Here is a 54,524-nt window from a genome sequence, read left to right on the forward strand (position 1 = left end):
AAATACCCGGCTCTACCAAGGAAAAGCCCATGAAGATCCTCAACTTCCCCCCACATCGCGTCTATCTGGCGGAGGCCGCTCCGGCGACCCTCGATGCCAACTGGTTTGAGCCAGCATGGCTGCGTGAGCAGGGGTGGGTGACCGGCAGCTCTGACAGCTCCGGCCGTAATCCGGCCTGGTTTTTCCAGCAGGATGACCGCCGCTATGTGCTGCGCCATTACTGGCGTGGTGGGTTGCCGGGCAAGCTGTTTAAAGACGGTTATCTCTACCTTGGTGAGCAGCGCAGCCGGCCCTGGCAGGAGTTGAGCCTGATGGTCGCGCTGAAAGCGAAGGGACTGCCGGTGGCCACGCCGGTGGCGGCGCGCCTGACCCGCACCGGGCTGAACTACCGCGCCGACCTGCTGACCGAGATGCTGCCGCAGAGCCAGGATATGGTGAAGCACCTGTCTGGCGGGGCGATGGCCGCAGCGCGTTGGCAGGCGTTGGGCGCCGTGCTGGCGCGCTTTCATCGCGAAGGGGTGTACCACGCGGATCTCAACGCCCGCAACATCCTGCTTAGCCAGGGAGAGTTCTTCCTGATCGATTTTGACCGGGGAGAGCTGCGCAACCCCGCCACCGACTGGCAACAGGCCAATCTGGCACGACTGCGTCGCTCTTTGCTGAAGGAGCAGGGCCGGGTGGCCGGCCTGCACTATGATGATGCGGCCGACTGGGCCGCATTGATGGCGGGTTACAACAGCGAACTGGCCAGCGCCAGCTGACGCTCGGTGGCACCGCGATTGGTGTCCACCACTCGCTGGCCCTGATGGCCCATCTGTTCGGCCTGCTTGCGCAGGGACAGCAGGTGCTCCAGCTGGTCGGCCAGTTCATCGGCGTTGTTGACCAGCGTCATGCCACCGGCCTGCAACAGGGCCTGGCCAATCTCCTGGAAATTGAAGAAGTGCGGGCCCATCAGCACCGGCTTACCTAGTGCCGCCGGTTCCAGCGGATTGTGGCCTCCGCGCTCAATCAGGCTGCCACCGACAAACGCCGCATCCGCCAGTCCATACAGGGTGAGCAGCTCGCCCATGGTATCGCCAATCACCACCTGCACCGACTCCTCGACACTGTCGCCGCCGGTGCGCCGTGCGGTCACAAAGCCGGCTTGTTGAGCCAGGGCTTCGGCGTGGTCAAACTGCTCCGGATGGCGCGGCACCAGCAGCAGTAACAGGTCCGGATGCAGGCGCAGCAGGGCGCGATGGGCCGACAGAGCTTGCTCGAACTCGCCGGGGTGGGTGGAACCTGCACACCAAATTTTGCGCTGGCCAAAGCCCTGCTCACGGGCCTGACGCAGGTCGGCGAGGTTGGCGCGGCTCAGGTCGAGATCAAACTTCAGGCTGCCGCAGATGGTCAGCTTGGCCGGATCCAACCCCAGGGTGACCAACCGGGCACCATCTTCCGCGCTCTGTGCCGCCACCGCATCCAGCTCGCCCAGCATGGGACGGGTCAGTCTGGGGAAACGGGCGTAGCCACGGGCACTGCGCTCGGACATGCGGGCGTTGGAGAGCATCACCGGCACCCGCTGGCGATGGCACTGGTGAATCAGGTTTGGCCACAACTCAGTTTCCATCAGCACCACCATGGCGGGACGGACACGGCGGATAAAGCGGCGGGTGATAAAGGGCAGGTCCAGCGGCAGATAGGCGTGGGCCACGCTGTCGCCGAAGCGTTGTTTGACCTGCTCTGAACCACTGGGGGTGAAGGAGGTGACCAGCACCGGCTTGTCCGGGTAGCGGGCCCGAAGCGCTTCAATCAACGGTACCGCTGCCAGGGTTTCCCCCATGGAGGCGCAATGCACCACGATGGCGTCATTGACCTTGGGCAGGGTCAGGCCAAGCCGTTCGCCCCAGCGCTGCCGGTAGGCGGGCGCCTTGCGGCTGCGCCAAAGCAGGTAGGCGAGAACAACGGGGAGAAGCAGGGTCAGCACCAGGCTGTAGAACAGGCGGTTCATTGCAGGTCCAAAAGGGCGTTTGCGTTGATGATAGGGAAGGGCAGGGGGGCTTTCAAATGCTAACGATTTGTTGACCTTATCCATCCCGGCTAACTGCGCGGCCATTGGCCTGATATGGCGGCAATGCTACTCTAGCGGCCATCTTATGGACAGGTGACAGTATGAAAACCAAAGATCGCATCATTGAGGCCAGTTGCGAGCTCTTTAACGAGCACGGCGAACGGGCCGTCACCACCAATCATATTGCCGCGCATCTGGGCATCAGCCCGGGCAATCTGTACTACCACTTCCGCAATAAAGAGCAGATCATCCGGGCCCTGTTTGCCCAGTATGAGGCTTACCTGGAGGAGGCGTACGGCCCCAGCGACGACGAGACCGCGTTCGGCGTGATGAAGCGCTACCTCGACGGGATGTTCGAAGGGATGTGGCGCTTTCGCTTTCTGTACGCCAGCCTGCCGGAGATCCTGGCCCGTGACCCGGAACTGCACAAACGTTACCTGCAGGCCCACCACCGGGTACTGGAAACCGCCACCAATAACCTGCGGATGCTGAAGGCCCAGGGGATGATGGTGATTGATGATGCTTATCTGGATGAGTTTGCCGAGGGCATCAAGATGGTGGTCACCTTCTGGATCAGTCACCTTTACACCCAGGCTCTGGATAAGCCCATCACTGAGCAGGGCGTGTCTCAGGGCGTACTGCAGATTTTGGCCATGTTCCACGGTTATATTGCGGAGCCGGCCCGCGCCGACTTCGAGCGCCTGGTGGCGCATTACCGGGCTTTGGCCCACGGTTGACACCCGGGCTTGTCGGGCCAGTCTCCGATAAGCTGCAATCCCCCGCAGTGGCGGCTAAAATGGGCGCCACTCTGACCCAGCGTCAAGCCAACAATAACAACGAGACGGACCCATAGGAGACAGCATGTCCACTTCCGCCTTTTACCAGCAGATCCGCGACCAGCTTGAGCAGGTCAAAGCGGACGGCCTGTACAAGAACGAGCGCGTTATCACCACCGCGCAGCAGGCGGCCATTGAGGTGGCCAGCGGCGAGCAGGTAATCAACTTCTGCGCCAACAACTACCTTGGCCTGGCCAACCACCCGGCCCTGATCGAAGCGGCCAAGGCGGGTCTGGACGACCACGGTTTCGGCATGGCCTCCGTGCGCTTTATCTGCGGCACTCAGGACATCCACAAGGTGCTCGAGCAGAAGCTGTCCGAGTTCCTGGGGATGGAAGACACCATCCTGTACTCCTCCTGCTTTGATGCCAACGCGGGTCTGTTTGAAACCCTGCTGGGCCCGGAAGACGCCATCGTCTCCGACGCGCTCAACCATGCCTCCATCATCGATGGCGTGCGTCTGTGTAAAGCCAAGCGCTTCCGTTACGCCAACAACGACATGGCGGAACTGGAAAGCTGCCTGCAGCAAGCGCGCGAAGCGGGTGCCCGCAACATCCTGATCGCCACCGATGGCGTGTTCTCCATGGATGGTGTGATTGCCAAGCTGCAGGCGGTGTGTGACCTGGCCGAAAAGTACGGCGCCCTGGTGATGGTGGACGATTCCCACGCCGTGGGTTTTGTCGGCGAAGGCGGCCGTGGTACCCACGAGTACTGTCAGGTGATGGACCGTGTCGACATCATCACCGGCACCCTGGGTAAAGCGCTGGGTGGCGCCTCCGGCGGTTTCACTTCCGGCAAAAAAGAGGTGATCGACTGGCTGCGTCAACGCTCCCGTCCCTACCTGTTCTCCAACTCCCTGGCTCCGGCCATCGTATCCGCCTCCATCCAGGTGCTGGATATGATGAAAGAGGGCGATGCCCTGCGGGCGCAACTGTGGCAGAACGCCGCTTACTTCCGTGAGCAGATGAGCGCCGCGGGCTTTACCCTGGCGGGGGCTGACCACGCCATCATCCCGGTGATGATCGGTGACGCCGCACTGGCTTCAGAGTTCGCTGACCGCCTGCTGAAGGAAGGGATCTACGTGATCGGCTTCTCCTTCCCGGTGGTACCGAAAGGCCAGGCCCGCATTCGTACCCAGATGTCTGCCGCCCACACCCGTGAGCAGCTGGACAAGGCGATCGAAGCCTTCACCCGCATTGCCAAAGAACTGGGCATCATTTGAGAGCATTGATGATGAAAGCACTTTCCAAGCTGCACCCGGAAAAAGGGATCTGGATGGTGGACGTGCCCAAGCCGGAGCTGGGCCACAACGACCTGCTGATCAAGATTAAGAAAACCGCCATCTGCGGTACCGATATGCACATCTACAACTGGGATGAATGGTCACAGAAGACCATTCCGGTCCCGATGGTTGTCGGTCATGAGTATGTTGGTGAAGTGGTCGCCATCGGCCAGGAAGTCCGCGGATTTGCGGTAGGCGACCGGGTTTCCGGTGAAGGCCACATCACCTGTGGTCACTGCCGAAACTGCCGTGGTGGCCGCACCCACCTGTGCCGCAACACCACCGGTGTCGGCGTGAACCGGGAAGGCTCCTTCGCGGAGTACCTGGTGATCCCGGCCTTTAACGCGTTCAAGATCCCGGACGACATCTCCGACGATTTGGCTTCCATCTTCGACCCCTTCGGTAACGCGGTGCACACCGCACTGTCGTTCGATCTGGTGGGCGAAGATGTGCTGATCACCGGTGCAGGCCCGATCGGCATCATGGCGGCAGCCGTATGTAAGCACGTGGGCGCCCGTCATGTGGTGATCACCGACGTTAACGAGTACCGGCTGGACCTGGCACGCAAAATGGGCGCCACCCGCGCCGTGAACGTGATGAACGAGAAGCTGGAAGACGTGATGGCCGAACTGGGCATGACCGAGGGCTTCGACGTGGGCCTGGAGATGTCCGGTGTGCCCTCCGCGTTCAACAGCATGCTGTCGACCATGAACCACGGCGGCAAGATTGCCATGCTGGGCATTCCGCCCTCCAGCATGGGCGTTGATTGGAACCAGGTGATCTTCAAGGGCCTGGTGATCAAAGGGATCTACGGTCGCGAAATGTTCGAGACCTGGTACAAAATGGCCAGCCTGCTGCAGTCCGGCCTGGATATCAGTCCCATCATCACCCACCGTTTCCCCATCGATGAGTTCCAACAGGGCTTTGACGTAATGGGGTCCGGTCAGTCCGGCAAGGTGATCCTGAGCTGGGATTAAGTGCCTGAATAACATTTGAAAAAAGCGCCTCCTCCGGAGGCGTTTTTTTTGTGAAACGCTTCACGGGCTGGTGAAAAAATGCTCGGCAATGGTGCCGTTACGGCGCACGCTCAAACTCTTTTGTCGTGGTCCATAGGGAGATGGAATGCGGCGCTCACTCGCGATGCTGTTGTTGTTGCTCAGCCTGCCTTTGTGTGGGCTAAGGGTCGTTGAGTGTCATGTGGCCTTACCATCCGAGCGGGGCATCAGTATCGAAACCAACACACCCGAGACACTGACCGCTCCCCCGTTTTTTCTGCCCTCTTTGACCCAGCCCGCGCTGACGCCGCGCTACCCGGGGCTGCCACTGCCCACCTACCTTGAACCTCTGCCAAGGGCCCATTTCCGTCCTCCGATCGTGGCGTGACCCACCCCCAAATCCACACCTGATGTCATGATTGACCGGGCCCGGCCCGGTGGAGGAACACAATGAACAAGTCTCTGGTAATGATGGGTCTGGTGGCCCTGATGATGGCACCGGCCGGTGCGGCAGCAACCCTGACCCTGGCGGAAGGACTGTTGCCGACGGCCATTGATGGCGTTCCCCTGTTGGGGGATGAACAACAACTGGAGATGGCGGGCGGTGAACGGGTGCTGAGCCTGCGTTACCACCACGTTTTTGCTGACCCGTTTGCCCCTACGGCAGTCTCCAGTCCGGTATGGCTGATGAAGCTGAACCTGCCCCAGGAGGGACGCTTTCAACTGGCGGTGGAGGCGCCGGAGCGGGTGTCCGACTGGCCACAGTTTATCCGTATGCCCCGGTTATTCCTGGTCGATGAACTGGGTCAGCGCACCGCATTGGAAGCGCGAACGGTGGAGCAGTGGATGGCAACCCTGCTGTAAGCCAGAGGCCCCGCGAGGGGCCTTTTTTCGCCGGGGGTTTGCTGTCCTCCCGGCCAAATCAGTACACTGGGGCATCGCATTATCTAGGACACACTATGAGTCAGTACCAGTGTTTGCCCCTGCCCCAGTTCGACGCGCTGCTGGCGGAACGCCCGGCCCAGATTGTCGATATTCGGGACCCGAACGCCTTTGCCGCCGGCCACATCCCCGGTGCCCAGCATCTGCATAACGGCAATCTGGCGGAGTTTATCCTCAACGCCGAGTTTGATGAGCCGCTGGTGGTCTGCTGCTACCACGGCATCTCCAGCCAGAGTGCGGCCGCTTATCTGGCGGAGCAGGGCTTTGAGGAGGTATACAGCCTCGATGGGGGCTATGAAGGCTACGCCAAAGCCAAAGGGCTGATGGCACCATGACGGAGGTCGGCGTACTGGGCGATCCGCGCGCGGCCCAGGCGTTGGTGGACTACCTGCGCAGCCAGGGCATTGAAGCCCGGTTGCTGGCGGCTGAGGACGGCTACGCCGTCATGGTCGAAGACGCCCAGCATCACCGGGGCCGCGAGGAGTTCGAACGGTTTGTCGCTGACCCGCACAACAAGCGTTACCTGGCCGCATCCTGGCAGTCCGGCGACGCGAAAGTGCAGTTCCAGTACGGTGGTGGTGGCAGCCTGTGGCGCAGCTTCCTGTCCGGTGCAGGCCCGCTGACGCTGTCACTGCTGGTGGTGGTGTCCGCCATTTGGGTGTTCTGGATCCTCGGCTTTGACCAGCTGATTTTCAGCTGGACGCACTTCTTCCCCAGTTGGGATGCGATGGGGGAGGGCCAGTGGTGGCGCTTGTTTACCCCGTCGCTGATCCACTTCTCCGCCATGCACGTCATCTTCAACCTGTTGTGGTGGTGGTATCTGGGGGGACGCATCGAGCGGGTGCGAGGCACCGGCACCCTGCTGATCCTGCTGCTGGTAGCGGGCACCCTGCCTAACCTGGCTCAGTTTGCTTTTTCCGGCCCCAACTTTGGTGGCTTGTCCGGCGTGGTGTATGCGCTGGTGGGCTATTGCTGGATCAGCGGCCGACTGGACCCGCGTTCGCCGCTGGCGTTACCGCCGGCCTACGTTGGCTTCCTGCTGCTGTGGTTGGTGATGGGCTTTGCCGGCTTTATGAATATGGCCAACGCCGCGCACCTTGGCGGCTTACTGGTGGGGATGGCACAGGCGGTGTTTGACCGACGTCGCCAGTAACCAAAACGCCCGGGCTGAGCCCGGGCGTTTTGCGTTTAATCGTAGAGGTATCGCGTGAACAGCAGGTTGGCCACCAGAGGCTGGCCCACCTCTTTAGCGAGCAGGTTGTTGACCGTCTCAAAGCAGTCACGGCGGATCTCTTCGCGACCGCTGAGCGATTTGATCTTCTCCTCCGGCTGCTGGCCGAGGATCTCGACGATAGTCGCGCGGATCAGTGGAGCGTGGTGCTCTACCATCTCTACCGTATCGGCGTCCTTCAGCATCAGCTCAACACTGACCCGGACATAGCCCAGGCGTTTGCGCGGGGAGACGTAGTTGGTGACGATCTCCGGCTCCAGGCCGTAGTAACCGTAGTTGTCATGGGCGATCTCGCCGCCTTCCTGGGCTGCTACCGCACTGCCTGCACCCAGCAGCGCTGCCAGCATAAGCATCCATCTAACTGTTTTCATTGTGACAATCTGCTGCCTGTACCAGTGGCCTATGGTAGCGCATTTTTGTCTCAATAGGGCTATCTTGGCATGGCCGTGGTTTTTGCTACCATGGGCGCCATATCATGCCACAGGAGTCCCAGATGCAGGCCCTTATTGCCGCCATGGAGCAACCGCTTCCCCCGGCCCTGGCCAGTTGGTTGCAGGACAGAAACTCACTGACCCTCAGGTTGAAAACCCAGTGTCGTCAATTCGACGTACAACGGCTGGCGGAAGGGCGTGAGTTGGCACTGGATTCCGGCCCCGGCTGGCAGGTGGGCGACCCGCTGTGGCAGCGGGAAGTGCTGCTGTTACTCGATGGCGTTCCCTGGGTGTATGCGCTGACTGAGGTACCGCTGGCCACCCTGGCCGCCGGGGACATTGATTTCCCCAGCCTGGGCGAGCGTCCGCTGGGCGAACTGTTGTTTACCAATGACCGGCTCAGTCGGGGAGAGCTGCACCTGACCCGGCATGATCACAAGAGTCGTGCGGGCCGGGTGGCGTTGGAGTTGGGGCAGAATTTCAGCGAACCCCTGTGGGGACGCAGCCGCCAGTTTACCCTTTCCGGACGCCCACTTAGGGTCAACGAAATCTTCCTGCCCGCGGCGGAGCAAGCCCTGAAAGCCGGGTTGGACTAAAACGCTATCCTATTGAGTTGAATCCCAAAACTCTCCTCCCGGAGGAGGGTTTTCCCGAGTGAATCTTTTCCGTGATCCTGGCCTCGTTAACCTGTATCGGCATTGGAATTGTGTGAACTTTGCGTCACACTAACCGTCAATATGGACATGAAACTTTCCCCGATGCGACTGTTCAGCACTTTGATGCTGGTTGTTGCCCTGATCAGTCAGGGTGCGGTTGCTCGTGTCCATTTGATGCCCGATATGAGCCCGGCCGAGATGAGCGCCATGCACGCCCATCACGAGATGGCGGCTTCAACCTCCCAACATGATGGGATGGCCCACTGCAAAGCGCAGTCCGTCGCTACCCATGACTGTTGTGAGTCGATGGCTCAGCCCGACGATTGTCACGATGCCAACGCACCCTGTAATGGCGAGTGCGGCATGTGCAAAGTGTTCAGTCCCGCTGGTGTTGCTCTGCTGACCACAGCCCTGCAACCCTGGCAACCCTCCCCTGAGCGCGCCCTGCCTCAGCCCAAGTTTTTCCATTCTGTGGCCCTGTCTCAGGACAGCAAGCCGCCCATAGCCTGATCACCCATTCATACCCGCGATCCCAGACGACTTTGACACCCGTCTGAGCAATACCGATCCCCGCTCCCCCGCGAGGACGCGGGGATCACCGGCCACTAAGGCCAACAATGAATGAATTTGGAGTGATCCATGACCAAGCTGTACTCCCGTGCCGTGGCGGTGTTCGCCCTGGCCCTTTCTCTGACTCTGTCTCCCCTGGCGCTGGCCAACATGGGGCATCATGGCGACCATGCCGCGCACCAGGCGCAAGAGGCCCAGCACTGCCCGCATGGCAAGCAGGATGGCGAGCGCAAAGGCTGCTGCGGCCAGGCCAAAGGCGAGTCCTGCCCTCACGCCGGTAAGGGCCATGCTGCCCATCAGGGCGATACCCACGCCTGCCCTATGCACCCCAAGGTGACCGGTGTGGCCGGTGACGACTGTCCGAAGTGCGGCATGAAGCTGGAGCAGGTTGCCCAGGCGGACACCCACGTGTGCCCGATGCACCCCAAGGTGACCGGTGTGGCTGGCGACGACTGCCCGAAGTGCGGCATGAAGCTGGAGCAGATGGCTCAGGCTGATACCCACGTTTGCCCGATGCACCCGAAGGTGACTGGTGTGGCTGGCGACGATTGCCCCAAGTGCGGCATGAAGCTGGAGCCTAAGCGCGGTCAGGGTGGTCACGGCCACCACGCGCACCACTAAGCAGGAGGGAGCCTGTCATGTGCAACAAGTGCTCATGCGGCGGCCAGGACCGCCAAACCAAACGGAAAACCCAGGTAGCGACCGCCATTGTGATCGCATTGGCCCTGACTCCGGTGATCTGGACCCTTGCTCAGGCTGCGCCGGGACAGGCTCCCCAGGTGACCCAAAGTGCCGCAGAACACGCGGCCCACACTCACGCTTGCCCGATGCACCCGGAACAGACCGGTGTTGAAGGCGACCGTTGCCCCATCTGCAACATGTTCCTGACTGAGGTGGAGGGGGAGGGTCACGCCGATCACGGTGCGGTAACCCACACCCACGCTTGCCCGATGCACCCGCAAGAAACCGGGGTTGAAGGCGACCGTTGCCCCATCTGCAACATGTTCCTGACTGAGGTGGAGGGGGACCACGCCGATCACGGTGCGGCGACCCACACCCACGCTTGCCCGATGCACCCGGAAGAGACCGGGGTTGAGGGCGACCGTTGTCCCATCTGCAATATGTTCCTCACCGAAATGGAGGAGGAAGAGCAGGTCGACCCCCACGCCGGGCACACCATGCAACTGGACCCCCTGCCGTCCGCTCCCGCACTGGAACAGGCGGTCAGCGGTGGTGAAGCCACCATCAAGTACGTGTGTCCCATGCACCCGCAGATCGTCTCCGACGAGCCCGGCACCTGCCCCATCTGTGGCATGAACCTGGAGAAAGTGGAGATGGGCGCGGCCAGTGAAGAGGTGGTGGTGGGCGTTTCCGGCGGCCTGCAACAAGCCCTCGGTGTGCGGACTGAAACCGTTGAGCGCGGCACCCTGTGGCGCTACATCAAGACCCTCGGCACCGTGCAGTACAACGAAGACGCCATCTCACACATCCACACCCGGGTAACCGGTTGGGTGGAGAAACTGGCGGTGAACTCCGTGGGCCAGCAAGTGGCGCAAGGCCAGCTCCTGTACGAGCTGTATTCGCCGGAACTGGTGAACGCTCAGGACGATTACCTGCAGGCGCTCGACTACCTGGGGCAGGACCCGGTCCGAGGCAAAGAGTTGCTGCGCAAAGCCAAGCTGCGCCTGGAGCTGCTCGGCATCAGCGACAAGGTGATTCAGCGTCTTGAGAAGACCCGACAAAGCCTCTATCGCGTGCCCTTCTACGCCCCCCACAGTGGCGTGGTCAGCACCATGGACATTCGTGACGGCATGTACATTGAGCCGGGCAAAACCCAGATCGAGCTGGTGGATCTGTCCACCGTCTGGGTTATCGCCGATGTCTTTGAAAATGAACAGAGCTGGCTGGAAGTGGGGCGTCCGGCGGACGTGACCGCGGCGGCTCAGGGTCTGTTCGAGATTGAGGGTGAGATCGATTACATCTACCCGGAACTGGATCCGGTCACCCGCTCACTGCAGGTGCGGGTCAAACTGCCGAACCCGGAGAATCGTCCCGGCGGCCAACTGCGTCCCGGTTCTCTGGTGGATGTGGAGCTTTACGGCGGTCCCCGCCGTGGCCTGCTGACTGTGCCTGCTGAAGCCCTGATTCTGACCGGCCGGGAGAACCGGGTGGTGGTACAGCGTGCCGACAACAGCTTCGCGTCCGTACCGGTTCGCCTTGGCATGATGAGCCAGGGCAAGGCTGAAATTCTGGAAGGCCTGAATGAGGGCGATAGGGTGGTGGTGTCCGGCCAGTTCCTGATCGACTCCGAAGCCAGCATTCAGGGCAGCCTGCGTCGCATGAGCCAGCCAGCGGCTGATGCCCACAGCGGCCATCAGCACTAACAGGAGGCGACGATGTTAGAGAAAATCATCAGCGCCTCCCTGCGTCAGCGGGCGATGGTGCTGGTCATCACCGCGGTGTTGGCCATCTATGGCTGGCAGGCGATGCGCACCACACCGCTGGACGCGCTGCCGGACCTGTCCGATGTGCAGGTGATCATCAAAACCGCCTACCCGGGGCAGGCGCCTCAGTTGGTGGAAGACCAGATCACCTATCCGCTCTCTACCGCCATGCTGGCGGTGCCCGGCGCGCAGACCGTGCGTGGCTTCTCCATGTTTGGGGACAGCTTCGTTTACGTCATCTTTGAAGATGGTACCGACATCTACTGGGCCCGCTCGCGGGTGTTGGAGTACCTGTCCCAGATCCAGGGGCAACTGCCCCCGGGCGTCACCCCCTCTCTGGGGCCGGACGCCTCCGGTGTGGGCTGGGTGTTCCAGTATGCGCTGGTGGATCGCACCGGCCACCAGGACCTGGCCCAGCTGCGCTCGCTGCAGGATTGGTTTATCAAGCTGGAGCTGCAGAGCGTCGCCGGTGTCTCCGAAGTGGCGACCGTCGGTGGCATGGAAAAGGCGTATCAGATTGTGGTGGATCCCCACAAACTGGCGCTCTATCAGCTTGACCTGATGGCGGTGAAGCAAGCCCTCGATAACGCCAACGCCTCCGTGGGTGGCTCAGTGATCGAGATGGCGGAAGCGGAGTACATGATCACCGCGTCCGGCTACCGCCAGACCCTCCAGGATTTTGAGGAGATCCCACTGGGCATCGTGTCCGAGTCCGGCACGCCGGTACTGATGAAGGACGTGGCCCAGCTGCGCACCGGCCCGGCGGCCCGCCGTGGCATTGCCGAACTGGATGGCCAGGGTGAAGTGGTGGGCGGCATCGTGGTGATGCGCTATGGCGAGAACGCCCTGGCCACCATCGACAACGTCAAAGCCAAACTCGCTGAGATTGAATCCGGTCTGCCCGAAGGGGTGGAGCTGGTGATCACCTATGACCGTTCCCAGCTGATCCTGAACGCCGTGGACAACCTCAAGAACAAGGTGATTGAGGAGATGGTGGTGGTGGCGCTGGTGTGCCTGGTGTTCCTGCTGCATGCCCGCTCCACGCTGGTGGCGGTGATCACCCTGCCGTTGTCGATTCTGGCCAGCTTCATTGTAATGGGCTGGATGGGGGTGAACGCCAACATCATGAGCCTCGGCGGCATCGCCATCGCCATTGGTGCGGTGGTGGACGCGGCCATTGTGATGGTGGAGAACGCCCACAAACACCTGGAGCACTACCGGGAGGAGCACGGCAAGGCGCCGGAAGGCGATGCCCACTGGCAGTTGATCAAGGAAGCGGCGGTCGAAGTTGGGCCTGCGCTGTTCTTCAGCCTGTTGATCATCACCCTGAGCTTTATTCCGGTGTTTGCGCTGGAGGCTCAGGAGGGGCGTCTGTTCCACCCGTTGGCCTACACCAAAACCTTTGCCATGGCGGCCTCGGCCATCCTGGCGATCACCCTGATCCCGGTTTTGATGGGCTACTTTGTGCGGGGCAAGATCCCGGATGAGCAGAAAAACCCCATCAGCCGCTTCCTGATCGCGCTTTATCAGCCGGTACTGAAGCTGGTGCTGCGCTTCCCCAAGGTCACTCTGATGTTGGCCGTGGTGGCTCTGGCCAGCGCCTACTACCCGATGAGCAAGATGGGTTCCGAGTTTATGCCGGAGCTGGAGGAGGGCGACCTGCTCTACATGCCCACCACGCTGCCGGGGGTGAGTGCCGGTAAGGCGGGGGAGATCCTGCAGCAGACCGATCGACTGATCAAAACCATCCCGGAAGTGGCCAGAGTGTTCGGCAAAGTGGGACGGGCGGACACCGCGACCGACCCGGCACCGCTGACCATGCTGGAAACCACCATCATGCTCAAGCCCCGCTCTGAGTGGCGCGAGGGGCAGACGATGGAAGGGATCATTGCGGATCTGCAGCGCACCGTAAAAGTGCCGGGGATCACCAATGCCTGGGTGCAGCCGATCAAAACCCGCATCGACATGCTCTCCACCGGCGTGCGAACGCCGGTGGGGGTGAAGATCTCCGGCGCGGACGTGGAAGAGCTGCAGCGCATCGGCGCCGAAGTGGAAGCGATTCTGGCCCCGCTGCCGGGCACCACCTCCGCGTTTGCCCAACGGACCGGCGGTGGCCGCTATCTGGATATCGACCCCAAGCTGACCGTGGCGGCCCGTTACGGCATGACGCTGAGAGACGTGCAGGACGTAGTTCAGATGGCGATTGGCGGCATGACCATGGGGGAATCGATCCAAGGTCAGGAGCGCTATCCCATCAATATCCGCTACCCCCGTGAGTTGCGTGACGACATCGAGAAGCTGCGTAACCTGCCGGTGCTGACCAAAACCGGCAAGTATGTCCCGCTGCAAACTCTGGCGGACCTCTCCATCCGGGATGGTGCCCCGATGCTGGCGAGCGAGAATGGCCGTCTGATCTCCTGGGTATTCGTGGACATCGACAGCAGTGTCCTCTCCATCGGTGAGTACATCACCCAGGCTCGTGAAGCGATGAACCAGCAGCTGCAACTGCCGCCTCGCTACTCCGTCAGCTTTGCCGGTCAGTACGAGTACATGCAGCGGGTGGAAGCCAAGATGGAGATGGTGATCCCGATGATGCTGGCGGTGATTTTCCTGCTGCTGATGATGACCTTTGGCTCGGTGGTTCAGGCCAGCATCATCATGCTCAGCCTGCCGTTTGCTCTGGTGGGGTCTGCCTGGCTGCTGTTTGGTCTGGGCTACAACCTCTCCGTGGCCGTGGCCGTGGGGATGATCGCCCTGGCGGGGGTGGCCGCAGAGTTTGGTGTGGTGATGCAGGTGTATCTGAACAACACCATCAAAGCCCATGAGAAGAAGGGCCTGATGCGCCATGAGCAGGATCTGAAAGACGCCCTGATTGAAGGGGCGGTGATGCGGATCCGGCCCAAGGCGATGACCGTGGCCACCATCTTCTTTGGTCTGCTGCCGATCATGTGGGGCAGCGGTACCGGTAACGAGGTGATGCAGAAGATCGCGGCACCCATGGTGGGTGGCATGGTGACGGCTCCGTTGCTGTCGCTGTTCGTGATCCCGGCCATCTACCTGTTGATCTACCGTCGGGGATTGGCCAAAGCCGATGCCTGAGTGACGGTGCCGGGCATGGCCCGGCCCGTCTGAGTTTGCTGGTGCAGATTTGAGGCTGCCTAACCCTGAAGATCTGCACCGGCGCGGCGGCGTTATGCCGCCACCCTTTGTGGAGGACTGCACGATGAAAATCGGACAGGTTGCACGAGAAACCGGCTTGAGCGTCAAGGCGATACGCTACTACCACGACATTGGTCTGGTGGTGGCTCAGCGGGGCGACAACGGCTATCGCGCCTATTCCGCGGCACAGCTGGAGCAACTGCGCTTTGTTGCCCGCAGTAAAGCGTTGGGGTTCAGCCTGGAACAGTGCGCTGAGCTGCTCTCGCTGCAAAGCCGCTCTGATCGCACCGCCGCCCAGGTGAAAGCGCTGGCGGTGGACCAGCTCGCCCTGGTGAGGGAAAAGATTGCACAACTGCAGGCACTGGAAGCCCGACTGAATGGATTGGTGAACCAATGCCAGGGAGGCAACACACCGGAATGCCCGATCTTGGACTCCCTTTGTGGTGAATCCGGTAAGACGGCCAATGCCCCCTGTTGTAAGGAGTAACCGATGAAGAAACTGACGCTGACCGCCCTTTTGGTTCTGGGGCTGAGCGCCTGTGGACAGAGTGAAACCGCCAAACAAGCCGAGGCCTTTTCGGCACTCGACCATAAGGCGGCAGTACTGCAGGGACACCAGTGGTACAAAAACAACGATGGGATTGTGGTTCGGGTTCATCCTGACCGGGTGAATGCCACGTTTTCTGATGGCACCGAAGCGGATGTTGCCATTCCGAACGGGGAGTTCTACCTCTCAATCGCCCCCTGGGCGACCTTTACCCATCCCTGCGGCAACCACGTGCCCACCGGCTGCACCGGTGAGCTGATTGGCCAGCCGATGCACGTCAGTGCCGTGGATGTGGACAGTGGTGAGGAGGTCATCAATAAGATGATCACCACCCAACACGATGGCTTTATCGATTTCTGGGTGCCGGCTCAGCGCCAACTGGCCTTCACCTTCCACTTTGACCATCCCAAGTACGGCATGCTGGAAGCGAAAGAGGTGCTGCCCACCTTTGAGGACAGCCGCACCTGCATCACCACCATGCAGCTTAAGCCGATGGATGGCGGTGCCATAGAAGCACCTGGACAGGGTGGTCATAGCGGCCATCACTAAACAAAAACGGGACCTCATGGTCCCGTTTTTTTATGGACAACGGATATGAGCCTTGGCAGGGACATCAGCGAATCTGGAAATAATATCGATTATTGGTGACCGGTTGATCACGATCAAAGCTGCCATGGGGTGGGCTTCTACAGTCAATAGGATAAGCAGCAAAAGTTTATGGGGGGAAGAATGAAACGCGCAATGTGGTTAATGGCAGTGTTGTTGGCGGGATGTGGCGGCGGTGATGGCGATTCGCCTGCGCCGTCACCAGAGCCGACGCCCGCTGAGGGGTTATCGATAGGTCTGTCGGATGCACCTGCCGACGGCGTTTCTCACCTGATTTTGCAGATGCACAGCCTCGAACTGACCCCCGGAGGGCACATGGGGGGGCATCATGGTGGGGGCGACCCCATTGTGCTGGACATGAGCCACCATCGGGTCGATATGCTGGCCTATCAGGGCGACGACGCCTATCCACTGCTGCATCAACACCAACTTGAGCCGGGCCGCTACCAGCTTCGGCTGCATTGGACACCCGGCACGGGCGACCATGGCTCCTACGTGGATGATGGCGAGGGGCGGCACCCCCTGCATGGCGACCACCCATACTTTGACCTTGGCGAAGTGACCATCCATGAAGGGCTGCACCATAACTTCACCCTGGAGATGGACTTGCGCCAGGGTCTGCACCACAACGGAGAGCACTACGCGTTAGAGCATCATGGCATGCGCTGGGTGGACAACGACACCATGGGGCACCTCAAGGGCACCGTGGACGCCAGCTGGATAGCCGATTGCGAGGCCGACAACGCGTCGCTGGCCGGGCCGGACAGCCAATTTGTCCATGCCGCTTACCTGTATCCGGATGGCACCACTCTGGCGCAGATGGATGATATCGCGCCAGCAGCCGCTGACGGTCAGGTTGCCCCACTGGCCACCAGCTGGGTGCATCAGGACCACAACGGGGATTGGGTGTTTGGGGTCGGCTTCCTGCCCGCCGGCCGTTATCAGGTGGGTTACACCTGCCTGGGCCATCTGGACCAACCGGACAGCAATGAAGCCGCCGACGGCGACTTTGCCCTCTATCGGGATGGCGGTGTTGTCATCATCGAGAGCGGTGAAGGTGGTGGGCATCACAACACCCATCGTTGCGGCGGATAACGCGTTTTCACGGTGCATCTTTGCGGGCCTTCGGGCCCGCTTTTTTGTGGTTCATCGCATATGAGCGTGGGAATTTGGGCCCCGGGCCCGTTGCCAGCTACCGAGCCGTTGCCGGGATGCCCCGGCGGGCACCAGAAGGGCGTTGCCCCTCTGGACTCCCCTTTGCCTCCGGCGCGGCGAAAGCCCTTCGCTCCCACTCCTTCCCGTTCAGCACTGGCCAGACTCGCTTTATGAAAAGGGCTTTCCATGCCCTTTTCAAAAGTCCGGCTTCGCCCTCCATGGCTCCGCGTTCACGCCTTTCGGCGTTCACCCCTGCTCGACTGGCACTCGGGCCATCCCTGGCCCTCGGCTTCACTCCCAGTCGCTCCCGCTCAGCGCCGCGAGTCGGCATTTGGTGGACGGCTGCGCCGTGATGGCTGGGTGCTCATTCTTATTCGGAAACAGCATCAGTCCTTCAAGGCGAGCAAAGGCCATGAAAAGGTATTTTCTTGGAGAACTCGCCTCTGTCTTATCTCCCCGCTAATCCGTGAAGAACCTTTTCATGTAAAAATCACCATAAAAAGTAAAAAGATATCGTTAAACGGTAAAAGTATGTTGATCTTCGTTGGTGACTGGCGATACTTTAACCACTGATGCATACGGAGGTGAAAGCAATGCAAGTGATGGCGAAGTACCTGCAGAACGTGCAGAGCCGAATGGTGATTTCCCTGGTGATGGCCCGGGTGCTTGGCCTGATGTTGCTGGCCCTGTCCGCAATGGAGCTTTATCGCAGCCTGGGGGACGGCGATGTGGCGTTGGCGCTGATGGCCTTTACTCAGCTTTATCACCTGACCCTGGGGTTGATGCTGCTGACCCTGGCGATTCGGCTGGTGAAGCAGGTGGGCCAGATGCGCTTATTCAGTGTGGCCTGCCGCCAGATGATGGTGATGCTGGCGCGGCTGGGGTTGTTGGCGGCGTTTCTGGTGAAGCCCTGTGGGTTGATCGTCATCTCGGCAGTCCAGCCGGAACTGGCCATGGACATCACTTTCCTGAAGTTTGTGATGCTGGTGGATTGGCCGGTAGTGGTACTGGCGGGCCTGTTGCACCTGATGGCCGGGCTGCAAAAGCTGGGCAGCGAGATGAACGCGGAGCAGGAGCTGACCATCTGATGCCGATTGTCATCCATCTGGATGTGATGCTGGCTAAGCGCAAGATGAAGTTGAACGAGCTGGCGGCGCAGATTGGCATCACACCCCAAAACCTCAGTGTGCTGAAAGCGGGGCGCGCCAAAGCGATCCGGTTCAGCACGCTGGAAGCGATTTGCGATGCGTTGGGTTGCCAGCCTGGTGACATTCTGGAGTTTGAGCAGGGAGAGGAAGATGGGACCGATTGAGATACAGCGTGAGATCGCCGGCCATGATGTGAAAGTGGAAGTCAGCATGTGGAGCGGCCGCGAGCGGGTGCTGATCGATGGTGAAGAGGTCAGCAACACCTTGAGTTGGCGCTTTACCACCTTGCATCAACTGGTGTTGGATGGGCGGCCATTTGAGGTGGAAGTGTCGATTCAGAATCTCTGGGATGGCCGCCTTGGCGTGGTGTTTCGTCTGGATGGGGAGACCGTTGGTGTCACCCGCTGGGCGCTCAGCAGCGAAGCCAGTGAGGAGAGTGACGAGGAGACCAACTGGCTGGCGGACTGGCGCTTGCCCGGTTGGCTGAGTGCACTGTTCTGGTTGCCCTACCTGGGGCTTATTGTGGCCGATATGGTGGCGACCTTTACCGATCAGGAGGCGCTGCTTGGCACCGTGATTCCACCGGCGCTGTTGCTGCTTGGGGCGCTGGGCGTGGCATTAAGCCTCACCACCTGGATCCGGGGCATGACCCTGCCCACCGGCCCGAACTAGTCGCCATATTGCTGGCAGGCCAGTCGCCAGCCCTGCTCAAGGTGGCGTTGACTGAGAAAGCGTTGCTCGGCAGCGGAGATGGGCGAGCCCGGTTCCAGACGGATCCGGCATCGCCCACAACTGCCACCGCCACCGCACTCAGAGCGAACCGCAAGACCCTCACGCTGCATCCCTTCCAATACAGACTGACGTGGCGCCAGGCGCAGTTTCTGGGCCCCTGCGGGGGTGTGCAGGGTCACCCGGCGCGCGCGCCAATGGCTCAGGTTGCTCCCGAGTCGGCGGATAAGCAGGGTCAGCCCGCTCAGGGAGAGCGCCAGGCTGAACAGGGCAAACGTCCACATCAGAGGGTGGTTAAAGCCGCCGGTGTTGGCGTAATCCATAAAGTGCAGTTTCAGCATCAGTGCCGCTTCCCGGCTGTGGCGGTTTTGGTGCCCAATCAGCCGCCCGCTTCGGGCCTCAACAAACACCACCGTGGCCAGGTCATCCGCAAAGGCGACCCGCCAGGCCGGGTTCTCCTCTTTGGGCAGCTCGGCGCTGTGGGGAGGCAGGGCGGTGATCTCACTGACGGCACCGGGGCCACGGTAACTGGCGCGGGCAACGGCACTGGCCATCGCCCGGTCAACCGTCACCGCATCGCCGCGGATGGCATCGACCAGCGTCAGCGTTTGCGCCTGGCGGCGGTAGAGCTGGCGCTGATGCTCCAGCTGGTAATAGGGGTGGCCGGCCCGATCAACCAGCGTCAGCCGGATCACTGGCGCGTATTGTTCCAGCAGCGGAGTGGGATCGACCAGTTGAGTCAGCGACCAGGTCGGCTCCGCGGCTTGCTGATGGTACTGATGACCGCCAATGCGCTGGTGATCCACCAGGTTGAAATAGAGGCCGGTTCCAATCCAGACCATCATCTGCAGGCCCACCGCCAGGGCGGCCCACTTATGCCAACGCATCATGACCGCCTCCTGAGCCGGAACCATAACAACAGCGCGCCACTGAGCGTACCGGCCAGAGCCAAACAGGCGGCGGTGCGCAGCAGCAGGTTGTTGAGGTCTTCCCCATCGTCGTAATCGAGAATGTGCAGATACCAGAGCTGATCGAACCAACGCCAGTATCGGTGGCGTTTCGTCACCAGTTCGCCACTGAGTTGCGAAATATAGAGGCTGGTTTGGCCCCAGTCGTCATAATCGAGGCGCCAGGCCGGAAGGTGTCGGGGGCTCAGTTCGGAGGGGGCGGTGTCGGTCAGCAGGGGGGCCGCTGAGAGTGTGCCACTGCCCTGGTAAGCCTGTTGGCCAATCCGCTTGGCCAGGGACTCAGAAACCGGCGGTAAGAGCGCTCCGGTTTGCGGATCCAGCAACCGCAGTTGGCCCTGAATCGTCATCTGAATCACCGGTTGTTCGGCAATCCGGGTCAGGCTGAATCCGGTGGCGTCGGGATAGCGGGCACGGAGGTCGTTAAATGGCACCCGGTAGGATTCCGCACTCAGGGCGCGTGCGGGAGGCGTGACCAGGTGGTCGCCATGGATAAAGTGGATGTTCATCAGCGCGAAGTAGCTGCCACTGATGGCCCAAATCACCATCTGCAGGCCGATGACCCACATCAGCAGTCGGTGCCAGCGCCGTGTCTGGATAATGGGTGAAAGACTTCGTGTCATCCCGTCGCATTCCTCCTGAATGGGATTTTGAGTGTATCCGCCGGACCCGGCTCAGACAAGACAGGGCCCCGAGTCAGTCGGGGCCCTGAATGCCGTGCCATTCAGGCCAGTTAACGGGTCTGGCTGAGCAGCAGTTGGTAGATGAGCTGGTCGTGGCTTTGCAGCTCAAACGGGATCGCGTCGCCCTCTGCATTGCTGAGCGTCACCACCGGCTCAGCCGCCCGCTTTTTGGCATCGCTCAGGGTATTCACCTCTGGCCAGCTTAGCTGGTACTGCCCCTCATCCGAGGCATCAAACACCAGATAAAACGCGGGGGAAAGCACGCTTTCATGGTCTTCGGCGCTCAGTTGAAAGATGGCATTGTAGCGCAGTTCCAGCACCTGCTTGCCCGCTGCCAGGTCAAGTTCGCCACCATATTGGGTGTGCGCCTCGCCATTGTGGGAGAGCAGAGTCAGGTTGCGATCCAGCTGGATCTCGGCGGCCTGGGACAGAGAGGCGAACAGGGTCAGGGTTGCGGCAATTGCGGTCAGGGTTTTCATAAGGTGTACTCCAATCAATTCAATAAAATTCAGAGGCCATTGGGCCGGATTGAGGTTGGAGTCAAACGATGGGGATCACCCAGGGGAGTGCCTGTGGCGCATCCGGTACCGCCGGAACCACGGTGTTGATCGGTTGGCTTACCGGTCCCCATTGAGTGTGGGCACTGGAGACGGGCAACGCCGGACAAACCACGTGGCAGTGTGGATCGGCGCACTGGTTGTCCCACCCGGTACAGTCAGCCATACCGCTTTCACCCATAGGGTGATCGCACAGCATCGTCGCCTGTGATTCGGTATGGCTGAAACCGTTGGCTGACGATGCCATCACCTGGCCGATACTGAGCGTCAGTGTCAGCAGCAGAAGCAGCAAAGTGTGGGGCCAGCGCCGAGTGGAAGTTGTCATCATGGTGGCAAGCTTAAGCTCTCCTCCAACGGGAGACTCAAGCGCCAAATTGAAAAAAGATGGGTCAATGTGCCCATCTTTTTTCTCTTGAGTGTCACCCGGAGCGGTGACCATTAGCGGCGCGGCGTAAACCAGCGCAACCGGTTGGCGTTGGTGACCACCGTCAGCGAAGAGAGCGCCATGGCAGCGCCTGCCACCACCGGGTTGAGCAGGGTGCCCGTCAGGGGGTAGAGCACCCCGGCTGCGATGGGGATCCCCAGGCTGTTGTAGATAAAGGCGCCAAACAGATTCTGCTTGATGTTGCGCAGTGTCGCCCTGGACAGGGCGATGGCATCGGCAACGCCATGCAGTGAGGAGCGGATCAGGATGATGTCAGCCGAGGCTTTGGCGATGTCGGTACCGGAGCCAATGGCAAAGCCAACATCCGCCTGGGCCAGCGCCGGGGCATCATTGATGCCGTCACCGGCCATGGCGACCTTGTCACCGGATTGCTGCAGCGACGTCAGTATCCGCACCTTATCTTCCGGACGCATCTGCGCTTCGAACTGGTCGATGCCCAGCTGGCGGGCTACGGCGGCCGCCGTATCCGGGTGATCCCCGGTCAGCATCACCACTTTGATGCCCTGTCTGTGCAGCCGTTCGATGGCGCTTCCGGCGTCTTCGCGGATCGGGTCAGCGATCGCCAGCACCCCTTGAAGCTGACCTTCTGCCGCCAGATAAACCGGGGTTTTTCCCTCACTGGCCAGTCGTGCAACCTCGGCGTCCAGAGGCCGGGTATCCACTTGCCATTGGGTCATCATGGCATGGTTGCCCAGGATAAGATGCTGGCCGTCGACCTGTCCCTCCACACCCAATCCGGTGTGGGCCTCGAACGCATCGAGTGGGGGCAGCTTCTCCTTCTGGGCGGCCCGCAGAATGGCCTCCGCCAGAGGGTGTTCCGAGCCTTGTTCCAGCGCCGCTGCCTGGATCAGCAGGCGAGGGGATTCGATGCCGGGTACCGGAATTTGGTCAGTGACCGAAGGGCGCCCTTCGGTCAGGGTGCCGGTTTTGTCGACCACCAGCGCAGTGAGGTCGGTGGCGGTTTGCAGGGCGCTTCCCTCCCGCACCAGCAACCCCAGTTGCGCGGCCTTGCCCACACCGTTAATCACCGACATTGGGGTCGCCAATCCCAGTGCACAGGGGCAGGCGATGATCAGCACCGTGGTCAGCACCACCAGTGCGTGGCTCAGGCGCGGGTCCGGCCCCCACAGGAACCAGACGGTGGCGCTGAGCAGCGCGATCACAACCACGGCAGGCACAAACACCGCAGAGATGCGATTAGCCAGATTGGCGATGGGGAGCTTGCTGCTTTGAGCGTGACGCACCAGCTCGATGATCTGAGCCAGGGCGGTATCGGCGCCAACCCGCTGCGCGCTCATGATCAGGCTGCCCTGTTTGTTCAGGGTGCCTGCGCTGAGATCACCGCCGGGGACTTTCTCTACCGGCATCGGCTCGCCGGTGAGCATCGATTCGTCCACCAATGAGCGGCCCTCCAGCACAACCCCATCGACGGGCACCTGTTCGCCGGGGCGCAGCCGCAACTGGTCGCCAGCCTGAACCAGACGAATGGGGATGTCCTGCTCTTCACCATCCCGAATCACCCGGGCGGTTTTCGGGCGCAGCGCCATCAACTGACGCAGTGCGGTGTTGGTTTTGCTTTTGGCCCGATGCTCCAGCGCCTGGCCGAGGTTAATCAGGCCGATGATCATGGCGGAGGCTTCAAAGTAGAGGTGGCGGCTGGCGGCCGGAAACGCTTCCGGCATCAGGACGACCCCCATACTGAACAGCCAGGCGGTGCCGGTGCCGAGGGCAATCAAGGTGTCCATGGTGGCGCTGCCATGCTTCAGCGCTTGCCAGGCGCCCCGGAAGTAGTGGCCTCCGGCATAAATCATCATCACCAGGGTCAAGGCCCCGGCACTGCCCCAAAGCCACTGATCGGTCCAACTCTCGACCGTCATGCCATCGACCCAGCCCCACACCATCATCAGTAAGCCCAATGTCAGGGCCAGCGCGCTTTGCATCATCTGCTGCCGAAAGCCGGTGAGGTGCTCGGCGTCCGCTTCGGTCGGGTCCGTTTCCTGAAGCTCGCCGGGGTAACCGATGGACGCCAATGCCTCCAATGCGTTGGCTAAGTCGTAATGGCCGGTGAGCAGAACGGTTTTCTCTGCCAGGTTGACCTGCACCTGAGCCATGCCGGGCAGAGCACGGAGAGCGCCTTCAATCTTGCTGACGCAGCCGGCACAGCGCATCCCCGGGACGGCAATGGTCTCCCGGTTTTCCACCTGAAGTTGGGCAGGGTAGCCGATGGCATCCAGGGCACGGATAAGGTGGGCGGGCTCAGCTTCGCCGGTCACCTCAACACTCTGGTCCGCCAGATTGACCTGAACACCACTGACGCCGGCGATCGGCGTTAACGCCGCTTCAATTTTGCTGACGCAGGAGGCGCATCGCGCGCCTTCGATTCGCAGTTGGGTAGTCATCACTGCACTCTCATGGAGACGGGGTAGGTTCAGGCTAAAGTCTCCCACAAGGGGAGAGTCAAGCGGGCGCTGAACTCAGAGAAACTGCGCCTCGGGCAGCAGAATCACCTCGAACCGTTCCATAAACAGGGGCTCGTCATCCTGCATCAGAAAGATCACCCACTCCCCGGGCAGCAGCTCCTCCTGAAATTCAAACTCCCACACCACGGTATTGGGCTGACCCGGTTGCAGGTATTGGGTCCAGCCGCTGGCTTCATGACCCAACGGGGGCATTGGCGGGTGCTGTACCACCACCTGAAGGGGGCGGCTCTGGTCCCAGTCCGGTTCCGGCAGGAACCGAAAACCGAACAGGGTGCCGAGCTTGGCGGGCACCCGCTCAGACGCCAGCAGCAGCGGCGCGTCATGGTTGTCGTTGGCAAACAAGCCTTTCTCCACCACTTCGGCGGAGGCGATTGCACTGATCAGCAGTGCCAATAATGCGACAAAAGTGCGGGGCATCCGGTCTCCACTGGAAACGGGTTTCCCCTTGAGCTTAGGTGATCGTCAACCGGGGCGTCATCGTTTAAGCTCAGCCCTAATCGACGGCATAACTGCTTGGAGCACTGCATGATTGATTTGCACTACTGGCCCACGCCCAATGGCCACAAGATCACCCTGTTTCTGGAGGAGGCGGGACTGGAGTACCGCATCATTCCGGTCAATATCGGCGCCGGAGACCAGTTTAAGCCGGAGTTTTTGGCGATCTCCCCCAACAACCGGATGCCGGCCATTGTGGACCACGCCCCGAATGACGGTGGCGCACCGCTGTCGGTGTTTGAGTCCGGTGCCATTCTGGAATACCTGGCGGACAAAGTGGGGCAGTTTCTGCCGAAGCTGACCCGCCCCCGGATGGAGGTGCTGCAGTGGCTGTACTGGCAGATGGGCGGGCTGGGACCGATGGCGGGCCAGAACCACCACTTCAATCACTATGCCCCGGAGGTGATCCCTTACGCCCAGCAGCGCTACATCAAAGAGACGGCGCGGTTGTATGGGGTGCTGGATAAGCAGCTGGAAGGCAAAGAGTACGTGGCGGGCGAATATTCCATTGCGGATATGGCGATCTTCCCCTGGGCCAAACTCTGGGAGGGGCAGGGCCAGGATCTGAGCCAGTTCCCCAATATGGCGGCGTGGCTGGCGCGGATCGATGCGCGACCTGCGGTGCAGAAAGCCTATGCGGTGGCGGAACAGATTCAGGATGCCAAGCCCGCGAATGAACTGTCGGAAGAGGACAAGAAGCGCTTGTTCAACCTCGACTGAGAAAAAAGGGAGCGCCAAAGCGCTCCCTTTTTGATGGATCACTGCTTCTCCAGCAGTTCCTCGGCTTCCTTCTTGGCCTCTTCGGTCATCTCTTCGGCCTGCACTTTGGCTTCATCGACGGCGTCCTGGGCCGCGCCTTTGGCGTCTTCATACGCGTCGTTGGCGGCGTCCTTGGCGTCGTTGTAGGCATCATCCGCCTGTGCTTTGGCTTCATCCAGCGCGTCATTGGCCGCTTGCTGGGCATCGTCCTTCATCTGCTCGGCTTTGGCCGCAGCCTTGTCCATCGCGTCCTGAAGATCCTCTTTATTCTGTTCGCTGCAGGCAGTCAGACCCATCAGGATCAGCGCTGCCATCACCGAGATCCGTGCTTTCATTGCAAGTCCTCATACATGGGCAACCCGGCATGTGGCCGGCTTGGCGAGTGTAGCAGATCGGCCATTCATTGAAGCTGTTGGTTTAGATATCAATGGGGTACAGTCGATTTGATAACCAATCTTTCTAGGGAGTGGATGATGTTTGGTAGCGAAATTGTCGCGCTGGTGCTGGTTGGCCTGGCGGTGATTCTGGTGGCCACCGGGGTCAAGATGGTGCCGCAGGGGTTCCAGTACACGGTGGAACGGTTTGGCAAGTTCACCCGCACGTTGTCGCCCGGACTGAACCTGATCGTGCCGCTGGTGGACACCATCGGCAAGAAACAGAACATGATGGAGCAGGTGCTCGACATCATGCCGCAGGAGGTGATCTCCGCAGACAACGCCCAGGTCACCACCGATGCGGTCTGTTTCTACCAGGTGCAGGACCCGGTTCGCGCCTCTTACGAGGTGAACAACCTGGAACTGGCGATGCAGAACCTGGTGATGACCAACATCCGTGCGGTGCTGGGGGCGATGGAGCTGGATGAGATGCTCTCCAACCGCGACCGCATCAACGCTGAGCTGCTGATTAAGGTGGACGAAGCCACCGATCCCTGGGGCGTCAAAGTCACCCGCATCGAGATTCGGGACATCAGCCCGCCCCGCGACCTGGTGGACGCCATGGCCCGCCAGATGAAAGCGGAACGGGAAAAGCGCGCCGCCATTCTGGAAGCGGAAGGGGAGCGTGAAGCGGCCATTAAGGTAGCGGAGGGCGAGAAGCAATCCGCCATCCTCAAAGCGGAAGGTCAGCTCGAGGCGGCCAAGCGTGAGGCGGAAGCGCGGGAGCGTCTGGCCGAAGCGGAAGCGGCCGCCACCACCATGGTGTCCAAAGCGATCGCTGAAGGGGATATGCAGGCCATAAACTATTTTGTGGCGCAGAAGTACGTGGAAGCCGTTAAAGAGGTGGCCTCGGCGGAAAACAGCAAGCTGGTGATGATGCCACTGGAGGCGGGCAACCTGATCGGCGCCGTTGGCGGCATCAGTGAGTTGCTGAAAGAGACCGGAAAAAGGAGCGTCTGATGGCGGTACTGGAAGCGCTGGAAGCCTGGCACTGGCTGGTGCTGGGGCTGATCCTGCTGGGATTGGAGGCGTTGGGCGCCGGCGGTTTTCTGCTGGGGGCGGCAGCGGCGGGCATCCTGTTGTCGTTGCTGATGTGGATCTGGCCGGAGATGGGCTGGTCGCTGCAGCTGATGGTGTTCGCCTTGAGCGCGGTGCTGTTCACCGTGATCTACTGGCGCGGCTTCCGCCGCTTTAACCAGGCCACTGAGCAGCCGCAACTGAATGATCGCGCTGCGCAGTTGGTGGGGCGGGTGCTGGTGCTGGAGCACGACCTGCTGCCTGGCGAGGGCAAGATCCAGGTTGGTGATACCCTGTGGCGGGCCCGCACCGAGCAGCCGTTGGCTGCCGGTTCCCGGGTAAGGATTGTGGCCAGTGAGGGGATGGTGCTGCAGCTGGAGGCGGCGCAATGACGACCACCTTCCGCTTTCATGGCCATGGCACGGAGTACTTCAAGATCTGGATCGTTAACCTGGGGCTGACCCTGATCACGCTGGGCTTCTACTCCCCCTGGGCTAAAGTGCGTAACCGCCAGTATCTGTACGGCCATACTGAGCTGGCTGGCCACCGTTTTGCCTACACCGCAGACCCCCTCAAGATCCTCTATGGCCGCCTTCTGGCACTGCTTATCTTTGGGGCGTACCTGTTTGCGGGCATGAATCCGATGCTGAGCGCCATCATGGGTTTGGTGATGCTGTTCTTCTGGCCCTGGGCCATGACCCGGGGGCTGATGTTCAACGCCCGCTACAGTGAGTATCGTGGCATCCACTTCAGCTTCTCCGGCTCAGCGGTTGAGGTGTTTATCCTGTTCTTCCTGTTGCCACCCCTGACAGCTTTGACCCTGGGGCTGGTGTTGCCTTACCTGCTGGCGAAGCAGAAAGAGTTTGTGGTGGGCCATCACTGGTACGGCAAGCAGCAGTTTGAGCTGACGCTGCCGGCCGGGCCGGTCTACCTGTTCTGCCTGGTGGCGGGCACCCTGTTTCTGCTGTGTCTGTTTGCGGGCTTTTTCGGACTGGGGCTGGTGAGCACGCTGATGGATCTGGAGAACAACCCGCTGATGGTGCTGGCCGTTCTGGCGCCGTTCTACCTGTTGGTTGTGGTGTTCTGGCCGCTGTTTAAAGCGGGCCTGATGGAGCTGGCACTTCGCCACAGCAAATTGGAATCGCTGACCTTCAGCTCCACCCTGCAGTGGTGGCGGATGAGCTGGATCCTGATCAGTAACCAGTTGGCGATCATCGCGACCCTCGGACTGTTTATCCCCTATGCCAAGGTGCGCTGGGCCCAGTACCGGGCGGAAACCCTGAGCGTGGCACCGGCCACCGCACTGGATGAGATGGTGGCGCTGCAGGAGGAGGAGCTGGCCGCGGCGGGCGCCGAAGCCAGCGAGATTTTTGACGTCGATTTGGCGCTGGGGCTGTGATGCAACTGAGTGGACAGTGGTTGGATGGTCAACAGAGTCGCAGCGCTCACGGCGTGTTGCGGGTGGCCGCGGATGGCGCGCTGTATCGTGACGGGCAGGGCCAGCCCTTTGCTGAGCTGGCCGAACTGACCATACCGGCGCGGTTGGGCAGCATGCCGCGCACCCTGGTGTTGGCCAATGGCTGGCGCTTTGTCTGTGACCAGCACGAGGCGCTGGACCAACTGATGCAGAGACAGGGGCGCCAGGGCCTGCGTCTGGTGGACCGGATGGAGCGCAGTGGCCGGGCGGTGTTGATTGGCACCCTGCTGGTGATCGGCGGCGCGTTTGGCGCCTACCAATACGGGGTGCCGGCATTGGCGCAATCTACCGCTGAAGCGCTTCCTGATGACCTGCTCGACGAGATGTCACAACAGGCGCTGTATGAGTTGCCGTTAGACCGAAGCGAGTTGCCACTGGCCCGGCAGCAGCAGATCCGGGATGGGTTTGTCCGCTTGCTGCGCGCCAATGAGCTGAACCCTTCAGACTTCCGTCTGCACCTGCGCAGTGCGCCAAAAATTGGGCCCAACGCCTTTGCCCTGCCCAGTGGTGACATTGTGTTACTCGACCAGCTAGTGGCGCTGACTGACCACGACGATCAGTGGCTTGGGGTGCTGGCGCATGAGTTGGTGCATGTGGAGGCGCGGCATGGACTGCGCGGAGTGCTGCAGGGCGCCTACGGGGCGCTGCTGGTGACCCTGATGACCGGTGATGCCAGTGCCGCCACCGGCCCGCTGGTCGAGTTGCCGAGGATTCTGCTGGAGAGTGGCTATAGCCGGGATATGGAGCGCGAGGCCGATGCGCTTGGCGCTGAGATGCTGCGCCGGGCCGGAGGGGATCCGGCCCAGCTGGCGGTGATGTTTGAGCGACTGGCCGAACAGGGGAGCAGTGAGTTGCCGGGTTGGCTGCGCAGTCACCCTGACCACGATGAACGGATCAAAGCCCTGCGCGAGTCCAACTAGTCCACCAGATTTTCCAGATAAGCGAACGGTTCCGTATCGGCGGTGACCGGCAGTTGCCGCTTGCCGGCGTAGTAGCGCTGTGAGAACACCTGAAAGAACGCGTCCAGCACCTGGGCGTTGCGTTGATCCCCCCCGATCGCCAGCACCTGGGCCGCCACTTCGGCGGTAGCCAGCTGGTGGTCGTGGGCGGCACTGCGCAGCTTGTAACGGCTGAGGGCTTCCGGCGTGATGGAGAGCACCGGCAGGCCCGCCAGATAGTCACTCTGAAACATCCGTCGTGCCTGCTTCCAGGTGCCGTCCAGCAGGATCAGCAGCGGGGTTTTACCCTTCGGCGCATCGATCGTTTCGTGCACCCGCTCCGGGGTGCTGTACTGGCCGGGGAACACGATCATCGGTTGATATTGCGGGTCAGCCAGCAGGGTCAGCAGGGCTGGATCCGGCTCGGTGCGATCCCAGCAGAAGGCGGCCGTGTCCGGCAGGATCTCCGCAATCAGGCGACCGGTATTGGTCGGCTTCATCGGTTCCTTATGGTGCATCAGCAGGCAGAAGCGCAGGTGACTCTGGCCCGGTCGGGCCCAGGCACAGCAGCAATGCTCTACCGCGATCTGGCAGCGCGGACAGCGCGGCACGGTGGCGCCACGGGCGGCAAAGGGCTTGCTGGCCAGGGCCAGGCGCTCGGTCCGCAGGGTGAGAACGGCGTTGGGTTGCGTCATGGTGTGGTCAATAAAAAAGGGCGGGTGAACCCGCCCTGTTGTGGTCAGTCACCGCTCAGTCATTATTGACGATGCTGCTGTGGATGGAGGCGGGGATCAGGCCCAATACGGTTTTGGCCAGTGCCTTCACCTTGTCCTGGTCGGCATCATCACCGAGGCAACCCATCTCTTTCAGGCAGTTGGTCAGTATGGTGAAGCCCTTCTTATCAAAGAACTCCGGCGCACTGATGCCATGCAGACGGGCCAGACGCTCAGCCAGTACCTGGCTCTCTTTCTCCAGGGTGCCACGCTCAATCTCCGGCTCTTTCATCAGGCGGGACAGAACGATGGCGTAACGCTGCAGGGTTTCCTGCACCTGGTTGGCCAGGTTGTACAGCTCAGCGCGGCGGCTCTGGCGCGGTACCAGCCCCTCTTTGCAGTCCTCAACCATCTCCAGACGCACCAGCTCATTGAGCAGGGCGTTGAGGTAGCAATCCAGCTCGCCATTGCTCAGACCCATAAACAGCTCAGCCTCAAGCAGCGGGTAGAGGGCGCGGATCTCATCCAGGATGGCGTCGCGGGTCATACAGCCTTTGCGCAGCAACAGGCTGGCCATCAGGCCAGGCAGCACCAGCAGGTGCAGAGTGTTGTTGCGGTAGTAGGTCATGGTGACGGCGTTGCCCTCATGGATGGAAACGATCTCACCCATGGCGTCTTCGCTGACATCGAATTTGTTGAGGTCCAGCACCTGCTTCAACACCGCCTCACCATCCCCCTCCGGCGCGGTGGCCAGCGGGGTGTAGGGCACCGCCCGCAGCAGGTCGAGGTAGAAGTCGAGTTGCTTCTCCAGCGCCCGGCGCGGCATGGCGTGCTGCTCAGTGGCCAGCAGGATGGAGGTGGTCAGGGTCATTGCGGAGGCGGCGGCCGCGTCGTTGATGCGGGTCATCAACTGGTTGGCCAGCTTGTTCACGGTGGGGGTCATCCAGCCGTGCTTCAAGTCGCCGTCGGCGGTGTCGGTGCGCCAGCTCGGGGCATGCTCGTTCAGGAATTGGTGCACGGTGATGGGGGCACCAAAGTTCACGTAGCCCTGGCCGTAATCCTTGAGGTTACGGATGGCGGAGAACACCTGCCAGGCGCTCTCTTTCTGTTTCTTCTTACCGGCCAGCTCCTTGTGATAGGTGGACACCTCCATCACGTGGTCGTAGCCCAGGTAAACCGGCACCAGCGTCACCGGACGCTCCAGACCACGCAGCACGCTGTTGACGGTCATGGCGATCATGCCGGTTTTCGGCGGCAGCAGACGGCCGGTACGAGAACGCCCGCCTTCGCAGAAGTACTCTACCGAGTAGCCGCGTTTAAACAGCTGATCGAGGTACTCGCGGAACACCGCTGAGTAGAGCTTGTTGCCCTTAAAGGAGCGACGGATAAAGAACGCGCCGCCACGACGGAAGATCGGGCCGGCGGGCCAGAAGTTAAGGTTTACCCCGGCGGCGATGTGCGGCGGCACCATGCCCTGACGATAGATCACGTAGGACAGCAGCAGGTAGTCCATATGGCTGCGGTGGCAGGGCACAAACACGATCTCGTGGCCATCCTGGGACAGCTGGCGGATCTGCTCAGCACCGCGCACATTGATGCCGCTGTAGAGCTTGTTCCAGAGCCAGGTCAGGACCCGATCACCGATGCGCATCAGGCTGTCGGAGTAATCGGCGGAGATCTCCTCCAGATACTCCAGCGCCCGCTCGCGGGCTTTGGCTTCCGAAATCTTTTTGCTCTTGGCTTCGTCAGCGATGGCGTCTTTGATCACCTCGGAGGCGAGCAGACCGTGGAACAGTGCCTGACGATCCGGCAGGCGCGGGCCGGTGGCCACGGTGCGCTGGCGGCCAAAGTGCACCCGGGCTACCCGGGCCAGCTTGTTGGCGATGGTGGCGTCGGTGCCGTGGTTGTCGGCCATATGGCGCAAGGAGACGGCCCGGGAGAAGCGGATAAAGTTGTCCCGCCCCAGCATCGCCAGGATAAAGGTCTTACGCAGCCAGGTGGGGTTCTTCTTGTTGAGCAGGGTCGCTTTGACGCTCTCCTCCTCTTTGCCGGGGTTACGGCCCCACAGCAGGCTGACCGGCACCACCTGGACATCCAGGTCGTCGTGCTCGCGGTGCAGCGACAGCAGGCGCTCGAAACGGGCTTTGAAATCGGTGGTGCGACCCTGGCTGAACAGCAGTTGGGCTGGCTCCAGCGCAATGATGCGGCTGACGGTTTCGCCCTTGATCACCAGAGGCTCGAACGGGCTGGGCAGGCCCAGCTTTTCGCAGCACTCGTGCAGCGCCAGACGGTCAGAGAATGACTCCTGGGGCAGCACGTAGACCAGCGGACGGTTTGGGTCGAGATCCAGCTCAGCGATGGGGTCCTGTGGGACCGCTTTGCTGGTCACCAGGGCTTTCTGAGCCCAGCGGAGTGGTTGTTGCCACGCCGGGAATATGTTCTGACTCACGAAGTGTGCTTCTTATTCTGGACGAACGGAATTGGGGCAGAGTGTACACCGAAAGGCCAATAACTGGCAGCGCTGACAGAGTCGATTGTGCTTCTGTTACGGTGGTCAGATCTGCGCCGGAGCGGAAACCAGGGGTTCCAGTCGGAGATGATCGGCAGAACAAAGGGATAACTTTATGCGTTGACCTGTTGAATTCATCACCATGCTGTATATACTCACAGTATCTACTGTATGAATAAACAGGGATTTAGCCAGTCCCCAGGAGCGCGCCAGCGATGAAGCCACTTACGCCCCGCCAGAATCAGGTGTTCGATCTGGTTCGCCAGCATATGCAGGACACCGGGATGCCCCCGACCCGGGCCGAGATTGCCCGGCAGCTGGGTTTTAAGAGTGCCAACGCGGCGGAAGAGCACCTTAAGGCGCTGGCCCGTAAAGGCTTTATTGAGATTGTCCCTGGTACCTCCCGCGGCATCCGTCTGCTCTACAACGAGCCGGAGCCGGAGCAGTTGGGCCTGCCGCTGATTGGCCGGGTGGCCGCCGGTGAGCCGATTCTGGCTCAGGAGCATGTGGAAACCCACTACCAGATGGATGGCAACCTGTTCCGTCCGTCCGCCAACTACCTGTTGCGGGTGCGCGGTGACTCCATGAAGGAGATCGGCATCCTCGACGGCGACCTGTTGGCAGTGCACCAGACTCAGGATGCCCGCAATGGTCAGGTGGTTGTGGCCCGGGTGGGTGAAGATGAAGTGACCGTCAAGCGGTTCGAGCGTCGCGGCAACGTGGTGTATCTGCACGCGGAAAACGCGGAGTACGAGCCGATTGTCGTGGATCTGGAAGACACCGCGCTGGCCATTGAAGGCCTGGCGGTTGGCGTGGTTCGCAACGGAGGATGGCAGTAATGAAAACGCGGCAGGGAGTGCGACGGGAACATCCGGGTCTGTGGCAACAACCCGGCCTCGACTGGCAACAGGTTCAGACTGCCCCTCAGGGTGATGATGCCGGCCGTTTGGCGCTGGCCCGCCTGGCCCCGCAGCTGGCGGATTACAGCCGCGCCCCGCGTTGGCTGCTGTTGATTAACCCACCGGCATTTGACTGGAAAACCGTGCTGGCGGATGCCGGGGTCGATCTGAGCCGGGTGCTTCAGGTGCGCTGCGACGATGACGTTGCTGCCCAGTGGGCGCTGGAACAGGCGGTGTCCGGCACCACCTGTGCGGTGGCGCTGGCCTGGGTGCCCCAGCTGGATGCCCGGGATCGCCGCCGACTCGAGCTGGTATCGCGTCGTGCCCACTGTCCCGCCTTCCTGTTTGAAGTGGGCCAGGGTTCGCCGTTGGAGATCCCCAGCGCCCTGCATTAATGCCCGCCCTTGCCGCGACTGCCCGCAACGCCACCGATTCCGGTGGCGTTGTTGTTTTACCCCCTAATCGCTCTTGCCACTGGACGAAATTCCCACCTTGAACTACCCGCTGATGTGGCACGAGGGAATGGATCTTTCTCTTTTGGCTCATTGATTTGTGATCTTGATCAAGGTCAAGTCTGCTTGTAAGTTGAGTGATATTGGCGCCTGAATAATCACAATTTACTGGTGTCACTGGCCGCAAGGCAGCCGTTACGTTTGCAGTGAAAGCGTATGCCCGAGCCCTTTTGGGGAGGGGAGCTGACATGGAGCAAAGCCGTGCTGTGATGGCTCTTCTCTGGACATTGCGAAAGCAATAGTCAGAGGAGAACGTTTGTGAAGTACAAGCTGTTGGGTGGCTTGGCCACTCTGGTGGCGATGCCATCAATGGCGGATCCCTCGCTCTGGAACATGACGCCCGGAGTGACCGAGATCAGCCAGCAGGTCTACGGCCTGCACATGACCATTTTCTACATCTGCTGCGCCATTGCGGCGGTGGTTTTCGGGGTGATGATTTGGGCCCTGATCCGCCATCGCAAATCCAAAGGCGCGGTACCCGCGCATTTCCATGAAAGCACCAAGGTGGAGATCCTGTGGACGGTGATTCCGTTCCTGATCCTCATCGGCATGGCTGTGCCCGCCACCAGCACCCTGATTGCGATGGAGGATCCCTCCGATGCGGATCTGACCATCCAGGTCACCGGGTCGCAGTGGAAGTGGCACTACAAGTACTTCAACCATGAGGTGGAGTTCTACAGCCTGCTTTCTACCCCGGCTGACCAGATCGCCAACGCGGAAGCCAAGGGCGAAAACTACCTGCTGGAGGTGGACAAACCCCTGGTGATCCCTGCCAACCGCAAAGTGCGTTTCCTGCTGACCTCCGACGACGTTATCCACTCCTGGTGGGTGCCGGCGTTTGCGGTGAAGAAGGACGCCAACCCGGGCTTTATCAATGAGGCCTGGACCAAGGTGGATGAGCCCGGTACCTACCGTGGCCAGTGCGCCGAGCTGTGCGGCAAAGACCACGGCTTTATGCCGGTGGTGGTAGAGGTGCTGCCGGAAGCGGAGTTTGACCAGTGGCTGGCAGAGCAGGAGCAGGCCAGCGCCGCGGCCGCTCAGGCGGAGCAGGACTCCCTGGCCCAGACCCTGACTCTGGAGGAATCCATGGCCCTGGGGGAGCAGGTCTACAACGGCCGTTGTGCCGCCTGCCATCAGCCCAATGGCATGGGCCTGCAGGGGGTCTTCCCCGCCATCAGTGGCAGCCCGGTTGCCACCGGCCCTGTTGATGCCCACGTCGACATTGTGGTGCACGGCAAGCCCGGCACCGCTATGCAGGCGTTTGCCAGCCAGCTGACCCTGAAAGAGTTGGCGGCGGTAGTCACCTTCCAGCGTAACGCCTGGGACAACCAGACCGGTGACGTGGTGCAAACCGCGGAAGTGGCCAAGGCCCTCGGCCAGTAGCAGGAGAGTTTAGGGAATGAATACTGTCGTAACCGACCGGCCCGTCGATGAGCTGGAACGCCCCGGCGTTATTGAGGAAGAACACCACGGTCATGATGACCACCATCCCCACCCAACGGGGATCAAGCGCTGGCTGCTGACCACCAACCACAAAGAGATTGGGACGCTGTACCTCTGGTTCAGTTTCATCATGTTCCTGACCGGTGGTGCCATGGCGATGGTGATCCGGGCCGAGCTGTTCCAGCCCGGCATGCAGCTGGTGGACCCGCACTTCTTTAACCAGATGACCACGGTGCATGGCCTGATCATGGTATTCGGCGCGGTGATGCCCGCCTTTACCGGCCTGGCCAACTGGATGATCCCGATGATGATTGGGGCACCGGACATGGCGCTGCCGCGGATGAACAACTGGAGTTTCTGGATCCTGCCGTTCGCCTTTGCCCTGTTGCTGGGCAGCCTGTTTATGGAGGGCGGCGGCCCGGCCTTCGGCTGGACCTTCTACGCCCCGCTGTCGACCACCTTCAGTGGCGATTCCACCGCGCTGTTCGTGTTCTCGGTTCACATCATGGGGATCAGCTCGATCATGGGCGCCATCAACGTGATCGTGACCATCGTGAACCTGCGTGCCCCGGGCATGACCTGGATGAAGCTGCCGCTGTTTGTCTGGACCTGGCTGATCACCGCCTTCCTGCTGATTGCGGTGATGCCGGTGTTGGCCGGTGTGGTCACCATGGTGCTGACCGACAAGTACTTCGGCACCAGCTTCTTTGATGCCGCCGGCGGTGGTGATCCGGTGATGTTCCAGCACATCTTTTGGTTCTTCGGCCACCCCGAGGTGTACATCATGATTCTGCCGGCGTTCGGGGTGATCTCCGCCATCGTCCCGGCGTTCTCCCGCAAGAAGCTGTTTGGCTACGCCTCGATGGTGTACGCCACCGCCTCCATTGCCGGGCTCTCCTTTATCGTCTGGGCCCACCATATGTTCACCACCGGGATGCCGGTGGCGGCGGAACTGTTCTTTATGTACTGCACCATGCTGATCTCGGTGCCCACCGGGGTGAAGGTGTTTAACTGGGTGGCCACCCTGTGGCGTGGCTCCATCAGCTTCGAAGCCCCCATGCTGTTCTCCCTGGCCTTTATCGTGCTGTTCACCATTGGCGGACTGTCCGGGCTGATGCTGGCCATCACGCCGGTGGACTTCCAGTACCACGACACCTACTTCGTGGTGGCCCACTTCCACTATGTGCTGGTGACCGGCGCGGTGTTCTCCATCATGGCGGCGGCGTACTACTGGCTGCCGAAATGGACCGGACACATGTACTCGGAAACCCTGGCACGCTGGCATTTCTGGACCTCCATCATCTCGGTCAACGTGCTGTTCTTCCCGATGCACTTCCTGGGGCTGGCGGGGATGCCGCGCCGGATCCCGGATTACGGGCTGCAGTTTGCTGACATCAACCAGGTGGTCTCCATCGGCGGCTTTGCCTTTGGCCTGTCGCAGCTGATCTTCCTGGCGCTGGTGATCAAGTGCATTCGCGGCGGCGAAAAAGCCGCGGCCAAACCCTGGGATGGGGCCGAGGGGCTGGAGTGGACGGTGCCGTCACCGGCGCCGCTGCACACCTTCGACACCCCGCCCAAGGTCGCCTGAGGCTGCCATGGCGAATGCGCAGGAAAATCGCCGTCTGATCACCACCCTGATTGGGGTGGTGGTCGGGATGTTCGGCTTCGGTTTTGCCCTGGTGCCGCTGTATGACGTGTTCTGCGAGATCACCGGCATCAATGGCAAAACCTCCGGTGAAGTAGCGGCACAAAGCCGAACGGTGGATGAACAACGGGTGGTGACGGTGGAGTTTATCGCCCGGGTTCAGGGCGACATGCCCTGGGAGTTCAAGCCGGTGGTGAACCGGCTGAAGGTGCACCCCGGCGAAAGCCGACAGGTGGCGTTTTATGCCCGTAACCTGTCGGCTGAAGCCACGGTGGGTCAGGCCATCCCCTCGGTCAGTCCTGGCCTGGGGGCGCTCTATTTCTCCAAGGTCGAATGCTTCTGCTTCAACCAGCAACCCCTGGCGGCCGGCGAAGAAGCCGAGCTGGGCCTGCTGTTTTACCTGGACCCGGAACTGCCACCGGAGATCCAGACCGTGACCCTCTCATACACGCTCTACAACATCACCGACAAGGTGAGTGAGCGCGGGTAAGGAGACCAAAATGAGTCAACACGAACGTTATTACGTACCGGCCCAGAGCCCCTGGCCCATTGTCGGTGCGGTAGGGCTGTTCCTGATTGCCCTGGGGGCTGGCAACTATGTGGCCAGCCTGTCCAAAGGGGGCGGCATGGGCGGCTATGTGCTGCTGGCCGGCATCGCCGTCATCCTGTTTATGATGGTGGGCTGGTTCCGCAATGTGATTGATGAGTCGATGTCCGGGCTCTATTCACGCCAGATGGACCGCTCGTTCCGACAGGGGATGAGCTGGTTTATCTTCTCCGAAGTGATGTTCTTTGCCGCCTTCTTCGGCGCGCTGTTTTACGCCCGGATGGTGGCCATCCCCTGGCTGGGCGGGGCGGGTAACAACGCCATGACCAGTGAGGTGCTGTGGCCAGCGTTTGAAGCGGTCTGGCCGCTGGAAACCACGCCAGACGGTACCCAGACCCAGGCGATGGGCTGGAGTGGCCTGCCGCTCTACAACACCATCATCCTGGTGATCTCCTCGGTTACGCTGCATGTGGCTCACGTTGGACTTGAGCAGAACAAGCGCAAGGTGCTGACCGGCTGGCTGGGCCTGACCATTCTGCTGGGCGCGGCTTTCCTGTTTCTGCAGGTTGAGGAGTACGTCCACGCCTACAACGAGATGGGGCTGACCCTCGACGCCGGCATCTACGGCAACACCTTCTTTCTGCTGACCGGCTTCCACGGCATGCACGTGACGCTGGGCACCATCATGTTGATCGTGATGTTCTTCCGGGTTCTGAAAGGGCATTTCACCCCGGAAAACCACTTCGGTTTCCAGGCCACCAGCTGGTATTGGCACTTTGTGGATGTGGTGTGGATCTGCCTGTTCGTCTTCGTCTACGTACTTTGACGACTCGGCGGTGATGGATAACGGGTGCGCCTGGCGCACCCGTTCTGCTCAGTAGGGGCGGGGGTTGACCGGCAACCAGCCGGCCGCCATCGCCACCACCAGCAACACCAGCACCAGAGCCGAGAGGCCAACCCGTCGGCCAAGGTGGCGGGTCATGCCGCCCTCTTCACCCCGGATCATGGCGAAGCCGGCGCGGCCGAGGCTAAACAGGATAAACAGCAGCAGCAGTACGATGACGGTTTTGAACGCGGTAATCACAGGCACTCCTTGTGGTGATATTGAGGGGGCGCAATGAGCCAACCAGTACGTCCTGCAATCTGGGCTGCCCTGATAGCCACTGTGCTGGCCATCGGCGTCCTGGTCAAGTTGGGGTTCTGGCAGCTGGACCGCGCCGAGGAGAAGCGGCACCTGATGGCGCAGTTGGCGCAGCGGGCTGAGCAGACCCTCCACTGGCCTCTGCCGGACTGGCCCGGTGAGCAACTGGCGGGTTACCGGCTGGCGGGCACCGTCGAGCCGGTAACAGAGCGGACTCTGCTGCTGGATAACCAGACTCTGGATGGGCAGGTGGGTTACCGCTGGCTGCAACCGGCGCGCTTTGATGGCGGAGCCTGGATCCTGCTCGACCTCGGTTTTGTCCCGGTGGCACGGGGGGATCGCACCCTGCCAACGTTGCCGACGCTGCCCGAGAGGCTCAGTGTCAGCGGCCGCTTGTACCGGCCCGGCCACAATCCACTCAATGCCCATCTGCTGCCGGAAGCGGGTTCTGTCACCCGTATCCAGGCGCTGGAACTGGCGCAGCTCAGTGATCATTGGCAACAGCCGGTGGCGCCGGTGGTGTGGCTGGTAGAACAGCCTGAACTGGTGGGTTTTGCCCGTTCATGGCAGCCCATCAACCTCAGTCCGGAGAAACATCAGGGCTATGCCCTGCAGTGGTTCGGTCTGGCCGTGGCGCTGGTCATCATTCTGTTGAGGATGATTCAGATTGGTCGCTTGCAACGGTCTGCTCAGGCCGATAGGTTGGAAACATAATGTTTTGGCCGCCTGCGGTACCGGTGGTCGTCGTGGAAGTGGATAAGAGGAGCCCTCATGAACTCCCACAACAACGGTACCGCCAAACGCACCCTGTGGTTGCTGCTCGGCGCCTTCATCCTGCCGGTCGTACTGGCCTATCTGTACCTGACCCAGGGTTGGTACCAAAGTGGTGCCACCAACAAGGGTCAGCTGCTCAACAATCTCTCCTACCAAAGCCTGGCGGTCAGTAACCCTGCCGAGCGTCAGTGGCAGGTCATCACCCTGCTGCCAGCCCACTGTGACTCAAACTGTCAGGACCGTCTGGCCACCCTGCGTCAAACCCACATCGCCCTGGGGCGGGAGCAGGACCGGGTGGTGCCGCTGGTTTACCTGACTGACCAGAGCGACCCCGACATTCGCGGCGAGTTGGCCAGCCAGGCGCTGCGGGCCGCCGGTGCTGAGATGCCGGTGCAGCAGGCATTGGCGGATGTGGCCATGGTGGTAGTCGACCCGCTGGGCCAGTGGGTGATGGCCTACCCGGCGGTGCAGGGCACCGAAGCCCAGATCCAGCAGGGGCGTGACCTGCTCAGCGATCTGCGCAAGCTGCTCAAGCTGAGCCGGATTGGCTAGGAGGCCCGATGAAGAAACTGACGTTTGCTACTCTCTGCCTCACCTTTGTGGTGATTCTGCTGGGGGCCTTTACCCGACTGACCGACGCGGGCCTGGGGTGTCCGGACTGGCCGGGCTGCTATGGTTTTCTTACGGTGCCCTCAGCCGAGCACGTGGAGGTGGCCGAAGCCCGCTTCCCGGAGCGCCCGGTTGAAGTGGCCAAGGCCTGGGCAGAGATGGTGCATCGCTACGTGGCGGGCACCCTGGGGCTGTTTATCTTTGCCCTGGCGCTGCTGTCGCTGAAATCCAATGGCCCGAAAGGGCTGCCCTGGCTGCTGGTGGGGCTGGTGCTGTTTCAGGCGGCGCTGGGGATGTGGACCGTCACCCTGAACCTGTTGCCGGTGGTGGTGATGGGGCACCTGATGGGCGGGTTTGCCATCTTCAGCCTGCTGTTCCTGCTCTGGCTGCGGCAAAGCGATAACGCCATCGAACTGTCGCCCCTGCGTGTGCTGGCCACGGTGGCACTGGTGGTGCTGTTGGGACAGATCATGCTGGGGGGCTGGACCTCCGCCAACTATGCGGCATTGGTCTGTACTCAGCTGCCCATCTGCGAGGGGGACTGGATGGGCAATTTGGCGCCGCTTGACGCGTTTCATCCGTTGCCGCCTCCGGCAGAGAGTTATGAGTTTGGGGTACTGGACTATCCGGCCCGCATGACCATCCACGTGAGTCATCGTATCGGCGCGGTGATCACCGCGTTGGTGCTGCTGTGGCTCTGGTGGCGTCTGCGTCAAAGCGGAGCCAACCGGGTTGCGGCCGTGCTGGGCACCGTCCTGCTGGTGCAGGTCGCGCTGGGTGTGACCAATGTGGTTGGCTCGCTGCCGCTGCCGGTGGCTGTGGCGCACAACGGAGTGGCAGCACTGCTGCTGCTGACTCTGGTTTGGATCAATCATCTGGCCTGGCAGCGACCGGCCAAGGAGGGGTAAATGGCAAAGCTGATACTGGCCCTGACTCACGCGCCATCCTGGCCCTGGCGGGACTATCTGGAGATGACCAAGCCCAAGGTGGTGGCGCTGATGCTGGTGACCGCACTGGTCGGCATGGCACTGGCCACCCCGGGTTGGATACCGCTCACTGCCCTGATTTTCGGCCTGACCGGCATTGGCATGATGGCGGGTTCCGCCGCGGCCATTAACCACCTGGTGGACCGCCGCATCGACACCATCATGGCCCGCACCCACAATCGTCCGCTGCCCAAGGGACGAGTGGCACCGCGTCAGGCCCTGATTTTCGCCGCGGTGCTTGGGGTGGCCGGGTTTACCCTGCTTTATGCTCTGGTGAATCCGCTGACGGCGTGGCTGACCTGCGCCAGCCTGGTCGGGTATGCGGTGATCTACACCGGCTTTCTGAAGCGGGCGACGCCACAGAACATCGTGATTGGCGGCCTGGCCGGGGCGATGCCGCCGCTGCTGGGCTGGACCGCGGTGACCGGGGACTTCCACGGCCACGGCATGCTGCTGGTGATCATCATCTTCGCCTGGACGCCACCGCACTTCTGGGCGCTGGCGATCCACCGGAAAGAGGATTACGCCCGCGCCGGACTGCCGATGCTGCCGGTGACCCACGGTGTGGAGTACACCAAAACCCACATCCTGCTCTACAGCTTCCTGCTGGCACTGGCCTGCCTGTTGCCGGTGTTAGTGGGGATGAGCGGCCCTCTGTATCTGCTGGGCTCCACCGTGCTCAGTGGTTGGTTTGTCTGGCGCGCCTGGCAGCTGAAGTTCCAGCCGGAGCGCTATGAACCCATCAAGCTGTTCCTGTTCTCCATCTGGCAGCTGCTGGCGTTGTTCGTGCTGCTGCTGGTGGACCACTATCTGGAGCTGCTGCTATGAAGGCGTCGAACCAATGGATTGTGTTGCTGGGGCTGGTGGCTCTGGTGGCGGGGCTGTCCCTGAGCCTGAAGGGCCCCGCGCCGCGTCCGGAGGTGTCGGCACTGTGGCTGGAGCAGGCGCGGCCACTGCCGGAGTTCTCCCTGACCGACCACAACGGCCAGCCCTTTGACCGTGCGCGGCTGGAGGGGCAGTGGAGTTTGTTTTTCGTGGGCTACACCTCCTGTCCGGACGTGTGCCCCACCACCATGTCGGATCTGGCCCGGGTCTATCCTAAGCTGGAGGAGCGGCTTGGCGAGAAGCCGGTGCAGGTGGTGTTGCTGTCGGTCGACCCCGGCCGGGATGACCCGGAGAAGCTGGGTCAGTATGTCGAGTTCTTCCGGCCCGGATTTATGGCGGTGACCGGTGAACACGCCCAGCTGTTTCCCTTTACCCAGTCGCTGGGGCTGGTCTACGCCCTGGTGGACAACCCCAATGGTGGCGAGTATCTGGTGGACCACTCCGCCGACCTGGTGCTGATCAATCCTGAAGGGGCGATTGAGGCGTTCTTCCGCCCCAGTGGTGAACTGGGCACCCTGCGCAAAGTATCGATGGCGCAGCTGGAGCAGGACCTGCCGGTGATCATCGGGGCGTACTCAGGTTGAAGGGGCGCAGTACCGCAATAAAAAGGCACCCATTCGGGTGCCTTTTTATTGTTCAGACTCGTTACTCCGCAGGCCAGCTGCCATCAGGATTGGCCTGGATCCACGGCTGGGAATACCAGTAGTAGCCGTTTTGGCTGCGGCTTGGCGCAGTGCAGTTGTAGCGGCTACGGCCGGCGGGCAGCGGCAGGTCGGCCTGGATGGTAAAGGTATTGGCGTCCAGCCAGGTCGGGGCCTTGGCTCCCTGACCCTGGATAAAGCACATCAGCTCCTTGGTGCGGACGTCATCCCCGGCCAGGGTTACGGTCAGGGTGGGGCGATTGCGGCCGATCAGTTCGGACTCTTCGCCGTCCACCGCCGCCACCGGCATATTGAGGCTGTGCAGTTTGACCTTAAGGGTGGCCATATCGGCGTAAGGCCCGGCAACCGGGTAGCGCGGAACGGCGGTCAGGCTGGAGTAGGGGCCGGCGGCACCGGAGTGCTGGCCGATACCGACAAAGCCCATATTGTCGAGCAGCTGGCGCAGGGCCTGGTTGTACTCGCCGTAGGGGTAGGCCAGCATCTTGACGTTATGGCCGGTTTTCTCGGCGATGATCGCCTCGGTTTTCTCAATATCGGCACGGATGCGCGCTTCCCACTGGGCCTGATTTTCCCCCTCCTGCTTGCGGATAAGGTGACCATGGCGGTAGCTGTGGTTGGCGATGGTGGCGCCCTCCTGGCTCAGTTGGCTCAGGGTGTCCCAATCCATCATGTTGGCGCGGCCAACCGGCTCCGGGTTGATGAACAGGGTATAGGGAAAGCCGTAACGCTTCAGAATGGGGTGGCCATTCTCAAAGATGTTCTGGTAGCCGTCGTCAAAGGTGATGGCGACGGTTTTGGGCGGCAGGTCAGTCTTGGTGCGGATGGCATCCACCACGGTTTGCAGTGATACCACGTTGAATTGATTGTCGGCCAGGTAGGCCATCTGTTGTTCAAACTGGGCCGGGGTTACCGAGGTCGAGGCCGGCGTGTTTTCGCTGACGTGATGGTACTGTAGGATCACCGCAGCCTGAACCGGCAGCACGGCACACCACAACGGCAGCCACGTCAGCAGCCGGATTATCGTTTTCTTCATTGAGGTTCCCAATTCCTGTTATGACGGTCACCGCCATCTTGCGGCAGTGGGAGGGGCATCGTCGCACCTTCATGCTGGCACTGCCGATGATCCTGTCCAATGTCACTATCCCCTTGTTGGGGCTGGTGGATACGGCCGTGATCGGCCATCTGAGCGACGCCTACTATCTCGGTGGCGTGGCCGTTGGCGCCATGATTATAACCTTTTTGTTTTGGATTCTGGGATTTTTGCGGATGGCCACCACGGGGTTGGTGGCGCAGTCGTTTGGCGCCGGGGATGCCTTAGGGCAGTTGCGGGTGCTGTACCAGGCCGGAGTGATGGCGCTGGGGCTGGCCGCCCTATTGTTGCTGTTGCAAGCGCCGATTCTGTCGATGGCCCTGACCCTAGTGGGGGGCAGCAGCGAAGTCCAGCACTATGCCGCGGTGTACTTCGAGGTGCGGATCTGGTCTGCCCCGGCGGCACTGCTCAACCTGGTGCTGCTGGGTTACCTGTTGGGCCGGCAGAACCCGCGGGCGGCGATGTGGCTGCTGCTGTGCACCAACGGCGTCAACATCGCCCTCGACCTGCTGTTTGTGGTGGGGTTCGGCTGGGGCGTGGCCGGTGCCGCCGGGGCCAGTGTGATCGCCGATTACGGTGCGCTGCTGCTGGCGTTGGCGCTGGTGTGGCACTCCCTGCCTGACGAGTTACGACAACGCGCCACTCTGGCTCAACTGTCGCTCGAGGGCAGCGGCCGCCTGCTGGCGCTCAACCGCGACATCTTTATCCGTACCCTCTGCCTGCAGCTGTGCATGGCGTTTGTCACCGCCCAGGGGGCCCGGCTGGGAGACGCGGTGGTGGCCGCCAACTCGGTGCTGATGAACTTCACCCTGCTGATGGCCTATGCGCTGGATGGCTTTGCTTACGCGGCGGAAGCGGAAGTGGGGCGTTCCAGCGGCGCACGGGATCGGGATGGCATCCGTCGGGCTGTGGTGCTGGGGGGATTCTGGTCGGCCCTGACGGCGCTGGCGTTTACCCTGGTGTTTGCCGGGGCGGGCGAGGGCATCATCGCCATGCTAACCAGCATCGACAGCGTCCGCAGCACGGCGGCAGAGTACCTGCCCTGGGTGGTGATCTACCCGCTGCTGGCGTTTACCTGTTTCCTGTTTGATGGGGTTTACATCGGCGCTGCCCGCGGCGCGGCCATGCGCAACAGCATGCTTTGTTCGGCGCTGGGATTTTTTGCCCTGTGGTGGCTGGTGCGCGACTCCCTGCCAGGCAACCATGCCCTGTGGCTGGCGTTCTGCGGCTTTATCACCCTGCGCAGCCTGAGCCTGCCGGGCCACTTTCTCTGGAGCTGGCGACGGGGCCAGTGGGGCTGACAAAAACGCCGGCATGATGCCGGCGTTTTGTTTATTGCCCTTGGGCAATCAGAAGTAGCTGTGTTCGCCGTGCTCGTGCTCAGTCACGTCTTTCACTGCGGTCAGCTCACCGGAAAACTCTTCCAGCAGCTGCTTCTCGATGCCGTCTTTCAGGGTGACATCGACCATGGAGCAACCGTTGCAGCCGCCACCGAACTGGATGACGGCGATGCCGTCGTCGGTCAGTTCCATCAGGGTGATAAAGCCACCGTGGCCAGCCAGCTGCGGGTTAACCTGAGACTGGATAACGTACTCAACGCGGTCACGCAGCGGGGCGTCGTCGGCCACTTTGCGCATCTTGGCGTTGGGGGCTTTCAGGGTCAGCTGACTGCCGAGCTGGTCGGTGACGTAATCGATCAGGGCGTCATCCAGGAACGGCGCGCTCTTCTCGTCCACCATGGCGTTAAAGCCTTCAAACGGCAGTTCGATGTCATCGGCTTCCACTGCGTCCGGCGGGCAGTAGGAGACACCACACTCCGCTTGCGGGGTGCCCGGGTTAATCACGAAAACACGGATGTTGGTGCCTTCCGGCTGGGAAGACAACAGTTTGGCAAAGTGCGCCTGGGCGGCTTCGGTAATGGTGATCATACTGGCTCTCTTAAAACCTGAGCTTTTGACTCGGATATCTCATGATAACCGGATTGTGACGCCGATTATAGAGTCAGACGGTGAAGCAGATCACGGTTTGCTGGCGAGGGCGTAGGCCGATTGTTACACTGGCGAACGATAACGATAACAAGCGGTTCATGGACGATGAAGAAACTGATATCGATTGGGGCCCTCCTTTTGGCCCTCGCGATCCCCTCTGTAACAGCCTCACCTTTAGCCACTCTGGCACCCGACACGCCCTACCTGGACACCTTGCCTACACCGACTCAACACTTTGGCGGCAGTGTGGGAGAGCGCCATCTTCGTTACGATGAAGTAAGTGCCTACTTCCATCGTCTTGCTAATAATAGCGGGCGGGTGACATTGGAGAACATTGGCTTCAGTCACCAGGGACGACCCCAATGGGCGGCCATCATCACCAGCGAAGCGAATCACCAGCGGCTTGATGATCTGCTGGCGCAACGCGCCCGTGCGGCCGCCGGTGATCGGGTGGATGGGCCGGTGGTGATCTGGCTGGCGTACTCCATTCACGGTGATGAAGCCAGCGGCCTGCATGCCAGTCCTTTGTTCGCCTATCACCTGGCGGCGGGTCAGTCGGTGGAGGTAAAAAACTGGCTGGAGGATGCCATCGTGGTGATCACGCCTAGCCAGAATCCAGACGGCAATGACCGGTTCAGCAACTGGGTGAATGGGTATCGGGGGTCAGTACCCAGCGGCCATAACTACCACCGTGAGCATTTTCAGGGTTGGCCCTCCGGCCGGGTTAACCATTTCTGGGCGGACCTGAACCGGGATTGGCTGTACCAAGCCCATCCGGAAAGCCGTGGACGGGTGGCGTTTTTCCAACGCTGGTTGCCTCACGTGGTGAGCGATTACCACGAGATGGGCCACCAGAGCAGTTACTTCTTCCAGCCCGGGGTGCCGGACCGCACCCACCCGCTGACGCCAGCGGAGAATCAGGCCCTGACCGCCCGCATCGCCAAACACCATGCCCGGGCTTTGGATGCACTGTATCAGCCCTATTTCTCCCGCGAGTCGTTTGACGATTTCTACTACGGCAAAGGCTCCACCTATCCGGACATCAATGGCTCGGTGGGCATTTTGTTTGAACAGGCCACTGCCCGTGGCCTGCACCGGGACAGCGATTACGGCGAAGTGACGCTGGCGCTGGGGGTGCGTAATCACCTGGCCACCTCCTTCTCCACTGTGCGCGGTGCCATTGCCGAGGCGGACGCGCTGAGGGAGTACCAACGCCAGTTCTTCCGTGACGCTCTCGACAAGGCGGATGATCGTCGTGGTGCGGGTTATCTGGTGTCGGCACGGGGTGACCGCGCTCGCCTCAACGCCTTTGCCGATATCCTGCGCAGCCATCGGGTGCAGTTTCAGTACCTGACTGCAGCGGTGCAGCAGGATGAGATCGCCTTTGCGGCTGGTGACCTGTTTATTCCCTTTGAGCAGCCTCAGTACCGCCTCATTGAAGCGCTGTTTGATCAGCGTACGGCGTTTGCCGACAACACCTTTTACGACGTCTCGGCGTTCTCGGCAGAGCTGGCGTTTGACCTGACCAGGGCCGAAGTGCGTCGCGCGCCGCGTACCCAGCCGATGGCACCGGCGTTGCCCAAGATCGATTATCAGCAACCGGCGCTGCAGTGGCTGATCCCCTGGCAGGACCGACTGGCCCCGGCGGCGCTGAATCGATTGCTGGAAGCGGGGTTCCGGGTACGCTTTGCGGAAACCGGCGGTCAGGTGATGGCCCGTCAGGGCGCGCTGGATTACCAGGCCGGGGCGTTGACGTTGCTGGGTAATCAGCCGGGTCTGGCTCAGGCGCTAAGCCAGATTGAGGCGGAGCTTGGGGTACAGGCTCATCCTCTGGTTTCCGGCCAGGCGTTGGCCGGTTCGGATCTTGGCAGCCGCCGTTTCCATGCGGCCACGGCGGTGAAGCCCGCCATCCTGATTGGTCGGGATGTCAGTCAGTACGAGGCGGGCATGCTGTGGTTCTACCTTGACCAGGTGCTGGGCATCGAAACCGTACTGCTGGATGGCGAGTACTTTACCCGTGCACCGTTGCAGGAGTTTACCCATCTGTTCCTGGTGGACGGCGCCTACAGCAAGCTGACCGGAGCGAAAGCTGCGATCGAGCCCTTTGTCCGCCAGGGCGGCACGGTGGTGGCGTGGAAGCGTGGTGTGGCCCGCCTGGCCCAGTGGGGTCTGGTGGATGTGACCGTACGCCAGCGCAGCTATTTTGCTCCGGAATTTGCCCATGCCGGAGAGCAGTTGGCGTTTGCTCAGCGTAACAGTGAGCACGCTCGCCGCACCATTGGTGGTGCCATCGTCAATTGGCAACTGGACACCACCCATCCTCTCGGTTTTGGCCTGAGCGCTGAGCTGCCCATGATGAAAAACCGGGAACTGTCTCTGGCGGCCAAAGAGAGTAAGGGCCGCAGTGTGGCGCACTACCCGGAGGCGTTACTGCGCTCCGGTTATATGGCACCGGAATACCAGAAAGCGCTGGCGGGCGAAGTGGCGGCGCAGGTAATGGGCCAGGGTGCCGGTCAATACATCCTGATGGCGGACAACCCGTTGTTCCGCAACTTCTGGCTCGGTTCCGAGCGGTTGGTGGCCAATAGCCTGTTTATGGTGCCTGCCCTTAACTGACGGTATTCAGGGCACTGGCCAGTGCCCAGTATTGGCTGACGCTGTGGCCATCGCGTCGCAGCGTTGCCGCCAGGCTGGCGAAGGTGGTGCCGGTGGTGACCACATCGTCCACCAGCGCCAGATTGTGCATCCTGGCGCCGGGTATCACCTGAAAACAGCCCCGCAGATTACGCCGTCGCTCCGCCCCGTTCAGGCCATGTTGGTCGCGGGTGGGGCGAACCTTGATAACCCGCTCGTTGAGCACCGGCAGGTGCAAACGCTCGCCCAGCGCAACCGCAATCAGGGCGCTGTGGTTAAAGCCCCGCTGAACCAGTTTGCGGCGATGCATCGGCACCGCCAGTAACGCGTCCGGTCGGGGCAGGGCACCCAGTTGCCATAACCCCTCCAGTCGCTGTGCCAGAGCATCACACAGTGGCGACAGCAGGCTCATGCGGCGTTGGATCTTGATCGCTCCGGCCAGATAGCCGAGCGGATGATGGTAGGGGTAGGCGCACACCAGCGGGCGCCAACGCTTTTTCCCCAGGCAACTGCCGCAGCGCCACGGTACCGGGGCGGGCAGCGGCTTGCTGCAACCCAGACACAAGGGGCCGGGTTCGCCATCCGCCAAACACACATCGCACAACCCCCGCCCCTGCAGACAGGTCTGCTGACACAGCAAGCAACGGTTGGGTAAACTGCGCTCCATCACGCCGAGCAGGCGCTTCAGCCATAAGGAAAGGTCCATGTCCATCGAACCCACCCTAGCCCAGCCCGATCTGCACATCCATTGGCAAGGAGAGGGCGCGCCGCTGATGCTGCTGCATGGCTGGGGTATGAACGGTGCGGTGTGGCAGGAGATGGCGAGTGAACTGGTGGCGCTGGGGTTCCGGGTCGGGGCCGTCGACCTGCCGGGTTTCGGCCATTCCGGCGCGCTGCCACAGACCACCCTTTCCGGGCTGGCCCACGCGGTGCTGGCGGCAGAATCGGAGCCGGTACACCTTCTGGGCTGGTCATTAGGTGGCCTGGTCGCGACCCAGGCCGCGCTGATGGCGCCGCAACGGGTCCGCAGCCTGGTGACGTTGGCCAGCTCCCCCTGTTTTCAGGCGGGGCCGGACTGGCCGGGCATTAAGCCCGAGGTGTTAGCCCAGTTTGCCGACCAGCTGGCGCTGGATCTGCCGCGCACGGTGGAGCGCTTCTTTGCGCTGCAGGCGATGGGATCCCCCAGTGCCAAGGCCGACGTCCGTCAACTGAAAGCGGCGGTGACGGCACGGCCTCAACCGGCGCCGAGTGCACTGGCCGACGGTTTAACCATCCTGGCCAGCGCCGACCTGCGGTTGCAGCTGAACCAGCTGACGATGCCCTGGTTGCGCCTTTATGGTCGCCTGGATGGTCTGGTGCCGGCCCGCACCGTCAGTCAGGTGGATGCCCTGGCCCCGCAGTCTCAGTCGGTGGTGCTGGCCAAGGCGGCCCATGCCCCCTTTATCTCCCACCGCGCCGATACACTGGCGCAGCTGAAAAGGTTTTACCTAAGCCACTGATCGGTTGATAATTAACCAGGGAGGTGCTGGCTCACATGTTCCTGGTTTCCAATTTTCCTAATGTCCCTATCGCCACCAGTAACCCGGCCACGGAGAGTGCGCAGCGGGAGGCGGCGTTGCGGGTGCCGATCAGCCGGCCAGAGCCGTTGCTCAAGAGTGCGGCGGAGCGGGCGTTGGATCCGGAACGGGAGCGCAGTCGCATCGATCCACGCCAGCAATCGCAACAGCGGCAGTCCGGTGAGGAGCAGGAACAGAGCGATCAGCCTCCGCCGCAACAGGGCCGGGAAGGGCCACTGAGCTGGCGCGAGGCGTTGGCCCAGGCCCGTCCGGTGATGGAGCGGCCGGGAAGCCGTCGCAGCCATGTCGCCAGCAGCGTCGACCACCATCCCGCTCAGGATCTGGATAAAGCGGCTTACGCCCGGTTTGAACAGATTGTCCGGCACCACTATGAAGGGGTTGCCGAGCCCCGCACGCCCCCCGCTTTCGAAGCCCGCACTTAAAAGGTGTAACGCAGCCCCGCGTTAAACCCGGACAGAGTTTGCAGGTAATCGCTGTAGCCGCTCTCCATCAGAAAACTGTGCAGCTGGTAGTCCAGTGTCAGTGCCAGTTTGGAATGGAACTGCCAAGCCAGGCCGGCACCAAGGTGGATATCGCCGCCACCACTGGCAGTATCCAGTCGGCTGCCACCTTCCCAGATGATCGCCTGCTGATCCAGCAGCACCACACCGAACCCGGCACGGGCGTAGATTGACCATTGCGGAGTCAGATGGGTATGAAAACGGGCGGTGGTGGTCAGGCTGTGGAAGCGGTCTTTCCAGTAATGGAACACCGAGTCCTTAATCTCGTAGCCACCCAGGTAGTTGTAGTGCACCTCAAGGTCGAGCCAGTCGTTCACTGGCGCGGCGGTGTAGAGGCCCCATGAGGAGGCTCGATCATCAAAGCGGTAGTCATCGTACAGCCCATCCGTGTCATAGCTGATCTGGCCAACGTGGACACCCATCATCTTGCCCTCCAGCCAGGAAGCCTGGGTGGAGGCAGTGAATACCAGCAAGGTGATCGCGAACAGGGTACGCATGGCAATTCCTCATCTCTGAAAAGGAATCGCAGGGTAATGGACCGTATGGGTACTGGCTAATGACCCGTTTTGAAGGCGCTGATTAATCCCACTTATCGCTCAGCAACAGGGGCTTGAGGTAGCCGCGCAGGGCCTCCGCCAGGTGCTCCACCAGCCATAGGGTGACCGCTGGATGCTGATGGCCCCGATGGTAATAAGCGAACATATCCACCGTCAGGTAATGGGGGGCCACCTCCAGTTGCACCGGGCGAAACTCCGGGGCATGGCTGTCTGCCAGCGCGGCAGTGTGGGGAAAGAAGTAGTCGTGCTGGCGCAGTACCGAAAAGATGGTGGGGAGCGAGGCGCTGCGAAAGCGGATCTTGGCGCTGTGGCCATGCGCTTCCAGCACCCGCTGGATGATCGGTTGCTGGTCGGTAATGCCGGGATTGAACAGGCAGGCCAGACCCCAGCGGGAAAGCTGCTCCGGGGTGATGCTCCGGCCTTTATAGGGGTGATCGTGGTGCACCATCATCACCCCTGAGTCCTGACCAACCGGAGCGGCAATCAGCTCTTTGGAACGGTGGGGAAACGGGATGTTGACCCCGACATCCAGTTCGCCATTTAGCAGTAGCACCGGGGTGTGTCCCCCCCACTCCATCAACTCCACCGAAGCGTTGGGGGCATCGCGGTTCAGGCGGCGGTAAAGGGTGGCTCCGATGTAGTGGTTGAGGTGCGGAGGCAGGGCGATGCGAAGGGTGGTGTCCAGTTCCGCCGGGTTAAACGCGTTATTGTCGTTGACGGCTTCTGCCAGCCCCACCAGTACCGGTTTCAATCGTTCCTGCAGGGTGCGAGCAAACTGGGTGGGGGTCATGCCTCCCGGCACCTTGATAAACAGCTCATCTTCGAAATGGTGGCGCAGTCGCTGCAGGGCGTGGCTGACAGCAGGTTGGGTGACATGGAGGCGGGCGGCGGCCCGGCGCATATTGCCCTCCTGCGCCAACACCACAAAGGTGCGCAGCAGGTTGAGATCCAGGTTATTAAATCGGTCCTTGGCCATGGTGCGCCATCCTTCGTCATCGCAATAAGTTCAGCTTATCACGATGTTTCGGAAGATTTAATGTAGAGCGCCATTTCGAAAATAACGCAATTAAAACAGAAGCATATGTTTGGTGGCGTGGCCCGACATCTCGGAAAATCCTGCGGTTGGCCCTGGTGTGATTCAAATTTCTAATCATGGAGGTTGTGGCGCATTGGGCTCGCTTTAAAGTATCTCCGGAAATCGCAGCGGCATCGGATACCGGCTGCCATCGACAGGCCCAAGGACATTCCGCGCCTGGATCCCACCGTCCCTTGGAGCTGAACCCGATGAAACCCATTGCCGCCGTATTGACCCTGCTGGCCCCTGCCGCCATGGCCACTCCTCTGCCCTACACCTTCGAAGCGGGCCAGGCCGCCAAGGCCAACGAGGTGAATGCCAATTTTTCCATCCTGGCTCAGGCGCAGGCCGGTACTGATGAGCAGCTCAGTATGGTCAGCGCTGAGGTGAGTGATCTGCAATCTGCCCTGGCGACGCTGCAGGAACAGGTGGATGCGTTGTTGCCGGACTTCGAATCCCGCTTCTGCACATCCGTTGAGACCGGTTCCGAACTGGTGTTTTCAGGCGTCCCCTTTGTCAGCAGTGCCTTTACTTTGATGGACGCGGATGGCACGACACGACGCCTCAACCTGATGGTACCGAAAGCGCCGATGGTGACGCCTCAATATCAGGCTGCCCTTACCGGGAGTGACGTGGCTGGCTATTCGAAGGCGTTCTATTTTTGCGACCAGCCTGCTCGACTGGAGAATGTCCTTAAGGTCGATTACGACCTGAGCGACATCAACGAGGTGGCCGCTTACTTTTATACCGAAACCCGCCTGACTGTCCGTCATCCAGCGCACGACAGTGAGTGGTTCAGTAACGCCACACGGCTGGAGCTTGGCAAGGTTGCACTGCCTCGTGATGGCAGTGGCGATTACCAGCTGGCGCCGCAGGATCTGCCCAGTGTTGAAGCCATCAAAGCGTCATTGCTCGGTGGTTACCAGGTCTACTTCCACTCTTCACTGCGTTAAGGGGGCGGTATGAAGCCTCTTTGGATAGCCGCTGTCGCGCTGATGTTGGCTGCCTGTGGCAGTGACCACAGTGACAGTGAGAACGGCCACACCCCCACCCAGCCGATTGAGCCGCCTGGCACCGATGTGGTGCTGATCTGGGACGACGGTCAGTGGGACAACAGCGACTGGCAATGAACAAAAAAGCCACCCCTCGGGGTGGCTTTTGGTCGCTCAGGCTGCGCGGTTAACGGCGCTTTTTGGCGTTGGCAAAGGCGTCCGCGAAGGCGCCGGACAGGCCGCCACCGGCCGGGTCGGACTGGCGTGCCGGGCGGGACTCTTTACGGGGTTGCCGGGTGGGACGATCCTGACCACCGCTGCGTTGGCTGCGGGCTTCACCGGGTTGGTCATCCAGGCGCATGGAGAGGCCGATACGCTGACGCGGAACGTCCACCTCCATCACTTTCACCTTCACCACGTCGCCGGCTTTCACTACGGTGCGCGGGTCTTCAACGAATTTGTTGGAGAGGGCGCTGATGTGCACCAGACCGTCCTGATGCACACCGATGTCCACAAAGGCGCCAAAGTTGGCCACGTTGGTCACCACCCCTTCCAGCACCATGCCAGGCTCCAGATCGGACACCTTCTCCACCCCTTCAGCAAAGGCGGCGGTTTCGAACTGGCCGCGGGGGTCGCGTCCCGGTTTATCCAGCTCCTTCAGGATGTCGTTGACGGTGGGCAGACCGAAGCGTTCGTCGGTAAAGTCACCGGCGCGCAGGGATTGCAGCACACCGGAGTTACCCACCAGTTCCGCCACGGCGACGCCGGTGTGGGCGCTGATCTTTTTCACCACCGGATAGGCTTCCGGGTGCACGCCGGAGCCGTCCAGTGGATTGTCGCCTCCGGCGATGCGGAGGAAGCCGGCGCACTGTTCGTAGGCTTTCGGGCCGAGGCGCGCCACTTTCAGCAGCTGCTTGCGGTTGGTGAAGCGGCCATGCTCATCGCGGAACTGGACAATGTTCTGCGCCAGGGTGCGGCTGAGGCCAGCCACCCGGGTCAGCAGGGGCACTGAGGCGGTGTTGAGATCGACCCCGACGCCGTTTACGCAATCTTCCACCACCGCATCCAGGGAACGGGCCAGCTGGGTCTGGCTGACGTCATGCTGGTACTGGCCGACGCCGATGGACTTGGGTTCAATCTTCACCAGCTCTGCCAGCGGGTCCTGCAGGCGGCGGCCGATGGAAACGGCGCCCCGCAGAGCCACATCCAGGGTTGGGAACTCCAGTGCTGCGGTTTCGGAAGCGGAGTACACCGAGGCGCCCGCTTCGCTCACCATCACCTTGGTGAGGCCCGGCTTCTTCAGTGCTTTGATCAGTTCACCGGCCAGCTTGTCGGTCTCCCGCGAGGCGGTGCCGTTGCCCACGGCAATCAGCTCAACCTGATGCTGGTTGACCAGCTTGGCCAGGACGGTGAGGGCGTCATTCCAGCGTTTTTGCGGGGCGTGGGGGTAGATGGTGTCGGTGGCCACCAGTTTGCCGGTGCCGTCCACCACCGCCACTTTGCAGCCGGTACGCAGGCCGGGGTCGAGGGCCAGGGTGGGGCGCATGCCGGCCGGGGCGGCCATCAGCAGGTCTGAGAGGTTCTCAGCAAACACCTTGATGGCGTCCGCTTCGGCGCGCTCACGCAGGTCACCCAGCAACTCGGTTTCCATCGCCAGACTGATCTTGACCCGCCAGGTCCACTGGCACAGCTGCTGCAGCCAGCGCTCACCCGGTTGGTTGCCGGTGGGGATAGCAAAGTGTTGGGCGATGATCT

At 61.4% G+C, this 54,524-nt stretch carries 57 protein-coding genes and 1 pseudogene (1 of these 58 running past the window's edge); 40 read left to right on the forward strand and 18 right to left on the reverse strand.

Annotation, left to right across the window (positions count from 1 at the left end; translation table 11 throughout):
- The first annotated feature begins 29 nt into the window (after positions 1 to 29).
- Positions 30 to 761, forward strand: coding sequence for a 3-deoxy-D-manno-octulosonic acid kinase (locus FBAL_RS00780; protein ID WP_013343669.1), 732 nt, complete (start codon positions 30 to 32; stop codon positions 759 to 761).
- On the opposite strand, the gene waaA is transcribed toward FBAL_RS00780, so the two are convergent.
- Positions 731 to 1,990: a lipid IV(A) 3-deoxy-D-manno-octulosonic acid transferase gene (gene waaA / locus FBAL_RS00785; RefSeq protein WP_013343670.1), complete on the reverse strand. Its 1,260-nt coding sequence runs from the start codon at positions 1,988 to 1,990 to the stop codon at positions 731 to 733. The genes FBAL_RS00780 and waaA overlap by 31 nt on opposite strands.
- 161 nt (positions 1,991 to 2,151) lie before the next feature.
- On the opposite strand from waaA, the gene FBAL_RS00790 reads away from it, so the two are divergent.
- The 6 genes from FBAL_RS00790 to glpG all read left to right on the forward strand — a co-directional run bounded on the left by FBAL_RS00790 (position 2,152) and on the right by glpG (position 7,258).
- On the forward strand, positions 2,152 to 2,787 hold the full coding sequence (locus tag FBAL_RS00790; protein WP_013343671.1) for a TetR/AcrR family transcriptional regulator: 636 nt from the start codon (positions 2,152 to 2,154) through the stop codon (positions 2,785 to 2,787).
- Positions 2,788 to 2,911: 124 nt separating this feature from the next.
- Entirely contained in the window at positions 2,912 to 4,108 is a 1,197-nt protein-coding gene (locus tag FBAL_RS00795; protein WP_013343672.1) for a glycine C-acetyltransferase, read from the forward strand.
- A gap of 11 nt (positions 4,109 to 4,119) precedes the next feature.
- Positions 4,120 to 5,145: an L-threonine 3-dehydrogenase gene (tdh, locus tag FBAL_RS00800; protein ID WP_216086816.1), complete on the forward strand. Its 1,026-nt coding sequence runs from the start codon at positions 4,120 to 4,122 to the stop codon at positions 5,143 to 5,145.
- 468 nt (positions 5,146 to 5,613) lie between these two features.
- Entirely contained in the window at positions 5,614 to 6,027 is a 414-nt protein-coding gene (locus tag FBAL_RS00805) for a DUF2057 family protein (RefSeq protein ID WP_013343675.1), read from the forward strand.
- 95 nt (positions 6,028 to 6,122) lie between these two features.
- Complete coding sequence (gene glpE, locus FBAL_RS00810; protein WP_013343676.1) at positions 6,123 to 6,440, forward strand: thiosulfate sulfurtransferase GlpE; 318 nt, start codon at positions 6,123 to 6,125, stop codon at positions 6,438 to 6,440.
- A complete protein-coding gene (glpG, locus tag FBAL_RS00815; RefSeq protein ID WP_013343677.1) occupies positions 6,437 to 7,258 on the forward strand; it encodes a rhomboid family intramembrane serine protease GlpG in 822 nt (273 codons plus the stop codon). Before glpE ends, glpG begins: the two co-directional genes overlap by 4 nt.
- A gap of 35 nt (positions 7,259 to 7,293) precedes the next feature.
- Here the strand turns inward: glpG and FBAL_RS00820 are convergent, their stop codons facing one another.
- Complete coding sequence (locus FBAL_RS00820; protein ID WP_013343678.1) at positions 7,294 to 7,683, reverse strand: flagellar basal body-associated protein FliL; 390 nt, start codon at positions 7,681 to 7,683, stop codon at positions 7,294 to 7,296.
- Positions 7,684 to 7,829: 146 nt separating this feature from the next.
- Between FBAL_RS00820 and FBAL_RS00825 the strand changes: the two genes are divergently transcribed.
- The 11 genes from FBAL_RS00825 to FBAL_RS19450 all read left to right on the forward strand — a co-directional run bounded on the left by FBAL_RS00825 (position 7,830) and on the right by FBAL_RS19450 (position 18,724).
- A complete protein-coding gene (locus tag FBAL_RS00825; protein ID WP_013343679.1) occupies positions 7,830 to 8,363 on the forward strand; it encodes a chorismate--pyruvate lyase family protein in 534 nt (177 codons plus the stop codon).
- Positions 8,364 to 8,510: 147 nt separating this feature from the next.
- Positions 8,511 to 8,933: a hypothetical protein gene (locus tag FBAL_RS00830; protein WP_148226690.1), complete on the forward strand. Its 423-nt coding sequence runs from the start codon at positions 8,511 to 8,513 to the stop codon at positions 8,931 to 8,933.
- Between the two features lie 129 nt (positions 8,934 to 9,062).
- Positions 9,063 to 9,614 carry a heavy metal-binding domain-containing protein gene (locus FBAL_RS19445; RefSeq protein WP_013343681.1) on the forward strand — a complete coding sequence of 184 codons (552 nt, stop codon included), beginning with the start codon at positions 9,063 to 9,065 and terminating at the stop codon, positions 9,612 to 9,614.
- A gap of 17 nt (positions 9,615 to 9,631) precedes the next feature.
- Positions 9,632 to 11,377, forward strand: coding sequence for an efflux RND transporter periplasmic adaptor subunit (locus FBAL_RS00840; protein ID WP_013343682.1), 1,746 nt, complete (start codon positions 9,632 to 9,634; stop codon positions 11,375 to 11,377).
- 12 nt (positions 11,378 to 11,389) lie between these two features.
- Positions 11,390 to 14,536 carry an efflux RND transporter permease subunit gene (locus tag FBAL_RS00845; RefSeq protein ID WP_013343683.1) on the forward strand — a complete coding sequence of 1,049 codons (3,147 nt, stop codon included), beginning with the start codon at positions 11,390 to 11,392 and terminating at the stop codon, positions 14,534 to 14,536.
- Between the two features lie 124 nt (positions 14,537 to 14,660).
- The gene (locus FBAL_RS00850) at positions 14,661 to 15,083 is read left to right on the forward strand and encodes a MerR family DNA-binding protein (protein WP_013343684.1); all 423 of its coding nucleotides are present in this window, start codon (positions 14,661 to 14,663) and stop codon (positions 15,081 to 15,083) included.
- Between the two features lie 3 nt (positions 15,084 to 15,086).
- Positions 15,087 to 15,692, forward strand: coding sequence for a CueP family metal-binding protein (locus tag FBAL_RS00855; RefSeq protein WP_013343685.1), 606 nt, complete (start codon positions 15,087 to 15,089; stop codon positions 15,690 to 15,692).
- A 180-nt stretch (positions 15,693 to 15,872) separates the two neighbouring features.
- Positions 15,873 to 16,844 (forward strand): DUF4382 domain-containing protein, encoded by a 972-nt coding sequence (locus FBAL_RS00860; protein WP_171814243.1) that lies wholly within the window; start codon positions 15,873 to 15,875, stop codon positions 16,842 to 16,844.
- 653 nt (positions 16,845 to 17,497) lie between these two features.
- Positions 17,498 to 17,992, forward strand: a complete 495-nt coding sequence (locus tag FBAL_RS00865) for a hypothetical protein (RefSeq protein ID WP_013343687.1) — start codon at positions 17,498 to 17,500, stop codon at positions 17,990 to 17,992.
- The gene (locus FBAL_RS00870) at positions 17,992 to 18,216 is read left to right on the forward strand and encodes a helix-turn-helix domain-containing protein (RefSeq protein ID WP_013343688.1); all 225 of its coding nucleotides are present in this window, start codon (positions 17,992 to 17,994) and stop codon (positions 18,214 to 18,216) included. Before FBAL_RS00865 ends, FBAL_RS00870 begins: the two co-directional genes overlap by 1 nt.
- The gene (locus FBAL_RS19450; protein WP_013343689.1) at positions 18,203 to 18,724 is read left to right on the forward strand and encodes a hypothetical protein; all 522 of its coding nucleotides are present in this window, start codon (positions 18,203 to 18,205) and stop codon (positions 18,722 to 18,724) included. The genes FBAL_RS00870 and FBAL_RS19450 overlap by 14 nt, the downstream gene beginning before the upstream one ends.
- Here FBAL_RS19450 and FBAL_RS00880 read toward each other — a convergent pair.
- The 6 genes from FBAL_RS00880 to FBAL_RS00905 all read right to left on the reverse strand — a co-directional run bounded on the left by FBAL_RS00880 (position 18,721) and on the right by FBAL_RS00905 (position 24,328).
- Positions 18,721 to 19,671: a 2Fe-2S iron-sulfur cluster-binding protein gene (locus FBAL_RS00880; RefSeq protein WP_013343690.1), complete on the reverse strand. Its 951-nt coding sequence runs from the start codon at positions 19,669 to 19,671 to the stop codon at positions 18,721 to 18,723. The two genes, FBAL_RS19450 and FBAL_RS00880, sit on opposite strands and share 4 nt — an antisense overlap.
- Positions 19,668 to 20,369 carry a hypothetical protein gene (locus FBAL_RS00885; RefSeq protein WP_013343691.1) on the reverse strand — a complete coding sequence of 234 codons (702 nt, stop codon included), beginning with the start codon at positions 20,367 to 20,369 and terminating at the stop codon, positions 19,668 to 19,670. Before FBAL_RS00885 ends, FBAL_RS00880 begins: the two co-directional genes overlap by 4 nt.
- Before the next feature lie 110 nt (positions 20,370 to 20,479).
- On the reverse strand, positions 20,480 to 20,908 hold the full coding sequence (locus FBAL_RS00890; protein ID WP_013343692.1) for a DUF2057 family protein: 429 nt from the start codon (positions 20,906 to 20,908) through the stop codon (positions 20,480 to 20,482).
- Positions 20,909 to 20,969: 61 nt separating this feature from the next.
- A complete protein-coding gene (locus tag FBAL_RS00895) occupies positions 20,970 to 21,314 on the reverse strand; it encodes a hypothetical protein (protein WP_148226691.1) in 345 nt (114 codons plus the stop codon).
- Between the two features lie 110 nt (positions 21,315 to 21,424).
- On the reverse strand, positions 21,425 to 23,830 hold the full coding sequence (locus FBAL_RS00900; protein ID WP_013343693.1) for a heavy metal translocating P-type ATPase: 2,406 nt from the start codon (positions 23,828 to 23,830) through the stop codon (positions 21,425 to 21,427).
- Between the two features lie 75 nt (positions 23,831 to 23,905).
- Complete coding sequence (locus FBAL_RS00905) at positions 23,906 to 24,328, reverse strand: DUF3859 domain-containing protein (protein WP_013343694.1); 423 nt, start codon at positions 24,326 to 24,328, stop codon at positions 23,906 to 23,908.
- A 108-nt stretch (positions 24,329 to 24,436) separates the two neighbouring features.
- Here FBAL_RS00905 and FBAL_RS00910 point away from each other — a divergent pair, with 108 nt between their 5' ends.
- Positions 24,437 to 25,126, forward strand: coding sequence for a glutathione S-transferase N-terminal domain-containing protein (locus FBAL_RS00910; RefSeq protein WP_013343695.1), 690 nt, complete (start codon positions 24,437 to 24,439; stop codon positions 25,124 to 25,126).
- Between the two features lie 38 nt (positions 25,127 to 25,164).
- On the opposite strand, the gene FBAL_RS00915 is transcribed toward FBAL_RS00910, so the two are convergent.
- The gene (locus FBAL_RS00915) at positions 25,165 to 25,500 is read right to left on the reverse strand and encodes a late embryogenesis abundant protein (protein ID WP_013343696.1); all 336 of its coding nucleotides are present in this window, start codon (positions 25,498 to 25,500) and stop codon (positions 25,165 to 25,167) included.
- A 135-nt stretch (positions 25,501 to 25,635) separates the two neighbouring features.
- Between FBAL_RS00915 and FBAL_RS00920 the strand changes: the two genes are divergently transcribed.
- From FBAL_RS00920 to FBAL_RS00935, 4 genes are read left to right on the forward strand one after another with little or no spacing between them, the layout of a single operon-like run.
- Positions 25,636 to 26,559, forward strand: coding sequence for an SPFH domain-containing protein (locus FBAL_RS00920; RefSeq protein ID WP_245544366.1), 924 nt, complete (start codon positions 25,636 to 25,638; stop codon positions 26,557 to 26,559).
- Positions 26,559 to 27,008 carry an NfeD family protein gene (locus FBAL_RS00925; protein WP_013343698.1) on the forward strand — a complete coding sequence of 150 codons (450 nt, stop codon included), beginning with the start codon at positions 26,559 to 26,561 and terminating at the stop codon, positions 27,006 to 27,008. The genes FBAL_RS00920 and FBAL_RS00925 overlap by 1 nt, the downstream gene beginning before the upstream one ends.
- Positions 27,005 to 28,015 (forward strand): YjgN family protein, encoded by a 1,011-nt coding sequence (locus tag FBAL_RS00930; protein ID WP_013343699.1) that lies wholly within the window; start codon positions 27,005 to 27,007, stop codon positions 28,013 to 28,015. The genes FBAL_RS00925 and FBAL_RS00930 overlap by 4 nt, the downstream gene beginning before the upstream one ends.
- Entirely contained in the window at positions 28,015 to 29,013 is a 999-nt protein-coding gene (locus tag FBAL_RS00935) for a M48 family metallopeptidase (RefSeq protein WP_013343700.1), read from the forward strand. Before FBAL_RS00930 ends, FBAL_RS00935 begins: the two co-directional genes overlap by 1 nt.
- On the opposite strand, the gene FBAL_RS00940 is transcribed toward FBAL_RS00935, so the two are convergent.
- Complete coding sequence (locus FBAL_RS00940; RefSeq protein WP_013343701.1) at positions 29,010 to 29,726, reverse strand: tRNA-uridine aminocarboxypropyltransferase; 717 nt, start codon at positions 29,724 to 29,726, stop codon at positions 29,010 to 29,012. The genes FBAL_RS00935 and FBAL_RS00940 overlap by 4 nt on opposite strands.
- A 55-nt stretch (positions 29,727 to 29,781) precedes the next feature.
- Entirely contained in the window at positions 29,782 to 32,193 is a 2,412-nt protein-coding gene (plsB, locus tag FBAL_RS00945) for a glycerol-3-phosphate 1-O-acyltransferase PlsB (RefSeq protein ID WP_013343702.1), read from the reverse strand.
- 275 nt (positions 32,194 to 32,468) lie between these two features.
- Between plsB and lexA the strand changes: the two genes are divergently transcribed.
- From lexA to FBAL_RS00975, 6 genes and pseudogenes are all read left to right on the forward strand, one after another.
- Positions 32,469 to 33,092 (forward strand): transcriptional repressor LexA, encoded by a 624-nt coding sequence (gene lexA / locus FBAL_RS00950; RefSeq protein WP_013343703.1) that lies wholly within the window; start codon positions 32,469 to 32,471, stop codon positions 33,090 to 33,092.
- Complete coding sequence (locus tag FBAL_RS00955) at positions 33,092 to 33,547, forward strand: hypothetical protein (RefSeq protein ID WP_013343704.1); 456 nt, start codon at positions 33,092 to 33,094, stop codon at positions 33,545 to 33,547. The genes lexA and FBAL_RS00955 overlap by 1 nt, the downstream gene beginning before the upstream one ends.
- 417 nt (positions 33,548 to 33,964) lie before the next feature.
- Positions 33,965 to 35,026: pseudogene (gene coxB, locus FBAL_RS00960) on the forward strand (cytochrome c oxidase subunit II); the annotation flags it as partial.
- A gap of 37 nt (positions 35,027 to 35,063) precedes the next feature.
- Positions 35,064 to 36,695, forward strand: a complete 1,632-nt coding sequence (gene ctaD, locus FBAL_RS00965; protein ID WP_013343706.1) for a cytochrome c oxidase subunit I — start codon at positions 35,064 to 35,066, stop codon at positions 36,693 to 36,695.
- A gap of 7 nt (positions 36,696 to 36,702) precedes the next feature.
- The gene (locus FBAL_RS00970; RefSeq protein WP_013343707.1) at positions 36,703 to 37,242 is read left to right on the forward strand and encodes a cytochrome c oxidase assembly protein; all 540 of its coding nucleotides are present in this window, start codon (positions 36,703 to 36,705) and stop codon (positions 37,240 to 37,242) included.
- A 10-nt stretch (positions 37,243 to 37,252) separates the two neighbouring features.
- Positions 37,253 to 38,125, forward strand: coding sequence for a cytochrome c oxidase subunit 3 (locus tag FBAL_RS00975; protein ID WP_013343708.1), 873 nt, complete (start codon positions 37,253 to 37,255; stop codon positions 38,123 to 38,125).
- A gap of 48 nt (positions 38,126 to 38,173) precedes the next feature.
- Here the strand turns inward: FBAL_RS00975 and FBAL_RS00980 are convergent, their stop codons facing one another.
- Entirely contained in the window at positions 38,174 to 38,383 is a 210-nt protein-coding gene (locus tag FBAL_RS00980; RefSeq protein WP_013343709.1) for a DUF2909 family protein, read from the reverse strand.
- Between the two features lie 33 nt (positions 38,384 to 38,416).
- On the opposite strand from FBAL_RS00980, the gene FBAL_RS00985 reads away from it, so the two are divergent.
- The 5 genes from FBAL_RS00985 to FBAL_RS01005 are packed head-to-tail and all read left to right on the forward strand — an operon-like array spanning position 38,417 to position 42,278.
- Positions 38,417 to 39,154: an SURF1 family protein gene (locus FBAL_RS00985; RefSeq protein WP_013343710.1), complete on the forward strand. Its 738-nt coding sequence runs from the start codon at positions 38,417 to 38,419 to the stop codon at positions 39,152 to 39,154.
- A gap of 57 nt (positions 39,155 to 39,211) precedes the next feature.
- Positions 39,212 to 39,766: a hypothetical protein gene (locus FBAL_RS00990; RefSeq protein ID WP_013343711.1), complete on the forward strand. Its 555-nt coding sequence runs from the start codon at positions 39,212 to 39,214 to the stop codon at positions 39,764 to 39,766.
- Positions 39,767 to 39,774: 8 nt separating this feature from the next.
- Positions 39,775 to 40,731: a COX15/CtaA family protein gene (locus FBAL_RS00995; protein ID WP_013343712.1), complete on the forward strand. Its 957-nt coding sequence runs from the start codon at positions 39,775 to 39,777 to the stop codon at positions 40,729 to 40,731.
- Positions 40,732 to 41,637 (forward strand): heme o synthase, encoded by a 906-nt coding sequence (gene cyoE / locus FBAL_RS01000; protein ID WP_013343713.1) that lies wholly within the window; start codon positions 40,732 to 40,734, stop codon positions 41,635 to 41,637.
- The gene (locus tag FBAL_RS01005) at positions 41,634 to 42,278 is read left to right on the forward strand and encodes an SCO family protein (RefSeq protein WP_013343714.1); all 645 of its coding nucleotides are present in this window, start codon (positions 41,634 to 41,636) and stop codon (positions 42,276 to 42,278) included. The genes cyoE and FBAL_RS01005 overlap by 4 nt, the downstream gene beginning before the upstream one ends.
- Positions 42,279 to 42,339: 61 nt before the next feature.
- Here FBAL_RS01005 and FBAL_RS01010 read toward each other — a convergent pair whose 3' ends face one another.
- Positions 42,340 to 43,389 (reverse strand): polysaccharide deacetylase family protein, encoded by a 1,050-nt coding sequence (locus FBAL_RS01010; RefSeq protein ID WP_013343715.1) that lies wholly within the window; start codon positions 43,387 to 43,389, stop codon positions 42,340 to 42,342.
- 20 nt (positions 43,390 to 43,409) lie between these two features.
- On the opposite strand from FBAL_RS01010, the gene dinF reads away from it, so the two are divergent.
- Positions 43,410 to 44,747, forward strand: coding sequence for an MATE family efflux transporter DinF (gene dinF, locus FBAL_RS01015; RefSeq protein ID WP_013343716.1), 1,338 nt, complete (start codon positions 43,410 to 43,412; stop codon positions 44,745 to 44,747).
- A 48-nt stretch (positions 44,748 to 44,795) separates the two neighbouring features.
- On the opposite strand, the gene nfuA is transcribed toward dinF, so the two are convergent.
- Positions 44,796 to 45,374, reverse strand: a complete 579-nt coding sequence (gene nfuA, locus FBAL_RS01020) for a Fe-S biogenesis protein NfuA (protein WP_013343717.1) — start codon at positions 45,372 to 45,374, stop codon at positions 44,796 to 44,798.
- Between the two features lie 165 nt (positions 45,375 to 45,539).
- Here nfuA and FBAL_RS01025 point away from each other — a divergent pair, with 165 nt between their 5' ends.
- Complete coding sequence (locus FBAL_RS01025; RefSeq protein ID WP_013343718.1) at positions 45,540 to 48,050, forward strand: M14 family zinc carboxypeptidase; 2,511 nt, start codon at positions 45,540 to 45,542, stop codon at positions 48,048 to 48,050.
- Here the strand turns inward: FBAL_RS01025 and FBAL_RS01030 are convergent.
- Positions 48,043 to 48,780 carry a ComF family protein gene (locus FBAL_RS01030; RefSeq protein ID WP_049779289.1) on the reverse strand — a complete coding sequence of 246 codons (738 nt, stop codon included), beginning with the start codon at positions 48,778 to 48,780 and terminating at the stop codon, positions 48,043 to 48,045. The genes FBAL_RS01025 and FBAL_RS01030 overlap by 8 nt on opposite strands.
- On the opposite strand from FBAL_RS01030, the gene bioH reads away from it, so the two are divergent.
- Positions 48,773 to 49,567 carry a pimeloyl-ACP methyl ester esterase BioH gene (gene bioH, locus FBAL_RS01035; protein ID WP_013343720.1) on the forward strand — a complete coding sequence of 265 codons (795 nt, stop codon included), beginning with the start codon at positions 48,773 to 48,775 and terminating at the stop codon, positions 49,565 to 49,567. The two genes, FBAL_RS01030 and bioH, sit on opposite strands and share 8 nt — an antisense overlap.
- 35 nt (positions 49,568 to 49,602) lie before the next feature.
- Positions 49,603 to 50,067: a hypothetical protein gene (locus FBAL_RS19455; RefSeq protein WP_013343721.1), complete on the forward strand. Its 465-nt coding sequence runs from the start codon at positions 49,603 to 49,605 to the stop codon at positions 50,065 to 50,067.
- Here the strand turns inward: FBAL_RS19455 and FBAL_RS01045 are convergent.
- Positions 50,064 to 50,642, reverse strand: coding sequence for an outer membrane beta-barrel protein (locus FBAL_RS01045; protein ID WP_013343722.1), 579 nt, complete (start codon positions 50,640 to 50,642; stop codon positions 50,064 to 50,066). The two genes, FBAL_RS19455 and FBAL_RS01045, sit on opposite strands and share 4 nt — an antisense overlap.
- 82 nt (positions 50,643 to 50,724) lie before the next feature.
- Entirely contained in the window at positions 50,725 to 51,678 is a 954-nt protein-coding gene (locus FBAL_RS01050) for a LysR family transcriptional regulator (RefSeq protein ID WP_013343723.1), read from the reverse strand.
- A 308-nt stretch (positions 51,679 to 51,986) separates the two neighbouring features.
- Between FBAL_RS01050 and FBAL_RS01055 the strand changes: the two genes are divergently transcribed.
- Both FBAL_RS01055 and FBAL_RS20355 read left to right on the forward strand, forming a co-directional pair.
- A complete protein-coding gene (locus tag FBAL_RS01055) occupies positions 51,987 to 52,730 on the forward strand; it encodes a hypothetical protein (RefSeq protein ID WP_013343724.1) in 744 nt (247 codons plus the stop codon).
- Between the two features lie 9 nt (positions 52,731 to 52,739).
- Positions 52,740 to 52,907, forward strand: coding sequence for a hypothetical protein (locus FBAL_RS20355; protein ID WP_013343725.1), 168 nt, complete (start codon positions 52,740 to 52,742; stop codon positions 52,905 to 52,907).
- Between the two features lie 49 nt (positions 52,908 to 52,956).
- On the opposite strand, the gene FBAL_RS01060 is transcribed toward FBAL_RS20355, so the two are convergent.
- Positions 52,957 to 54,524, reverse strand: the 3' portion of a protein-coding gene (locus tag FBAL_RS01060; protein ID WP_013343726.1) for a Tex family protein. It continues 760 nt past the right edge of the window; the window shows 1,568 of its 2,328 coding nt (coding positions 761-2,328); its start codon lies off the right edge, out of view; the stop codon is at positions 52,957 to 52,959.

This window comes from Ferrimonas balearica DSM 9799 (assembly GCF_000148645.1).
GTDB classification, from domain to species: Bacteria; Pseudomonadota; Gammaproteobacteria; order Enterobacterales; family Shewanellaceae; genus Ferrimonas; species Ferrimonas balearica.

Coding starts and splice junctions, on each gene's coding strand:
- FBAL_RS00860 (WP_171814243.1), top strand. CDS start 15,873: ATGAAACGCGCAATGTGGTTAATGGCAGTGTTGTTGGCGGGATGTGGC.
- dinF (WP_013343716.1), top strand. CDS start 43,410: ATGACGGTCACCGCCATCTTGCGGCAGTGGGAGGGGCATCGTCGCACC.
- FBAL_RS01055 (WP_013343724.1), top strand. CDS start 51,987: ATGAAACCCATTGCCGCCGTATTGACCCTGCTGGCCCCTGCCGCCATG.
- FBAL_RS00955 (WP_013343704.1), top strand. CDS start 33,092: ATGAAAACGCGGCAGGGAGTGCGACGGGAACATCCGGGTCTGTGGCAA.
- FBAL_RS00890 (WP_013343692.1), bottom strand. CDS start 20,908: ATGAAAACCCTGACCGCAATTGCCGCAACCCTGACCCTGTTCGCCTCT.
- FBAL_RS00845 (WP_013343683.1), top strand. CDS start 11,390: ATGTTAGAGAAAATCATCAGCGCCTCCCTGCGTCAGCGGGCGATGGTG.
- FBAL_RS00975 (WP_013343708.1), top strand. CDS start 37,253: ATGAGTCAACACGAACGTTATTACGTACCGGCCCAGAGCCCCTGGCCC.
- FBAL_RS01010 (WP_013343715.1), bottom strand. CDS start 43,389: ATGAAGAAAACGATAATCCGGCTGCTGACGTGGCTGCCGTTGTGGTGT.
- tdh (WP_216086816.1), top strand. CDS start 4,120: ATGAAAGCACTTTCCAAGCTGCACCCGGAAAAAGGGATCTGGATGGTG.
- FBAL_RS00915 (WP_013343696.1), bottom strand. CDS start 25,500: ATGAAAGCACGGATCTCGGTGATGGCAGCGCTGATCCTGATGGGTCTG.
- FBAL_RS00880 (WP_013343690.1), bottom strand. CDS start 19,671: ATGATGCGTTGGCATAAGTGGGCCGCCCTGGCGGTGGGCCTGCAGATG.
- FBAL_RS00780 (WP_013343669.1), top strand. CDS start 30: ATGAAGATCCTCAACTTCCCCCCACATCGCGTCTATCTGGCGGAGGCC.
- FBAL_RS00850 (WP_013343684.1), top strand. CDS start 14,661: ATGAAAATCGGACAGGTTGCACGAGAAACCGGCTTGAGCGTCAAGGCG.
- FBAL_RS01030 (WP_049779289.1), bottom strand. CDS start 48,780: ATGGACATGGACCTTTCCTTATGGCTGAAGCGCCTGCTCGGCGTGATG.
- FBAL_RS20355 (WP_013343725.1), top strand. CDS start 52,740: ATGAAGCCTCTTTGGATAGCCGCTGTCGCGCTGATGTTGGCTGCCTGT.
- FBAL_RS19450 (WP_013343689.1), top strand. CDS start 18,203: ATGGGACCGATTGAGATACAGCGTGAGATCGCCGGCCATGATGTGAAA.
- FBAL_RS00995 (WP_013343712.1), top strand. CDS start 39,775: ATGAAGAAACTGACGTTTGCTACTCTCTGCCTCACCTTTGTGGTGATT.
- FBAL_RS00970 (WP_013343707.1), top strand. CDS start 36,703: ATGGCGAATGCGCAGGAAAATCGCCGTCTGATCACCACCCTGATTGGG.
- nfuA (WP_013343717.1), bottom strand. CDS start 45,374: ATGATCACCATTACCGAAGCCGCCCAGGCGCACTTTGCCAAACTGTTG.
- bioH (WP_013343720.1), top strand. CDS start 48,773: ATGTCCATCGAACCCACCCTAGCCCAGCCCGATCTGCACATCCATTGG.
- FBAL_RS00795 (WP_013343672.1), top strand. CDS start 2,912: ATGTCCACTTCCGCCTTTTACCAGCAGATCCGCGACCAGCTTGAGCAG.
- FBAL_RS00920 (WP_245544366.1), top strand. CDS start 25,636: ATGATGTTTGGTAGCGAAATTGTCGCGCTGGTGCTGGTTGGCCTGGCG.
- FBAL_RS00825 (WP_013343679.1), top strand. CDS start 7,830: ATGCAGGCCCTTATTGCCGCCATGGAGCAACCGCTTCCCCCGGCCCTG.
- FBAL_RS00820 (WP_013343678.1), bottom strand. CDS start 7,683: ATGCTGGCAGCGCTGCTGGGTGCAGGCAGTGCGGTAGCAGCCCAGGAA.
- FBAL_RS00935 (WP_013343700.1), top strand. CDS start 28,015: ATGCAACTGAGTGGACAGTGGTTGGATGGTCAACAGAGTCGCAGCGCT.
- waaA (WP_013343670.1), bottom strand. CDS start 1,990: ATGAACCGCCTGTTCTACAGCCTGGTGCTGACCCTGCTTCTCCCCGTT.
- FBAL_RS01045 (WP_013343722.1), bottom strand. CDS start 50,642: ATGCGTACCCTGTTCGCGATCACCTTGCTGGTATTCACTGCCTCCACC.
- FBAL_RS19455 (WP_013343721.1), top strand. CDS start 49,603: ATGTTCCTGGTTTCCAATTTTCCTAATGTCCCTATCGCCACCAGTAAC.
- FBAL_RS00925 (WP_013343698.1), top strand. CDS start 26,559: ATGGCGGTACTGGAAGCGCTGGAAGCCTGGCACTGGCTGGTGCTGGGG.
- lexA (WP_013343703.1), top strand. CDS start 32,469: ATGAAGCCACTTACGCCCCGCCAGAATCAGGTGTTCGATCTGGTTCGC.
- FBAL_RS00910 (WP_013343695.1), top strand. CDS start 24,437: ATGATTGATTTGCACTACTGGCCCACGCCCAATGGCCACAAGATCACC.
- FBAL_RS00830 (WP_148226690.1), top strand. CDS start 8,511: ATGAAACTTTCCCCGATGCGACTGTTCAGCACTTTGATGCTGGTTGTT.
- FBAL_RS00985 (WP_013343710.1), top strand. CDS start 38,417: ATGAGCCAACCAGTACGTCCTGCAATCTGGGCTGCCCTGATAGCCACT.
- ctaD (WP_013343706.1), top strand. CDS start 35,064: ATGAATACTGTCGTAACCGACCGGCCCGTCGATGAGCTGGAACGCCCC.
- FBAL_RS01025 (WP_013343718.1), top strand. CDS start 45,540: ATGAAGAAACTGATATCGATTGGGGCCCTCCTTTTGGCCCTCGCGATC.
- FBAL_RS00840 (WP_013343682.1), top strand. CDS start 9,632: ATGTGCAACAAGTGCTCATGCGGCGGCCAGGACCGCCAAACCAAACGG.
- FBAL_RS00990 (WP_013343711.1), top strand. CDS start 39,212: ATGAACTCCCACAACAACGGTACCGCCAAACGCACCCTGTGGTTGCTG.
- FBAL_RS00885 (WP_013343691.1), bottom strand. CDS start 20,369: ATGACACGAAGTCTTTCACCCATTATCCAGACACGGCGCTGGCACCGA.
- FBAL_RS00865 (WP_013343687.1), top strand. CDS start 17,498: ATGCAAGTGATGGCGAAGTACCTGCAGAACGTGCAGAGCCGAATGGTG.
- FBAL_RS00790 (WP_013343671.1), top strand. CDS start 2,152: ATGAAAACCAAAGATCGCATCATTGAGGCCAGTTGCGAGCTCTTTAAC.
- glpE (WP_013343676.1), top strand. CDS start 6,123: ATGAGTCAGTACCAGTGTTTGCCCCTGCCCCAGTTCGACGCGCTGCTG.
- glpG (WP_013343677.1), top strand. CDS start 6,437: ATGACGGAGGTCGGCGTACTGGGCGATCCGCGCGCGGCCCAGGCGTTG.
- FBAL_RS01050 (WP_013343723.1), bottom strand. CDS start 51,678: ATGGCCAAGGACCGATTTAATAACCTGGATCTCAACCTGCTGCGCACC.
- FBAL_RS00805 (WP_013343675.1), top strand. CDS start 5,614: ATGAACAAGTCTCTGGTAATGATGGGTCTGGTGGCCCTGATGATGGCA.
- FBAL_RS01005 (WP_013343714.1), top strand. CDS start 41,634: ATGAAGGCGTCGAACCAATGGATTGTGTTGCTGGGGCTGGTGGCTCTG.
- FBAL_RS00855 (WP_013343685.1), top strand. CDS start 15,087: ATGAAGAAACTGACGCTGACCGCCCTTTTGGTTCTGGGGCTGAGCGCC.
- FBAL_RS00870 (WP_013343688.1), top strand. CDS start 17,992: ATGCCGATTGTCATCCATCTGGATGTGATGCTGGCTAAGCGCAAGATG.
- FBAL_RS00940 (WP_013343701.1), bottom strand. CDS start 29,726: ATGACGCAACCCAACGCCGTTCTCACCCTGCGGACCGAGCGCCTGGCC.
- FBAL_RS00930 (WP_013343699.1), top strand. CDS start 27,005: ATGACGACCACCTTCCGCTTTCATGGCCATGGCACGGAGTACTTCAAG.
- FBAL_RS00905 (WP_013343694.1), bottom strand. CDS start 24,328: ATGCCCCGCACTTTTGTCGCATTATTGGCACTGCTGATCAGTGCAATC.
- FBAL_RS00900 (WP_013343693.1), bottom strand. CDS start 23,830: ATGACTACCCAACTGCGAATCGAAGGCGCGCGATGCGCCTCCTGCGTC.
- FBAL_RS19445 (WP_013343681.1), top strand. CDS start 9,063: ATGACCAAGCTGTACTCCCGTGCCGTGGCGGTGTTCGCCCTGGCCCTT.
- cyoE (WP_013343713.1), top strand. CDS start 40,732: ATGGCAAAGCTGATACTGGCCCTGACTCACGCGCCATCCTGGCCCTGG.
- FBAL_RS00895 (WP_148226691.1), bottom strand. CDS start 21,314: ATGATGACAACTTCCACTCGGCGCTGGCCCCACACTTTGCTGCTTCTG.